Origin of the sequence: Pseudomonas sp. HMSC066A08 (genome assembly GCF_001813025.1) — a bacterium.
GTDB lineage: Bacteria > Pseudomonadota > Gammaproteobacteria > Pseudomonadales > Pseudomonadaceae > Pseudomonas > Pseudomonas aeruginosa.
This window is the reverse complement of sequence record NZ_KV811281.1, coordinates 202704-243580: the sequence shown is the minus strand read 5'-3', so window position 1 is coordinate 243580 and position 40877 is coordinate 202704. Positions and strand designations below refer to the sequence as shown.

The window sequence follows — 40877 nt, the reverse complement described above, 5'->3', positions numbered from 1 at the left end:
TTTCCTCGGCGTCGTAGAGGTTCCAGTTGACCACCTCATGGTGGAAACGCTTGCAGCCACGGCATACCAGGTCGCCGTATACCGTGGAGCAAAGCCCTACGCAGGGGGTTTTGATTCTTTGCGAAGACATGGCCGGGACAACGAAAACAAAGCGGCATCTTAGCCCTTTGTCTAATCAAGTTCACCCCGTGGTTCCTAGGGTTTCCGACTTAACTTTGCGTCGAGTTTCCAGTAACATTGGCCCGCCTTTTTAGGCGCCAATGTCCGTTAGAAGCTGTTTTCAAAGCGTCACGAGCACAGTTTCCGGCAGGTACGCTGGCGACGGCGCCTCCCTCAAGCGTCTCGCCAGCCCCACCCCAGCCCGCCGGCGTAAAACTTTGAAAACAGCTTCTGTCTGGAACCTGCCGATGCCCTCGTAGGTTGGTGGATTACCGTCCACCTGGGCCTGACGAGCGGATCTGCGTCGGTTCCTGGATACGTGTCCCCCGGGACCACTGATGAGGGAAATACTGTGCTTGAAGCCTACCGCAAACACGTAGAAGAGCGTGCCGCCCAGGGTGTCGTGCCCCAACCGCTGAACGCCGAACAGACCGCAGGCCTGGTCGAGCTGCTGAAGAACCCGCCGGCCGGCGAAGAAGAATTCCTCCTTGACCTGATCACCAACCGCGTACCGCCGGGCGTCGACGAAGCCGCCTACGTCAAGGCCGGTTTCCTTTCCGCCATCGTCAAGGGCGAAGCCACCTCCCCCCTTATCGACAAGCAACGTGCCGCCGAGCTGCTGGGCACCATGCAGGGCGGCTACAACATCGCCACCCTGGTCGAACTGCTGGACGACGCCGAACTGGCCAACACCGCCGCCGAACAGCTGAAGCACACCCTGCTGATGTTCGACGCCTTCCACGACGTAGCCGAACGCGCCAAGAAGGGCAATGCCGCGGCCAAGTCCGTGCTGCAATCCTGGGCCGATGGCGAGTGGTTCAAGGCCAAGCCGGAAGTCCCGGAAAAGCTGACTCTCACCGTATTCAAGGTCCCCGGCGAAACCAACACCGACGACCTCTCCCCGGCCCCCGACGCCTGGTCGCGCCCGGACATCCCGCTGCACGCCCTGGCCATGCTGAAGATGGCCCGCGACGGCATCGAGCCGGTCCAGCCGGGTTCGGTCGGTCCGCTGAAGCAGATCGAAGCGGTCAAGGCCAAGGGCTTCCCGGTCGCCTACGTCGGCGACGTGGTCGGCACCGGTTCCTCGCGCAAATCCGCCACCAACTCGGTGCTGTGGTTCTTCGGCGACGACATTCCGTTCGTGCCGAACAAGCGTGCCGGCGGCTTCTGCTTCGGCACCAAGATCGCGCCGATCTTCTACAACACCATGGAAGATGCCGGCGCCCTGCCGATCGAGTTCGACTGCACCAACCTGGCCATGGGCGACGTCATCGACGTATACCCCTATGAAGGCAAGGTCGTTCGCCACGACAGCGGCGAAGTGGTCACCACCTTCGAGCTGAAGACCCCGGTCCTGCTCGACGAAGTCCGCGCCGGCGGCCGTATCCCGCTGATCGTCGGCCGTGGCCTGACCGAGAAGGCCCGCGCCGAGCTGGGCCTGGGCGCCTCCGACCTGTTCCGCAAGCCGGAAGCACCGGCCGATAGCGGCAAGGGCTTCACCCTGGCGCAGAAAATGGTCGGCCGCGCCTGCGGTCTGCCGGAAGGCCAGGGCGTGCGCCCGGGCACCTACTGCGAACCGAAGATGACCACCGTCGGTTCCCAGGACACCACCGGCCCGATGACCCGCGACGAACTGAAGGACCTCGCCTGCCTCGGCTTCTCCGCCGACCTGGTGATGCAGTCCTTCTGCCACACCGCGGCCTATCCGAAGCCGATCGACGTCAAGACCCACCACACCCTGCCCGACTTCATCATGACCCGTGGCGGCGTGTCGCTGCGTCCGGGCGACGGCATCATCCACAGCTGGCTGAACCGCATGCTGCTGCCCGATACCGTTGGTACCGGCGGCGACTCGCACACCCGCTTCCCGATCGGCATCTCCTTCCCGGCCGGCTCCGGCCTGGTGGCCTTCGCCGCCGCCACCGGCGTGATGCCGCTGGATATGCCGGAGTCGGTGCTGGTGCGCTTCAAGGGCAAGCTGCAACCGGGCATCACCCTGCGTGACCTGGTCCATGCGATCCCTTACTACGCGATCCAGCAGGGCCTGCTGACCGTCGAGAAGAAAGGCAAGAAGAACATCTTCTCCGGCCGCATCCTCGAGATCGAAGGCCTCAACGACCTGACCGTGGAGCAGGCCTTCGAGCTGTCCGACGCCTCGGCCGAGCGTTCCGCCGCCGGCTGCACCATCAAGCTGCCGGAACAGGCGATCGCCGAGTACCTGAAGTCCAACATCACCCTGCTGCGCTGGATGATCGGCGAAGGCTACGGCGACCCGCGCACCCTGGAGCGTCGCGCCCAGGCGATGGAAGCCTGGCTGGCCAAGCCGGAGCTGCTGGAAGCCGACAAGGACGCCGAGTACGCCGCGGTGATCGAGATCGACCTGGCCGACGTCAAGGAGCCGGTGCTCTGCGCGCCGAACGATCCGGACGACGCGCGCCTGCTGTCGAGCGTACAGGGCCGCAAGATCGATGAAGTGTTCATCGGCTCCTGCATGACCAACATCGGTCACTTCCGCGCCGCCGGCAAGCTGCTGGACAAGGTCAAGGGCGGTATCCCGACCCGTCTGTGGCTGGCTCCGCCGACCAAGATGGACGCCCACCAGCTGACCGAGGAAGGCTACTACGGTATCTACGGCAAGGCTGGCGCGCGCATGGAAATGCCGGGCTGCTCGCTGTGCATGGGCAACCAGGCTCGCGTCCAGACCGGTTCCACCGTGGTCTCCACTTCGACCCGTAACTTCCCGAACCGTCTGGGCGATGCCACCGATGTGTTCCTGGCATCGGCCGAGCTGGCGGCGGTCTCCTCGATCCTCGGCAAACTGCCGACCGTGGAGGAGTACATGGCCTACGCGAAGGACATCGACAGCATGGCTGCCGACGTCTACCGCTACCTGAGCTTCGACCAGATCGCCGAGTTCCGCGAAGCGGCTGCGAACGCCAAGATCCCGGTCGTCCAGGCCTGATCCAGCGACGCGTCGAACAAGCCCCGCCCCGTGCGGGGCTTTTTCTTGCCCGGCGCAAACCCTCGCACCGCCTGGCATAACGCTTGCTGTGGCAGCTATGGAAAAGCGCGCCGACGACAGCGCCTGCGCACTGGAAAACGGGACGGCCCGCGCTGCCCTCCCGCACTCGAGGTGGTAATGACAGACAGAGCGATACGCAGCCAGGCCTGGGCCGGCGGTTCCGACGCACCGGAAAAGAGCGCCCTGGACATCGGTTTCATGGCGCTGACCGATTCGGCCTCGCTGATCGTGGCCGCCACCCAGGGCTTCGCCCAGCCCTACGGCCTCTCGCTCAATCTCAGGCGCCAACCGTCCTGGGCCGCCTTGCGCGACAAGCTGCTCAGCGGCGAGCTGGATGCCGCGCAGTGCCTGTACGGGCTGGTCTACGGCGTCCAGCTCGGCCTCGGCGGCAGCGTGGCGAGCGAGATGGCGGTGCTCATGGGACTGTGCCAGAACGGCCAGGCGATCAATCTTTCCGAACCGCTGAAGCAGGCTGGCGTGACCAGTGCGGAGGCACTGCTCCGGCATCGGCGCCAGAATGGTGCACGCCTGACCCTGGCACAGACCTTTCCCACCGGCACCCACGCGCTCTGGCTGAACTACTGGTTGGCGAGCATCGGTCTGCATCCGCTGCACGACGTGCACAGCGTGGTGGTTCCACCGGCACAGATGGTCGGCCATCTCCAGGCCGGGCGCATCGACGGGTTCTGCGCCGGCGGCCCCTGGGGCGCCCTGGCCGTGGACCAGGGCCAGGGCTTCACCATCGCCACCAGCCAGGCGATCTGGCCGGACCACCCGGAAAAGGTCCTCGGCACTACCCGCGCCTTCGTCGACGCCTACCCGAACACCGCCCGCGCGCTGGTCATGGCGGTCCTCGACGCCAGCCGCTTCATCGAACAGAACGCCGAGAACCGCCTGGGCACCGCGCAACTGATCAGCAGCCGCGACTATGTCGACGCTCCGCTCGGGGCGATCCAGCCGCGCTTCTTCGGCCGCTACCAGGACGGCCTCGGCAACGCCTGGCAGGACCCGCATCCGCTGCGTTTCTACGCCGACGGCGAAGTCAACCGGCCCTGGCTCTCGGATGGCATGTGGTTCATGACCCAGTTCCGCCGCTGGGGCCTGCTGCGCGAAGACCCGGACTACCTGGGCATCGCCCGCAGGGTCCAGCAGACCGCGCTGTACCGCGATGCCGCGACGGCCCTTGGCCTGTGCCTGGACGGCGCCGACATGCGCCGCTCGATGCTGATCGACGGGCGCACCTGGGACGGTAGCGACCCCGCCGGCTACGCCCGCAGCTTCCCGATCCACGCCCTGGCCGAAACCGGCCAGGGCATCGCCCCCTGACCCTGGTGCGCCCGCCATGCTGCGTATCCTGCTGATCGACGACACGCCGAAGAAAGTCGGACGCCTCAGGGCCGCCCTGCTCGAGAGCGGTTTCGAAGTGGTGGACGAGTCGGGGCTGACCATCGACCTGCCGGCACGCGTCGAAGCGCTGCGTCCCGACGTGATCCTGATCGACACGGAGTCTCCCGGCCGCGACGTGATGGAGCAGGTCTGCCTGGTCAGCCGCGACCAGCCGCGCCCGATCGTGATGTTCACCGACGAGCACGATCCGGGAGTGATGCGCCGCGCCATCCAGTCCGGGGTCAGCGCCTACATCGTCGAAGGCATTCAGGCCAGCCGCCTGCAACCGATCCTCGACGTAGCCATGGCGCGCTTCGAGAGCGACCAGGCGCTGCGCGCTCAACTGCAGGCGCGCGAGGCGCAGCTGGCCGAGCGCAAGCGCATCGAGCTGGCCAAGGGCCTGCTGATGAAGATGAAGCATTGCGGCGAGGAGGAGGCCTACACGCTGATGCGGCGCCAGGCCATGAGCCGCCAGCAGAAGCTGATCCAGGTCGCCGAGCAGATCATCGCCATGCACGACATGCTCGGCGACTGAAGCCGGCTGGGCAGCTGGCGATCATATCGCCAGCCATCCTGCTGGCCCCCGGCGCAGAGCGGCGCGGCTATGCTCGTGCGCCCGGAACGGTCCTATCCGTTCTGGGAGCTACCCCCTCGCCACCCTCGACTAGCATGACCAGGGAGGCCCGCAGTGGACGCCCAGGGCTAGGAGCCGCAGGCGTCCGCCCGAACCGCACCGCCGACTCAGCGGTCAGGAGATGCTCAGCATGATCGATCTCAGCACCTGGAACCTTACCATTCCCACCGAACCCACCCCGCAGGTGATCACCACCCAGCAACTCAACAACGGCTACCAGAGCCAGTACTTCCAGCAAGGCAACGATGGCGGCCTGGTCTTCTGGGTGCCCATCGACGGCTCACACACCGAGGACAGCACCTATCCTCGCACCGAACTGCGCGAAACCCAGGCCGACGGCAGCCTCGACAACTGGTACTACTGGCAGGCCGACAACGAACTGCGGGTGACCATGAGCGTCGAGAAGGTCCCCTCGAAGAACAAGGTGATCATCGGCCAGATCCACAGCAAGTCGCCACAGACCGACGACGGCGAACCTCTGGTGAAGCTGCAGTACTACTACAAGCCCGAGGAAGGCCTCGGCCGGGTCGAGGCGCTGGTACGCAACCACCCGGACGATTCCTATAGCCGCAACGTGTCGATCCTCGAGCAGGTACGCCTGGGCGAGCGCTTCAACTACAGCCTGCGCGTCACCTCCAGCGGCGAATTGGCGGTGCGCGCGCGCAGCCAGGACGGCGAAGAGGACGCCTACTACCAGACCCTCGGCAGCGCCTGGAACGATCAGTTGCTCTATTTCAAGGCCGGCGCCTACGTGAACGACAACGCCGGCGACAGCGGCGAAGGCAGCCGCGTGACCATCTACCACCTGAACACCGCCCACCGCTGAACCGCCGACGGCGCACGGACGCGCCGCCCCAGCCCTGTGCAAGCCCCCGACGCCTGCCACCGCGGCGTGCACACCCGACGCCATGGTTGTCCCTGCAACCGCTCTACGCCGAGCTTTCGACAACTTGGCAAAGAGCTTGCTATGTCCTGCCTGACGGTAGCCAACGGCGGTTACCCATCCCCGACAAAGACGTCGCGCGGCCTCTCCCTCCCGGCAGAGGCCCGTGGCGTCTTCGTCGTTTCGCCCCAGCGTCGGGGCGGGTGGGTGGTCCGCTGTCGGACGCTCACCTTGTAGCGATGCAACTTCCGCCGGGCGGCCGTTCCGCCCCGATTCCGCTGGATACGAGGTGTTCGATGAACAACAGCTTCTGGAAGGCCGGCCATGCGCCGACCCTGTTCGCGGCGTTTCTCTATTTCGACCTGAGCTTCATGGTCTGGTACGTGCTCGGCCCGCTGGGGGTACAGATTGCCGGCGACCTGCAACTGAGCACCCAACAGCGCGCGATGATGGTCGCCACGCCGATCCTCGCCGGCGCTGTACTGCGCTTCCTGCTCGGCCTGCTGGCCGATCGCTGGTCGCCGAAGAGCGCCGGCATCCTCGCCCAGGTCATCGTCATCGCCGCCCTGGCGGCCGCCTGGCTGCTGGGCGTGAACAGCTATGCGCAGGCACTGCTGCTGGGGTTGTTCCTCGGCTTCGCCGGGGCCTCCTTCGCCGTGGCTCTGCCGCTCGCTTCGCAATGGTACCCGCCGCAACACCAGGGCAAGGCCATGGGCATCGCCGGCGCGGGCAACTCCGGCACCGTGCTCGCCGCCCTCTTCGCCCCCGGCCTGGCCGCCGCGTTCGGCTGGAACAACGTGTTCGGCTTCGCCCTGCTGCCGCTCGTCCTGACCCTCCTGGTGTTCGCCATGATCGCGCGCAACGCCCCGCAGCGGCCGGCGCCCAAGGCCATGGGCGATTACCTGAAAGCCCTCGGCGACCGCGACAGCTGGTGGTTCATGTTCTTCTACAGCGTCACCTTCGGCGGCTTCCTCGGCCTGGCCAGCACCCTGCCCGGCTATTTCCACGACCAGTACGGCCTGAACCCGGTGACCGCCGGCTACTACACCGCCGCCTGCGTATTCGCCGGCAGCCTGATGCGCCCGCTCGGAGGCGCCCTCGCCGATCGCATAGGCGGCATCCGCAGCCTGCTGATGGTGTACACCCTGGCCGCCATCTGCATCGCCGCGGTCGGTTTCCACTTGCCCAGCGCGATGGCCGCCCTCGGCCTGTTCGTGGTTGCCATGCTCAGTCTCGGTGCCGGCAATGGCGCGGTGTTCCAGCTGGTACCGCAGCGCTTCCACAAGGAAATCGGCGTGATGACCGGGCTGATCGGCATGGCCGGCGGCATCGGCGGCTTCTGCCTGACTGCCGGCCTCGGCGCGATCAAGCAAAGCACCGGCGACTACCAGCTCGGCCTGTGGCTGTTCGCCAGTCTCGGCGTGCTGGCCTGGTTCGGCCTCCATGGGGTGAAGCGGCGCTGGCGCACCACCTGGGGCTCGGCCGCGGTCACCGCCGCGCGGGTCTGAGCGTGGGGCTGCGCCTGAGCATCGGCGAGGCCAGCGCCTGCGGGCCTCGCACGGAAAACCAGGACGCGCTGCGGGTGGTCACCCCGGCGCCGGGCCTGGCCGCCAGCAAGGGACACCTGCTGGCCATCGCCGACGGTGTCAGCCAGTGCGCCGATGGCGGCCTGGCGGCGCGCAGCAGCCTGCAAGCGCTGGCCCTGGATTACTATGCGACTCCGGAAACCTGGGCCATCGTGCAGTCCCTGGACCGCCTGCTGCTGGCACAGAACCGTTGGCTACAGGCCAATGGCGGCGGCCAGCCGCTGCTAACCACCCTCACCGCCCTGGTGCTGCGCGGCACCCGCTACACCCTGGCCCACGTCGGCGATTGCCGGGCCTACCTGTGGCGCGATGGCGAGTTGCTCCGGCAGACCAGCGACCACGTCTGGGAACAGCCGCATATGCAACACGTGCTGACCCGTGCCCTGGGACTGGACCAGCATCTGGTGGTCGACTATCTGGAAGGCGATCTGGAGCCCGGCAGCCAGTGGCTACTGGTCAGCGACGGCGTCTGGGCGACGCTGGGCGACAGCGGTATCCGCAGCATCCTGCGCAACGCCGAGGAGCCGCAGCGCAGCGCCGAGGCCCTGGTTCGCGCCGCCCACCTGGCAGGCAGCCAGGACAACGCCAGCGCCCTGCTGGTACGCGTGGAAGCCGTGCCCGCAGGCAGCCTCGGCGACGCCCTCGCGCAACTGGGCCAATGGCCACTGCCGCCGCCGCTGAAGCCCGGCCAGCTCTTCGAAGGCTGGCGGGTCCGGCAGTTGCTCGGCGAATCCCGCCAGTCCCTGCTCTACCGGGTCGAGGATGGACAGGGCCAACCCTGGCTGCTGAAGACCCTTCCCGCCGCACGTGCCGACGATCCGCTGGCAACCCAGGCCCTGCTGCTCGAGGAATGGTTCCTGCGCCGCGTCCAGGGCCGGCATTTCCCCGAGTTGCACGGATTGGCGCAACGCCAGCATCTTTATTACCTGATGCGCGAGCACCCCGGAGAGACTCTCGCCGAGCGCTTGCGCAGCCATGGCCCGCTGTCGCTGCCGGAGTGGCTGGGGCTGGCCAACCAGCTGCTGCGCGGGCTTGGCCAGTTGCATCGACGCAACCTGCTGCACCGCGACCTCAAGCCGGAAAATCTCCACCTCGGCCGCGACGGCGAGCTGCGCCTGCTGGATTTCGGCCTGGCCTGGTGTCCGGGATTGTCGCGCGAAGACCCCCATCTGCTACCGGGTACGCCCAGCTACCTGGCGCCGGAGTGCTTCTCCGGCACCTCGCCCTCGGTGCGCCAGGATCTCTACGCCACCGGCGTCTGCCTCTACCAGGCGCTGACCGGGCGCTATCCCTATGGCGAGATCGAAGCCTTCCAGCACCCGCGCTTCGGTCGCCCCGTCCCGCCCAGCCGCTATCGCCCCGACCTGCCGGCCTGGATCGACGACCTGCTGCTGCGCGCCGTCGCCTGCGACCCCGCACAGCGCTTCGAGACCGCCGAGGAATGGCTGCTCTCGCTGCAACAGGGAGAAGCGTTGCCGGCCGCGGCAACCCGCCCATTGCTGGAGCGCGAACCGCTGCAGACCTGGCGCGCCATCGCCCTGCTGTCCCTGGCCGCCAACCTGGCGCTACTCCTGGTCTGGCTGAAGGGCTGAGAGGCACCAGCCCGGTGCGATACGCCCCGGCACGGGGCAGAAAGACCGCGGGGAGGCCCCGCGTTATCCCTGCAAGGCCATGGAGATAGGCAATAGCGCAAGTTGGCACGGCGCCTGCTTGGGTTCTCCCGACAATCGACAACAAGGCGCCTGCCTCAACGACGAGGCGGCGTTTCCCGACCGAACGGGACCTGGACAAAGGCGTCCTGCTGGCAACAGCGGGACGCCTTTTTTGTTTGCGCCAACCTTATGCAGGAGCTCCTCCGCATGAAGAAGATCAAGCTGGTGATGGTCGGCAACGGCATGGCCGGGGTCCGTACCCTGGAAGAACTGCTCAAGCTCAACTCGGACTTCTACGACATCACGGTGTTCGGCGCCGAGCCCCATCCCAACTACAACCGCATCCTGCTGTCCCCGGTGCTGGCCGGCGAGCAGACCTTCGAGGAAATCGTCCTCAACGACCTCAACTGGTATGCGGAAAACGGCATCAAGCTCCTCCTCGACCGCAAGGTGGTGCAGATCGACCGGCTTCGCCGCAGGGTGGTCGCCGCGGACGGCAGCGAGGCCGAGTACGACCGCCTGCTGCTGGCCACCGGCTCGGTCCCCTTCATCCTGCCGATACCCGGCAATCGCCTGCAGGGCGTGATCGGCTACCGCGACATCGCCGACACCCAGGCCATGATCGACTGCGCCCGGACCCACAGCCACGCGGTGGTGATCGGCGGCGGCCTGCTCGGCCTGGAGGCGGCCAACGGCCTCAAGCAACGCGGCATGGACGTGACCGTCGTGCACCTCTCCGACTGGCTGCTGGAACGCCAACTGGACCGCACCGCCGGCAAACTCCTGCAAGGCGCGCTGGAAGCCCGCGGCATCCGCTTCCGCCTGAACACCCAGACCCAGGAACTGATGGACAACGGCAGCGGCCGGGTCTGTGCCGTGCAGTTCAACGACGGCGACGTGATTCCCGCCGACCTGGTGGTAATGGCCGCCGGCATCCGCCCCAATACCGAGCTGGCCGAAAGCGCAGGTATCCCCTGCAACCGCGGCATCCTGGTCAACGACACCCTGCAGACCTACGACCCACGCATCTATGCGGTCGGCGAATGCGCCAACCACCGTGGCATCGCCTACGGCCTGGTTGCGCCGCTGTTCGAGCAGGCCAAGGTCTGTGCCAACCACCTGGCTCATCTCGGCTACGCCCGCTACCTGGGCTCGGTGACCTCGACCAAGCTCAAGGTGACCGGTATCGACCTGTTCTCCGCCGGCGACTTCATCGGCGGCGAAGGCAGCGAGACCATCACCCTTTCCGACCCCATCGGCGGCGTCTACAAGAAGCTGGTGATCAAGGACGATGTATTGGTCGGCGCCTGTCTCTACGGCGACACCGCCGATGGCGGCTGGTACTTCCGGCAGATCCGCGAGAACCACAACGTCGCGCAGATCCGCGACCACCTGATGTTCGGCGAGAACGCCCTCGGCGATGTCGGCCACCAGGGCCAGAACAGTGCCGCGAGCATGCCCGACACAGCCGAAGTATGCGGCTGCAACGGCGTCTGCAAGGGCACCATCGTCAAGGCCATACAAGAACACGGCCTGTTCAGCGTCGACGAAGTCAAGAAGCACACCAAGGCCGCCAGCTCCTGCGGCTCCTGCGCGGGATTGGTGGAACAGATCCTGATCAGCACCGTCGGCGGCGCCGCCGACGTCAAGCCGAAGAGCGAGAAGGCCATCTGCGGCTGCAGCGACCTCAACCACGGGCAGATCCGCAAGGCCATTCGCGAACACCGGCTGACCAGTCTCGACGCCGCCATGCGCTTCATGGACTGGAAGACCCCGAACGGCTGTGCCACCTGCCGCCCGGCCCTGAACTACTACCTGATCTCGACCTGGCCGGGAGAAGCCAAGGACGATCCGCAGTCGCGCCTGATCAACGAACGCGCCCACGCCAACATCCAGAAGGACGGCACCTACTCGGTGGTACCGCGGATGTGGGGCGGCGTGACCAACGCCGCCGAGTTGCGGCGCATCGCCGACGTCGCCGACAAGTACCAGGTGCCTATGGTCAAGGTCACCGGCGGCCAGCGCATCGACCTGCTGGGGGTGAAGAAGGACGACCTGCCGGCCATCTGGAAAGACCTCGACATGCCCTCCGGACATGCCTACGGCAAATCCATCCGCACCGTGAAGACCTGCGTCGGCAGCGAATTCTGCCGCTTCGGCACGCAGAACTCGACGCAGCTGGGCATCGATCTGGAACACGACCTGTTCAACATGTGGTCGCCGCACAAGGTCAAGCTGGCGGTCTCCGGCTGCCCGCGCAATTGCGCCGAGGCCGGGATCAAGGACGTCGGCATCATCGGCGTGGACTCCGGCTGGGAGATGTACATCGGCGGCAACGGCGGGATCAAGACCGAGGTCGCGGAGTTCTTCGTCAAGCTCAAGACCGCCGAAGAGGTGCGCGAATACAACGGCGCCTTCCTCCAGCTCTACCGCGAGGAAGCCTTCTACCTGGAGCGCACGGTGCATTACCTGCAGCGGGTCGGCATGGAGCACATCCGCAAGGCGGTGGTCGAGGATGCGGAAAACCGCAAGGCGCTCAACGAGCGTCTGCAATTCGCCCTGTCCTTCGAGCAGGACCCATGGAAGCAGCGCATCGAACAGCCGCTATTGAAGAAGGAGTTCGAACGGATTCCGCTCAAGCAACTGGAAAACGTCTGAATCCCTTGTCCGGGCCGTCCCACGGCGGCCCTCCCCCCTACCGGAGTGAACCGATGAACTGGCTGGATATCTGCGCCCTCGATGAAATCAACCCGCTGGGCTCGCGCGTGGTCGCCGGCCCGAAAGGCGACATCGCCATCTTCCGCGCCGCCGACGACCAGGTCTTCGCCCTCGATGACCGCTGCCCGCACAAGGGCGGCCCGCTATCCCAGGGCCTGATCTACGGCAAGCGAGTGGCCTGTCCGTTGCACAACTGGCAGATCGAACTGGAGAGCGGCGAAGCCGTGGCCCCGGACCAGGGCTGCGCCCATCGTCACCCGGTGCGGGTGGAGAACGGACGGGTGCTGCTCGGCCTGAACAGCGTGGCGCTGTGCGCCTGATCTCTCGCCGATAACAGGAGCCGAGCATGTCGACAGATTCCCCGCTGCGCACCACCGCTTCGACCTGCTGCTATTGCGGCGTGGGTTGTGGCGTCCTGATCGAACACGACGGCGAACGCATCCTCGGCGTGCAAGGCGATCCGCGGCACCCGGCCAACTTCGGCAGACTCTGCAGCAAAGGCGCCAGCCTGCACCTGACCGGCGACCTCCAGGCCCGCGCGCTGTACCCCCAACTACGCCTGGGCAAGCAACTGGCGCGGGCTCGCAGCGACTGGGGGAGTGCCCTGGAACATGCCGCCGGGCGTTTCGCCGAGACCATTCGCGAACACGGGCCGGACAGCGTGGCCTTCTATATCTCCGGCCAGTTGCTGACCGAGGACTACTACGCCTTCAACAAGCTGGCGCGGGCTTTGGTCGGCACCAACAACATCGACAGCAATTCGCGCCTGTGCATGTCCTCGGCGGTGGTCGGCTACAAGCGCAGCCTGGGCGCCGACGCACCGCCGTGCAGCTACGAAGACCTCGACTGCGCCGATTGCGTGCTGATCGCCGGCAGCAACATGGCCTTCGCCCACCCGGTCCTGTTCCGTCGCCTGGAAGCCACCAAGGCCGCTCGGCCGGAGATGCGCATCGTCGTGATCGACCCGCGGCGCACCGACACCTGCGAGCTGGCCGACCTGCACCTGGCGCTGCTGCCCGGCACCGACGTCGCACTGTTCCACGGCATCCTGCATATCCTGCTCTGGGAGGACTGGATCGACCGTTCGTTCATCGCCGAGCATACCGAGGGTTTCGCCGACCTGAAGGAACTGGTGCGCGACTACACCCCGGCCGCCGTCGCCGACATCTGCGGCATCGACCGCGCCGACCTGCAGCGCTGCGCCGAATGGATCGGCCGTTCGCCGCGCTTCCTTTCGCTCTGGTGCATGGGGCTCAACCAGTCCAGCGCCGGCAGCGCCAAGAACAGCGCGCTGATCAACCTGCACCTGGCCACCGGCAAGATCGGCCGCGCCGGATGTGGGCCGTTTTCCCTCACCGGCCAGCCGAACGCCATGGGCGGTCGCGAGACCGGCAGCCTGGCCAACCTGTTGCCCGGCCACCGCGAAGCCGCCGATCCCGGCCATCGCGCCGAAGTGGCGCACTACTGGGGTGTGGAACAGTTGCCCACGTCCCCCGGTCTCAGCGCCATCGAGCTGTTCGATGCAGTCCACGACGGCCGGATCAAGGCGCTCTGGATCGCCTGTACCAACCCCGCGCAATCGCTGCCGGACCAGCACAAGATCCACGAGGCCCTTGCCCGCTGTCCCTTCGTGGTGGTCCAGGAAGCCTTCGCCGGCACGGAAACCTGCCAATACGCCGACCTTTTGCTTCCAGCCGCATCCTGGGGAGAAAAGGAAGGCTCCGTGACCAATTCGGAACGGCGGGTCAGTCATGTCCGTCGGGCCGTTCCGCCTCCCGGGGAAGCGCGCCAGGACTGGAACATCGTCTGCGACTTCGCTCGCCGCCTGGAAGGGCATCTGCGACCCGCTAAACCTGGCCTGTTTGCCTTTGCCGACAGCCGCAGCCTGTTCGACGAATACAAGCTGCTCACCGCCGGGCGCGATCTCGATCTTTCCGGCCTCAGCTACGCACTGCTCGACCGCCTGGGGCCGCAGCAATGGCCATTTCCCACTGGCGCGGAGCAAGGCACCGCACGGCTCTATGCAGACGGCCGCTTCCCTACCGCCTCGGGACGCGCGCAACTGGTCGCCGAACCCTATCGCGCCGCCCAGGAAAAACGCGACGCGCGCTACCCGCTGACCCTCAATACCGGACGCTTGCGCGACCAGTGGCACGGCATGAGCCGGACCGGCACCTGCGCACGCCTGTTCGGCCATGAAGAGGAGGCCCTGGTGCACCTGCATCCCGAGGAACTGCGCCGCCGCCAACTGCAGGACGGGCAGCTCGTGCGCCTGAAGAGCCGGCGTGGCGCCCTGGTCCTGCCGGTGAGCGCAGACGACTCGGTGCGCCCCGGCCAGGCCTTCCTGCCGATGCACTGGGGCGATCGCTTCCTCAAGGGCCTGGGCTGCAATGTCCTGACCCTGCCGGCGCTCGACCCCCTGTCGAAACAACCCGAACTCAAGCACGCCGGGGCTCAGGTCGAGTCCGTCGAACTGCCCTGGCACCTGTTCGCGCTGGTGGAAACCGATATCCAGGCACGTTTCGAGGCCCTCCGTGCACTGTGCGAAGTCTTCGACCACGCCAGCTTCAGTCTCGCCGGACGCGAGCGCCCCGCCCTGCTGGTCAGCGCCGCACACCATGAGGCACCTGGCGCAGACCTGCTGGAACGGATAGATCGCCAACTCGAATTGCTCGACGGGCCGATCCTCGCCTACGACGACCCACGGCGCGCCATCGGCAAGCGCGTGCGCCTCGAAAACGGGCGCATCGTCGCCGTCCGGCTCGCCGGCGAAACCCTCGGCCGTGACTGGTTGAAAGAGCTCTGGCTTACCGGCCGGGCCGATAGCGAGCTACGCCGCTGGCTGCTCGCCCCACTCGGCGCGGCACCGGGACGACCCAGCCAGGGTGCGGGCGGCAAGACCCTGTGCAGTTGCCAGAATGTCAGCCAGCAAACGGTGCTCGGCGGCATCGCCCGCGGATTGGACCTGGACGGATTGAAGCGCGAGTTCGGCTGCGGCACCGGCTGCGGCTCCTGCGTACCGGAAATCAAGAGACTGCTGGCGGCCCCCCGGCCCATGCCGGCGAATGCCTGAGGAGAACGACGATGAGCGGTAAGGTCTGGCTGGTGGGCGCGGGTCCCGGCGATCCGGAACTGTTGACCCTGAAGGCAGTTCGCGCCCTGCAGGACGCGGATGTGGTGATGGTCGACGATCTGGTCAACCCGAGCATACTGGAGCACTGTCCGTCCGCCCGGCTGGTCCGGGTCGGTAAACGCGGCGGCTGCCGCTCCACACCGCAGGACTTCATCCAGCGCCTGATGCTGCGGCATGCCCGCCAGGGACGCAGCGTGGTGCGTCTGAAAGGCGGCGATCCATGCATCTTCGGCCGCGCCGGCGAAGAAGCCGAATGGCTGGCCCGGCACGGGATAGACAGCGAGATAGTGAACGGCATCACCGCCGGGCTGGCTGGCGCCACTGGCTGCGGCATACCGCTGACCTACCGCGGCATCAGCCGCGGCGTGACCCTGGTGACCGCGCATACCCAGGACGACAGCCCGCTGGCCTGGGAAGCCCTGGCACGCAGCGGTACCACGCTGGTGGTCTACATGGGTGTCGCCCGTCTCGCGGAGATCCAGGCCGGGCTGCTGGCTGGAGGCATGGCCGAGGATACGCCGCTGGCGATGATCGAGAACGCCACCCTGGGCAACCAGCGCGAATGCCGCAGCGACCTCGGCGAGCTACTGCGGGACGCCGGACGTTTCGCCTTGAAAAGCCCGGCGATCCTGGTGATCGGCGAAGTAACCCGCGACATCGTGTCGCAACCGATTTCCCTGAGCGCCTGACGAGCGGTCTTTTTCCAGGCAAAGAAAAACCCGGCCTGGGCCGGGTTTTTCCTTAGAGGCTCAGCCGATTACTTGGCTTCAGCTTCTACTTCGGCTTCAACGCGACGGTTGATAGCGCGGCCTTCAGCGGTAGCGTTGTCGGCAACCGGGCGGGACTCGCCGTAACCAACAGCGTTCACGCGACCACCTTCTACACCGTACTCGTTGACCAGTACGTCACGAACGGCGTTGGCACGACGCTCGGACAGCTTCTGGTTGTAAGCGTCGGTACCGACGGAGTCGGTGTGACCTTCAACGGTGGTGGAAGTGGACGGGTACTGCTTCATGAAGTCAGCCAGGTTCTTGATGTCAGCGTAGCTGTTCTCTTTGACCTTGGACTTGTCGAAGTCGAACTTCACGTCCAGCTGTACGCGTACGACTTCGGCGACAGCCGGGCAGCCGTTGGCGTCAACGGTGACGTTGGCCGGGGTATCCGGGCACTTGTCGACGTTGTCGCAAACGCCGTCGTTGTCGGAGTCAGAGCAAACGTCGGCAACCGGTTCCGGAGCCGGAGCGGCTTTCGAACCACCGAAGTTGAAGCCGACGCCCAGGCCAGCCATCCACTCGCCCTGGTGACCGTTGTCACGCTTCTCCAGACCGTACTGGCCGTCGAGGCTGGCCTTGGCGAAGAAGTTCTCGGTGAAGTAGTACTTCAGACCAGCGCCGATGTTGGCCATGGTCATCTGCTGACGGCCTTGGCTGTCGCTGTTGATGTTGGTGATGTTCTGGTGAGCCAGACCAGCCGACACGTACGGACGCAGACCTACGCCCGGGGTGCCGAAGTGGTAGATGGCGTCCAGAGAGGCCAGGTTGCCGTGGACCTTCTTGTTGCCGGTTTCGTAGGTGCCACGAACGTCATGGTACTCACCGTAGGACAGCGCCAGCTCGACGTCGTCGGTCAGGAAGTAACCGATCGAGCCGCCGTACAGGTCCGCGTTCTTCATGTTGCGAACGCTGTCGGTGAAGTAGCGCTTGCCGAAGGCTTCGATCTCTACCGAGTTCTGGCCCTGGGCAAAGGCGTTCATTGCCGAAGCGGCAACCAGCGAGCCGATGACAACGCCTAAGGTGTTCTTCAGTTTCATCCGTTAAATCCCCATCTTGATGGTCAGTTAGTTGTCCAACAATCAGCCGCACAACTTGGGTGGCAAGTTTATCAGAACTTCCCGCATAGAGAGACAATATTTACCCAACTATGTTTCGGTCGCATCTGAAAACTTTTCGCGCAGGCGGTCCAGTGCCCGCTTGTAGCGCATTTTCGTCGCACTCAGACCCATGTGCATGATATCCGCTATCTCCTGAAACTCCAGTTCCGCGACGAAGCGAAGAACCAGAATCTCCCGATCTATCGGATTGACATGGACGAGCCAACGATCCAATCCGCCCCGCTCCTCAACCTTCGGCGACTTCTCCTCGGAAGCCTCCTCCAGCGGGTCGAGGCTGAGCGCATCCATCAATCGGCGCTTGCGGCGCTCCTTGCGGTACTGCGTGATGCACTCGTTGTACGTGATGCTATATAGCCACGTTTTGAACTTCGACTTGCCCTCAAAGTTCTTCAACCCGTACAAAACTTTCAGCATCACCTCCTGGCACACGTCGTCCGCGTCGCGGTCGTTGCCCAGGTAGCGGGCACAGACGTTGAACAGCGTGCGCTGGTAACGCCGCATCAATTCTTCATAGGCGCGCGTCACGTGGAACAGCTCCGAGTGCGCACGCTCGACCAGCTCTTCATCGGAAAGCTGGCGTGGGTCATACCGCTGTGACAGGGGGTGAGGCTTATTCAAGTGAGATCAGGCCAGTCATATCGTAAGCCGGGCCGCCCTGCAGAGCAGCCACGTCCATTATCTCTCCCGGATCAGCGGCTGGTAACTCGCTGATCGAGCAGTAGACGGTTGGCCAGCGACACAAGCTCTCCCTCTTCCGTCAGCAGGATGGTCTTGACCGTACCTATCTCTTCAATAGTGCCTTCAACGTCACCCACTTTCACCTGTTGTCCGACCTGATACAGCTCGCGGACGTAGATTCCTGCAATGATCTGCCCGGCGACCTCGCGGCTGCCCAGGCCCAGGGCCAGCGCAGCGGCCAGGCCGACGGTGATCAGGACGATGGCGATGATGTAGTTGAGCAGGTCGGTCTTGACCTCGAGCTGCCCCACCGCCACCGAGATGCTGATGATGATGACCAGCCACTGGGCGATCCGCCCCAGGCCGTTCGCGTATTCGAGGCCGACGCCGTCCGCCGCGCCGCGCACGACGCTGTTCACCAGTTGCGCCAGGAGCACGCCGACGATCAGCACCAGGGCCGCGCCGAACACCTTGGGCAGGTACAGGGCGAGGACGTCCAGCGTGGCGGATACCCGCTGCAGGCCGAGCGACTCGGCGGCGGATACGAGGAAGACGAGCAGCACGAACCAGTAGACGATCTTGCCGACCAGCGTCGAGACCGGAACCTGGATGCCGACCCGGGCCAGCAGCTTGGTCAGGCCGGTGCCACCCATCAGCCGGTCCAGGCCCAGCTTGGCCAGCAGCTTGGAAAGCAGCGCATCGAGCAGCTTGGCGATGACGAAGCCGAGCAGAACGACCACCAGGGCGCCGAGCAGGTTGGGGATGAAGCCTGCCAGCTTGCCCCACAGGGTGTTCATCGCGGTCAGCAAGCTCTGGGTCCAGATATCGAATTGCATGTTCACTCAGCCTTGTCAGCAGAAGAGGCGTTTTTCGCGGAAATACGGGAAACCGGCGCCAGATGCGGCGAACCGTTGTTGATGCCGATCATCAGCGCCTGCAGCCAGTGCCCCATGAGGCTGAACAGGTCACCGGCGCCGACCTGGCGATTGGCCGTCTTCAGCACCCGTCCCAGACGCGCGTCGTCGTCCGGCTGGGGAGCCGAGGCCTTGAGCAGGTCCCGCAGGGACTCTTCGAACGGATCGTGCATGCGCACCTCATGTCTGTACAAGGGAGTGACGCTCTCTCCTCACCCCAGGTCACGTCAGAGCCAGCGCAGCCGACGAAATACCCACCACTGGAACGTGGCGACCCCGCCGATCAGCAGGCAGGCCAGCCAGAACCCATGCGGTGCATCCGCCCCCGGAATGCCGCCGACATTGATTCCCAGCAGACCGGTGACGAAGCTCATCGGCAGGAAAAAGCCGGTGATTATACCAAGGAGATACATGGTGCGGTTCATCCGTTCGGTGATTCGCCGCGACTCGGCTTCCTGCAGGACGCTGATGCGCTCTCGTATCAACTCGAGCTCTTCGAGATTCCGCGTCAGCCGGTTGTTCAGCTCGTTCCAGTAATCGGCGTCGTCCTCGACGAACCAGGACAGCTTGTAGCGCGCCAGTTGCGAGTAGATGTCCCGCTGCGGCGCCAGGTAGCGCCGCAACCCCGCCGACCGGCGGCGCAAGGTACGCAACTGGTGCTGGTCGGGACTGGCGCGCTCGTCCGCCTCGACCAGCTCCTCGACAGCATCGAGCTGGTCGGCTATCCCGCTGATCAGCGTATCGACGCGATCGGTCAGGTAGTGCGCGAGGTAATACACGACCTCGGATGCCGTCTTCGGCCCTTTCCCCGCCTCCAGGTCCTCGAGCAGATCGGCCACCGCCTTCAGCGGCCGCAAACGCAGCGAGATCACCCGGCGCGCGTCGGCGAATACCCGCAGCGAAACCATGTCTTCCGGCTCCGCGCCCGGATTCAGGTTCACTCCACGGAGGAACACCAGCAGGCTTTCGGCCCCGAGATCGAGCAAACGGGGGCGGGTCGCCTCCTCCAGCAGCAGATCGCAGGCGAACTCGCTGAGCCCCGCGGAATCCCGCAGCCAGGCCTGTGCTTCCGGCACGCCGCGATCCCAGTGCAGCCAAAGGCTCTCTTCCGGCAGCAGGTCGAGCACCGCTATCTGGTTGCGTCCGACACGGCGTCCGCCGCCGCGCCCGTTGAGGACGTAGCCATAGATCAGGCCGCGCTCGTCACCCGACTCGTACGCTTGCATTGCGCTTCCCTTGGTAAAACGACCATTTCGACAGTAAAAACACAAGTCCGGCACCAGTCAATTCATGGACTTGCAGCACAACCTTAAAGCCAGTCCTGAGACCCGTATGCGCACCCCGGGTTCATTCCAGCAAAAAGCCCCGGGACGCTGCCTGCGTCACCGGGGCCGGAACGGCTGTTAAAAAGCCCTATTCGGGCATCTTCAAGGCCTGCGGAGAAACGATGATGCCGTTGTTGTCGGCATACACGAACTCGCCGGGGCGGAAGGTGACGCCGCCGAAGGTCACGGCGACGTTCAGATCGCCGATGCCGCGCTTGTCGGTCTTCAGCGGATGACTGGCCAGGGCCTGGACGCCGAGGTCGGTCTGGGCGATCACGTCGACGTCACGGATGCAGCCATACACGACGATCCCTTCCCAGCCGTTCTTCACCGCTTTCTCGGCCAGCATGTCGCCCAGCAGGGCGCGGCGCAGCGAACCACCGCCATCGACGACCAGGACCTTGCCCTTGCCGTCCTTGTCGACCTGCTCCTTGACCAGCGAGTTGTCTTCGAAGCACTTGATGGTGACGATCTCGCCGCCGAAGGAGTCGCGGCCGCCGAAGTTGCTGAACATGGGTTCGACGACCTGGACCAGCTCAGGATAGGCATCGCACAGATCGGGAGTGACGTAATGCATGGGAAGCTCCTGTGGGTGAAGGGATCGGCTCGGGCAGCTCCGGAGGAACATCGGCCGCCCGCCCCGGCGGCGCCGGTGTGACCGGAGCCGCCATTTGCGTCACATGTTAGCCGCTGATTCCGGCTTCCGATACGTCTAGCGCCTCGCTCCACGCGGATTCGTCGCGCACCGGCGATCGCTGGCGCAGCCAGCGCTCCACCAAGGGCCAGACCTCTAGCTGGGCCGCCTTGCCGATCAGCATCTCGATATGCCCGTAGTCCTCGGCATAGCCAGCCTCGCGTCCGAGCAACAGGTATTCGCGCTCGGACGAGGCGAACTGCTCGAACAACTTGCGACAGGCCCAGGACGGGTCCTGCCGGTCCCCAGCCCCGGCGACCGCCAATAGCGGCACGTCGACCGCGGCGAGCCCCTTCCACCAGTCGTTGCCCGGCTCGCCGAAGCGGCCGAACAGCCCATGCCAGCGCAGGACCTCCAGCGCCAGGCCGACCGGCTCGTCTTCCGGCCCCTGCCGCCAACGGCTCCCGGATAGCGCGTCGACGCGGCGCAGCAGCAGGCGCGCGAGCATGCCTGCCATGGGCAACCTGAACAGCCAGTGTGCGGTGCTGACCTGGCTACCGAACAACGCCACGGAAGCGATCCGTGCCTGGTCCAGATAGCCTCCGCCCAGTCCCGCCGCCAGCACCACCCCACCGAGGGAGTGGCCAATCCAGTGCGCCGGGTGCCCGCACTGCTCGTGGATGAAGGAGGCCAGCGCCGGCAGGTCGTAGCGCGCGTAGTCGGCGACCCGGTTGTCCCGGTAACCATCGTTGCGAATCGACAGGCCATGGCCGCGCATCTCCGGCAGCCAGACATCGAACCCCGCCCGCGCCAGGTAAGGGCCTAGTCCGAGCGCACGCGGGGAGTACCAGAAGCGGCGGTTGGAAAAACTCCCGTGCAGGAGGAGCACAGGCGGCCCGCGCCGCTCGCCGGCGGCCTGCTGTCCGAGCCGGGTCACGACCAGCTCGACGCTGACATCGGGGCTGTTGCCGGGCTTCAGGCGGTAGATGTCTTCGGTGAGGTCGGCGCGCAACTCGGCGCTGACCAGGGCGACAGGAAAGAGGCGACTACTGCTTTGCATGCTTGTCTTGTACAGGAGGCACGAAAAAGGGCGGTGTTACCCGCCCTTTCCGGATACAGCGAGGACCGATCAGGCCTGGTCTTGCCCCTCGGCGAGGAAGAACCAGGTATCCAGCACCGAGTCGGGGTTCAGCGAGACGCTCTCGATGCCCTGCTCCATCAGCCAGCGGGCCAGATCCGGATGGTCCGACGGACCCTGGCCGCAGATGCCGATGTACTTGCCGGCCTTGTTGCAGGCAGCGATGGCGTTGGCCAGCAGCTTCTTCACCGCTGGATTGCGCTCGTCGAACAGGTGGGCAACGATGCCGGAATCGCGATCCAGGCCCAGGGTCAGCTGGGTCAGGTCGTTGGAACCGATGGAGAAGCCATCGAAGAACTCGAGGAACTCGTCGGCCAGCAGGGCGTTCGACGGCAGTTCGCACATCATGATGACCTTCAGGCCGTTCTCGCCGCGCTTCAGGCCGTTCCCGGCCAGCAGCTCGACCACCTGGCTCGCCTCGCCCAGGGTGCGCACGAAGGGCACCATGATCTCGACGTTGGTCAGGCCCATTTCGTTGCGGACCTTCTTCAGCGCACGACACTCCAGCTCGAAGCAGTCGCGGAACGACTCGCTGATGTAGCGCGAGGCGCCACGGAAGCCGAGCATCGGGTTCTCTTCTTCCGGCTCGTAGAGCTTGCCGCCGATCAGGTTGGCGTATTCATTGGACTTGAAGTCGGACAGGCGCACGATGACCTTCTTCGGCCAGAACGCCGCGGCCAGGGTGCTGATGCCCTCCACCAGCTTCTCGACGTAGAAGCCGACCGGATCGGGATAGCCGGCGATGCGCTTCTCCACGCTTTCCTTGATGTCCGCCGGCAGGCCGGCGAAGTTCAGCAACGCCTTGGGGTGCACGCCGATCATGCGGTTGATGATGAATTCGAGGCGGGCCAGACCCACGCCTTCGTTCGGCAACTGGGCGAAATCGAAAGCGCGATCGGGATTGCCGACGTTCATCATGATCTTGAACGGAAGGTCGGGCATGGCATCGACCGAGTTCTTGCGCACATCGAAACCGAGTTCGCCTTCGAAGATGAAGCCGGTATCGCCTTCGGCACAGGAAACGGTCACCCCCTGGCCATCCTGCAGGATCTGGGTGGCGTTGCCGCAACCGACCACCGCCGGGATGCCCAGTTCGCGAGCGATGATCGCCGCGTGGCAGGTACGCCCGCCGCGGTTGGTGACGATGGCGCTGGCGCGCTTCATCACCGGCTCCCAGTCCGGGTCGGTCATGTCGGAGACCAGTACGTCACCCGGTTGGACCTTGTCCATTTCCGACACGTCGTTGATCACCTTGACCTGACCGGCACCGATGCGCTGGCCGATGGCACGCCCTTCCACCAGGACGGTCCCCTTCTCTTTCAGCAAATAGCGCTCCATGACCGTGGCGCTGGCGCGGCTCTTCACGGTTTCCGGACGCGCCTGGACGATGTACAGCTTGCCGTCGTCACCGTCCTTGGCCCACTCGATGTCCATCGGGCGGCCATAGTGCTTCTCGATGATCATGGCCTGCTTGGCCAGCTCGGTGACCTCGGCGTCGCTCAGGGCGAAGCGGGCACGATCGGCGCGATCGACATCCACCACCTTGACCGAGCGACCGGCCTTGGCTTCGTCGCCGTAGATCATCTTGATCGCCTTGCTACCCAGGTTGCGGCGCAGGATGGCCGGACGCCCGGCTTCCAGGGTCGGCTTGTGGACGTAGAACTCGTCGGGGTTAACCGCGCCCTGGACCACGGTCTCGCCCAAGCCATAGGCGCCGGTGATGAAGACCACGTCGCGGAAGCCGGATTCGGTGTCCAGGGTGAACATCACCCCGGCGGTGCCGGTTTCCGAGCGGACCATGCGCTGCACGCCGGCGGACAAGGCGACCAGCTTGTGGTCGAAGCCCTGGTGCACGCGGTAGGCGATGGCGCGGTCGTTGAACAGGGAGGCGAAGACTTCTTTTGCTGCGCGGATCACATTGTCCACGCCGCGGATGTTGAGGAAGGTTTCCTGCTGGCCGGCGAACGAGGCGTCCGGAAGGTCTTCGGCGGTAGCGGAGGAACGCACCGCCACGGCGAGGTTGTCGTTGCCGTTGGCCAGGGCGGCGAAGGCCTGGCGGATCTCGCTGTCGAGACGGGCCGGGAACTCGGCTTCCATCACCCACTGGCGGATCTGCGCGCCGGTCTTGGCCAGGGCGTTGACGTCGTCGACGTCCAGGGCGTCCAGGGCCGCGTGGATGCGGTCGTTGAGGCCACTCTGCTCGAGGAAGTCACGGTAGGCCTGGGCGGTGGTGGCAAATCCGCCGGGTACGGAAACGCCGGCACCGGCCAGGTTGCTGATCATCTCGCCGAGGGATGCGTTCTTGCCCCCCACATGCTCTACATCATGGACGCCGAGCTTATCGAGGGAAACTACGTACTCTACCAAGGTGATCTCTCCACTATTGAATTGGAAAAGCTCAAGCGGGGCCAGGAGCAGCTCCGCTGGATTCTGGCCTGGCCCTTAGAAATAAGTGACAATGCTGCGACAGAAAGGCCTCTGACAACGCGCGGCCTATCATAGCCAAGAATCGTTCCTACCTTAAGGCTTTCGGTGCAAATGAAACGAACCGCATTCTTCATCTCGGACGGCACCGGTATCACCGCCGAAACCCTGGGCCAAAGCCTTCTGGCACAGTTCGAGAACATCAGCTTCGTCAAACTGACGAGACCGTACATCGATACCGAAGAAAAAGCGCGCGCCATGGTACAGCAAATCAATAATGCTGCCGAGTCGGACGGGGCCCGCCCGATCATCTTCGATACCATCGTGAACCGCGACATCCGGGCGGTCCTGGCGCAATCCAACGGTTTCATGATCGATATCTTCGCCACCTTTCTTTCGCCTCTGGAACAGGAGCTTTCGGCCGACTCGTCCTATTCGGTCGGCAAGTCCCACTCCATCGGCCACAACTCCAACTACATGGATCGCATCGAGGCGGTGAACTTCGCCCTCGACAACGACGACGGCGCCCGCACCCACTACTACGACAAAGCCGACCTGATCCTGGTCGGCGTCTCGCGCTGCGGCAAGACGCCCACCTGCCTGTACATGGCCCTGCAGTATGGCATCCGCGCCGCCAACTACCCGTTGACGGAAGAGGACATGGAGCGCCTGCAACTGCCGAACGCCCTCAAGCAGTACAAGCACAAGCTGTTCGGCCTGACCATCGACCCCGATCGCCTCACCGCGATCCGCAACGAGCGCAAGCCCAACAGTCGCTACGCCAGCTTCGCCCAGTGCGAATTCGAGGTACGCGAGGTCGAAAGCCTGTTCCGCCGCGAAAACATCGCCTACATCAACTCCACGCATTTCTCGGTGGAGGAGATTTCCGCAAAGATCCTCGTCGAAAAAGGCGTGGAACGGCGCTTCAAATAACCGCTCCGGGGCCAGCAGCTCGGCACCGCCGAGGTCCGTTGCCCGCTTCCGGTAACGCTTCGAGCCCCTGGATGGAATTTCGTTTCATCCCAGGGGCAAAACCCCGACCAAGTGGTATAAGCGGCTGTCGCTGCCGAAAAACCGCGTGATAGAATGCGGCCCGCATGCGCCTGGCGGGGCGCCCGGCATGCCCGGCCTGCCGAGCGCAGGTCGATGACGCAGGGTTTTCCGTCACGGACTGGACAGCGATCGCAAGATCGACCCGCCGAACGCGACACCAACCAGGACTTATGAAACTCAAGCCCTTAGCTCCCCTGTTCTGCCTATTCATCGCCGTACCAGGCCTGAGCGTAGCCGCCGAAAAGACGGTCTACGGCCTGAACGAATACGCGCGCATCAACGACCCGGACATCCAGTTGGCCGCCAAGCTCGACACCGGCGCCAAGACCGCCTCCCTCAGCGCCCGCGACATCAAGCGCTTCAAGCGCGACGGCGAAACCTGGGTGCGCTTCTACCTGGCCACCGACAACGCCGACGACACCCCGATCGAGAAGCCCCTGGCGCGGATCAGCAAGATCAAGCGTCGCCACGGCGACTTCAACCCCGACGAGGGCAAGGCCTATACCGCCCGTCCGGTGATCGAGCTGCAGATCTGCATGGGCAAGGCGATTCGCACCATCGAAGTGAACCTGACCGACCGAAGTGCATTCCAATACCCGCTTTTGATCGGCTCGGAGGCCTTGAAGAAATTCGACGCACTGGTCGATCCGAGTTTGAAATACTCGGCCGGGAAACCCGGCTGCAAACCTGATGCAAAACCTGCTGAGTAAACGACATGCGCTCTCTCAACCTGCATCTGAAAGTCCTGATCGCCATCCTGCTGACCCTGGGTGTGGCGATCACCGCCTATCAGATTTTCGTCCAGGGTATTCCCGTTACCGAAGCCGAAACCGATGACCTCTGGAACATCGATGCCAAGGTCGATTTCGTCGCCACGCCGAAAACCCCGGTCAAGGTGCAGATGTTCGTTCCGCCGTTGAGCCAGGACTACGTCAGCCTCAACGAAAGCTTCGTCTCCAACAATTACGGCGTCAGCATCAATCGCGCCGACGGCAATCGCAAGGTGACCTGGTCCGCCCGCCGCGCCAACGGCAAACAGACCCTGTACTACCGCCTGGTGCTGACCAAGCGCTACACCGGCGAGAAGACCAAGGAGAAAGGCCCGATCTTCCGCGACAGCCTGCCCCTTGAAGGTCCGGAGAAGATCGCCGCAGAAGCCCTGCTGGCCCCCATTCGCCAGCACTCGGCCGACGTCGAGACCTTCGTCAGCGAAGCCATCAAGCGCGCCAACAACGGCAACGACGACAACGTCAGGCTGCTGATGGCCGGTGACACCAGCCTGGAAAAGAAAGCGCATATCGTCGAGACCCTGCTGTCCATCGCCCACGTGCCGATGGAGCGGGTCCATACCATCCGCCTGGTCGCCGACCTGCAACAGAGCCCGGAGCTGTGGCTGCGTAGCTTCAACGGCGAGAACTGGCTGTATTTCAACGTGGTCACCGGCGAACAGGGCCTGCCCTCCGATCGCCTGATCTGGTGGCTTGGCGATGAGCCGCTGATGACTATCGACGGCGGCAAGAAGGCCCAGGTCAGCTTCAGCCTGAACAGCAGCGAGATGAACGCCATCCGCCTGGCCAAGCTGTCCGACGAGAACACCGAGGCGGCCTTCCTCGAGTACTCCCTGTACGGCCTGCCGCTGTCCACCCAGCAGACCTTCCAGATCATGATCATGATCCCGATCGGCGTGCTGGTGATCCTGATCCTGCGCAACCTGATCGGCCTGCAGACCCTCGGCACCTTCACTCCGGTGCTGATTGCCCTGGCCTTCCGCGAGACCGGCCTGCAATGGGGTATCGCCCTGTTCACCGTGATCACCGCCCTGGGCCTGTCGCTGCGCTCCTATCTCGAGCACCTGAAGCTGCAGATGCTGCCGCGCCTCTCGGTGGTGCTGACCTTCGTGGTGGTGATGATCGCGGTGATCAGCCTGTTCAGCCACAAGCTCGGCTTCGAGAGCGGCCTGTCGATCGCCCTGTTCCCGATGGTGATCCTGACCATGACCATCGAACGCCTGTCGATCACCTGGGAAGAGCGCGGCGGCGGCCATGCGATGAAGGTGGCCATCGGCACCCTCTTCGCGGCATCGCTGGCGCACATCCTCATGCGCATCCCGGAACTGGTGTACTTCATCTTCACCTTCCCGGCCGTGCTGCTGATCCTGGTCGCCTTCATGCTCGCCATGGGCCGTTACCGCGGCTACCGCCTGACCGAGCTGTTCCGCTTCAAGGCCCTGCTCAAGGACTGAACCATGTCGATCTGGAAGACCTGGAAAGACCTGACCGCGAAAGGCGTGATGGGCATCAACCGACGCAATGCCGATTACGTCCTGAAGTACAACAAGCGGCACCTGTATCCGGTGGTGGACGACAAGATCATCACCAAGGAACGCGCGCTCGAGGCCGGCATCCACGTGCCGGAGATGTACGGCATCATCGAGACCGAGAAAGGCATCGACAAGCTCAACGAGATCATCGGCGAGCACAACGATTTCGTCATCAAGCCGGCACAGGGCGCCGGCGGCGACGGCATCATGGTGATCGCCGACCGCTTCGAGGGCCGCTACAAGACCGTGTCGGGGAAGATCGTCAGCCATGAGGAGATCGAGCACCACATCTCGAGCATCCTCTCCGGCCTCTACTCCCTCGGCGGCCATCGCGACCGCGTACTGATCGAGTACCGGGTGACCCCCGACCAGATCTTCAAGAGCATCAGCTACGAAGGTGTGCCGGACATCCGCATCATCGTGCTGATGGGCTACCCGGTGATGGCCATGCTGCGCCTGCCGACCCGGCAGTCGGGCGGCAAGGCCAACCTGCACCAGGGCGCTATCGGCGTGGGCGTCGACCTGGCCACCGGCGTCACCCTGCGCGGCACCTGGCTGAACAACAAGATCGCCAAGCATCCGGACACCACCAACGCGGTGGACGGCGTGCAACTGCCGAACTGGGACGGTTTCATGAAGCTGGCGGCCGGTTGCTACGAGTTGTCGGGCCTCGGCTACATCGGCGTGGACATGGTTCTCGACCAGGAGAAAGGCCCGCTGATCCTCGAACTCAACGCCCGCCCGGGCCTGAACATCCAGATCGCCAACGACAGCGGCCTGGTGCACCGCTGCCACGCCGTCGAGGCGCGACTGGAAGAACTCAAGGCGAAAGGCATCGAAGAGTCCGCGGAAGAGCGCGTACGCTTCTCCCAGCAGCTGTTCGGCCACGTCCAGCAGCAACAGGGCTGACGTGCTTCCGGTATGAAGAAGCCCGGCTCCGGCCGGGCTTTTTCATGCCTCGGATTTCAACGCACCACGGCCAGCTCGAAGCCGCCCTGCCGGGCGTGCTCATGCACCTGCATACCCGCCTCGTTCACCGCCAGGTCCTGTAGCGGACGCTTGAACGGCTTGTTGTCGAGGGTTTGCAGCGAGCGGTCCTCGTCGGTGGTCAGCAGCAGCACGTAGCGCTCGCCGCGATTGGCCCGCACCGGTACCGTACCCTCGATGAAAGCGTAGCGATACCAGGTTTCCGGGTTCAGCTTGTACACCGCGTCGCTTACCAGCCGGGTCGGCCGCTTGTGCTCGTCGAGGAACAGCAGCGACGGGTAGACCACCTGGCGGTTGGCGAAACTGCGGATGCGCAGGCCGTAGACCCCCTGGGAGCGCGGCAGCCGGATCGCCGCGTAGAAGCTCCTGCCCATGGGAAAGTCGAAGCTCGGCGAGAAGCGGTTCAACTCCTCGTAGCGCGGTTCGTCGGCATCCAGCTCGGTGAAGTCGCTCTCGGCGATCTGCTCGCAGCAGCGCCGTTGCAGGTCCTGGTAGAGATCGTCGATGGTCATCTCGGTGCCCTTGAGCAAAGCCTTCAGCGCATCGCTCTGCTGGCCAGCGCCATCCAGGCCGGGCAACGCCGCCGGACGCTGCTTGAACTCGATCTGCCGGCCCTCGGTGAAGGCGATCTGCGACGAAGGCGCGGCCTCCCGCTTGAAGCGCGCCGCACGCTCCTCGGGCGGGATCTGCGAGTTGTGCATGCGGCCCTTCTCGTCCACCCAGGTGTAGTAGGGACTGCCGTTCTCGCTGCGAACGAAACCCTTGCCCTCGAAAGCCTCGGCATCGATGTATTCGGCGGAGTGCTCGCCGTTGGGCAGGACATAGTCGGCGCGCTGGCCGGCGACCTGGGCGCCGGCATAGAAACTGTTCTGCACGTTGCCGTTGGCATCGATCCAGGTGTAGTAGCGACGCTTGCTCTCCCCTCCGCTCTTGTTCCCCGGCCACTGCGTGGCGTTGTCCGCATTGTTCAGCACCCGCGCCTGGTCGCTCTGGCCGATGCGCTGCCGCGCCTGGCGCTGCTGGCGGTCGAACTGGCCGTCGACGAAGGTGTTGTGCACCCCGCCATTGTCGTCCACCCAGGTCAGGTAGCGCCCGCCGGAAGCCCAGCCCGGCGAAGACGCCGGCAACGCCAGGGAGAAGACGCAAAGTACGATGGATGCGCGCATCATGCTCCAGCCCTCAGAAGGTCGTACGGTAGGTCATGGCGAAAATATAGGCCTTCACCGTGGTGTCCACGTCCAGTCCCGCGTAGGGGTTGTACACCAGGTTGTCGAGCCCGGTGCAATTCAGGTTGCAGCTGGTATCGGCCTTGACGCTCTGCTTGGTGACGAAGTAGTTGAAACCGACATCGATCACCGTGTCCTTGTCCCACTGGTAGCCCAGCCCCAGGCCGTAGAGATTGGCATCGCCGATCGGCACCAGGATGTCCGCCTGGCCCTTGGGGATCGCCGAAGGCCGGTATTCGTAGCCGGCGCGTAGCTGCAAACGGTCGTTGACGTCGTACTGCACGCCCATGGCCCAGCTCCAGGTATCGCGGTAGCCACGGTCGAGGGTGATGCTGTGGCTGGTGGCGTCCTTCGAGTCGAGGTACTTGGCGATGCGCAGCAGGTCGAGCTCGCGGTCGAACTCGATCTTGAACTCGTTCCAGTCGCTGTAGCCGTTCCATTTCAGGTCGAAGTTGAATTGCCACTTCTTGAACGGGCGCAGCTTCACGCCGGTGGAGAAGGCATCCGGATAGACCATGTTCATCGTGGCGTTGCCATGCTCTTCGTCGACGTTCCCGTAGGGGAACATCTGGCCGAGGATCGCACCGCCGAGCGACTTGTGCACCCCGGTCCAGAAACCCTGCCAGCCCTGGCCGTAGTCGACCCGGTACTTGCCCTTGAGCTTCATCCGCGACTCGCTCTGGTAGGTCGCGCCCCAGGCGAACCAGTCGGTCGGCTCCCAGAGCACCCCGAGGTTGAAGCTGGGCGACAGCGATTGCTGCATGTCCAGGTCGATATTGGCCAGGTTCTGGAACGGACCGATGTTGCCGCCGCAGACGTTGAAGAACACCTCGAGGATCTCCTGCATTCCCGGCAGGCAACCGATCTCCTTGGTCTGCTGCAACAGCCCGAGCAACTGGTTCGGCGCCCGGAAATCCTCGTTCAACGCCACCGCCTGGTGGGAAAAACCCACCGACAGGCCGACCGACAGCTCGTCATTGACCTGGTAGGCCAGGGTCGGCGAGAAGTAGGTCAGCCGCTGCAACGACACCTCGCGTCCCTGGTAGCGCGCCGGATCGCTATCGGAATCGCGGCTGTAGCCCAGCGCCTGCGGGGTGTAGACGTTGGTGGCGAAGGTGAACTTGGAACCCGGTGGGTTGATCGAGATCCCGGCCAGCGGCGCCACCAGCAACGGTACGTCAGTCATGCCGCCGAGGCCGGGCAGGTACATGGTCGGGGTCAGGGTCCGGCTGTGGCTGTTGGCGACAGGGTCGTCGCGCAGGCCGAAGGTGCCTTCGCCGTAATTCGGCGGCGCCTTGAAGCCGGCGCGGATGTCCATTACCCCGGTGAGCAGCTTCACGGTCGCCTGGCGGCCCTTCATCCTGGTCAGCGCCGCCGGGTTGTAGTGCACCGAATCGATGCCGGTCTCGTCGGCGGTCACGGCGTTGCCGAGTGCCATGGCTTTCGGATTGCCGATGGTCAGGTCGTTGGCCATCTGCGCGCCAGCCGGCGGAATCCAGGCCAGGCCCACCCCTGCCAGCGCCAGCCAGAGCGGCGCAATGCGCATCTTCATAACAGGCCTCGCTCGCGGGTTACTGGGCCTTCAGCCCTTTGATATCGAGGGGTACGGATAACCCCAGCAGTACATCCGGCGAGTCTTCCGTGAGGCCGAAGCCGGCGTTGACGTTGACGATGTAGTCCGGCGACGTCCGCAAACCGAGCGAGAAGTTCATGATGCTGCTGGTCTGTTCGGACGACTCGAACGTACCGGCAGTGGTGTGATAGCGGTTCTTCAGCGTGTAGGCCATCTGGTACGAGGTCGCCAGAGAGACGTCGTAGGACAGCGCATAGGCCATGCCCATGTTGAAGTTGATCGTGTTGCCGGGCGAGACCTTCTCCAGCTGGGAGTTGTCGGCCAGGGTCTGGTGCACGTCGTCCACCGGCAGGTTCCAGGTGTAGCCGAGCGAGCCGTAGAGGACCACCGGGTCGATCACATAGGACATGTTCGCGCCGAAGCCCAGGCTGTAGTAGCCGTTGCCGGTGGAGATGTCCTTGTCCAGGTTGGTCTTGTAGGGACTGTCGCCGGTCGGCAGGCCGATGGTGGTATACAGCGTGGTGACCGGCCGCCCGCGCACCGCCGCCCAGGGCTGCCAGCGCAAGGTCGCGGAAACGTCGCCGAGGCTGTAGGCGTGGGTATCCATCTCGGTGTCGTACTTGGCTACCAGCGGCAGGCGGAAACTGAAGGTGAGGTTGTCCCAGATCCCGTAGTCGAAGGTGAAGGAGTTGGTGAAGGTGTGCTGGGACTGGCTCTGCCGGCCGGCGAGGCCGTATATCTGCGTGCCGCCGCTGGTCTTGGTCAGCGGCACCAGGGTTAGCCGCTGGTCGCGCACCAGCGCGTAGTCGAAACCGTAGGTCAGGGTCCGCTCGCCCTTCTTAAGCAAGGTGTAGCTCTTCTCGGCGGCCTGGAAAACCTCCTCCAGCGCTTTGGCGCTGTCGGCATCGTCATTCTTCTTGGCCAGCGCGTCACGGGCCTGGTCGACCGAGGCTTCCTCGGCAACGGACAAACCGCTGATAGACAGCATCAGCGCCGCCGCGCATGTGTACCCCCTGATTCTCATGGCGCTATCCCCAGAGATTGTTCTTGTTTTTGGGTATCTGCTACTTGGTGCGCAGGTGTATGACGTCGCCACCAGTGCCCAGCTCACGGACCTGGTTTTCAGTGATCTTGTTGATCTGCGGAAACTCGCGGAACGCCAGCAGGCTGACGGTGCGGTCGTCCACCAGGCGCATGTCGCGATCGTTCAGCACCAGCGCGTTGCGGGGCTCCTGCCCACTCGGGAAAATCACGAACAGGACGTTCTGGTCCCAGATTTCCTCGAAGCGCGTCCGGGTGAAGCTGATGTTGCCCAAGGCCGGATCGGCGACGAAGACGTGATCGTTGTAGACATCGCGCACCACCACGAAATGCTTGAAGCCGGCATAGTGGATGGGGACCAGCGCCGGATGCTCGAGAGCGTCCAGGTCGCTGAACTCGGCGCGAAAACCACCGCTCTTGTAGCCCAGCGCTGCGGCGTAGCGCTTCATGTCGAGCAGCGAGAAACCGCGGCGCTGCACGATCTTGTCGGCCTCGCCATAGCGCAGCAGGCCTTCCATGACCTGGCGTTCCTCGAGATTGCGCCCGAGGTAGTAGTCCAGCAGCGTGGTAAGGGCCGCCGAGCCGCAGCTGTAGTCATAGGCCTGGCGGATGACGTTGCGGAACTGCAACTGGCTCATCGGCTCCAACTGCACCGATTCGCGGTAGGGTCCATTGGGGGTCAGAGGCTGGCTGAGGTTGACCGTGCCCTGCGGTTGCGGCTTGGTATCGACCGTCTGGGTGAACCCAAACAGCCCGATCAGACTTCCCAGCAAAATCTCGAACATCGCCCCGTCGTACCTCTTTCGGAGAAAGACCCCGCCGATGCCTCGGCGAGGTCTTCGCGTCTCGACTCGGTTCCTGGATCAGTGACCCCAGACCTTGATGGTGGAACCGGCCATGTTCAGCCCGGAGACGGTCAGCGAGCCGATGCTGGCGGCGCTGGTGTCGCCCACCTTGATGGCGCCAACGGTCACGTCGCCAGTGATGGCCGGCAGGCCGATGGCCAGTTGCTGGGTCGACTTGCCGCCGATATCGGTGGTGACGACGTCGATGGTCAGCGGCTTGGTATCGTCGATGGTCAGCGCCGGCAGGCTGATATTCTCCAGCCGCAGGGAGCCGCCATTGGTATCGGTATCGGTGTAGGTCACGGCCCCGACGGAGCCCTGGAAAGTACCGGAAATGCTGATGCCTGCCTGGCCGGTCACGTCGGACAGCGCGCCATCGTCCATGGCTTTCAGGTCGGCATGCGCCAGCAAGGGAGCAGCCAGAACAGCAGTTGCAAGGAACAGGTGCTTTTTCATTGTTATTTCTCCAGTGTTCAGGTGTGGTTTGCCCCAGGGCACTGCCGTTTGCATCCTGTCCCCGGCAGATCGACCGGCATCTCGCCGGCCTCCAGGTCCGGTACTGCTTCCCTAGGTGTCCCGGCCATGGATTCGGTAGAGCCTCATGCTCTCTCGTCCTGGATTCCAAGCTACTGGGCCACCCCTTCCGCCGCCAGCCCATCCAAGGGATGGAGCGATGGCGGCTGCCGCTCACGCCTCGCTCAGCAGCCCCAGGCTTTTACCCTTTAGTACGGCTTGCGTTCTGCTCTTCACACCCAGCTTGGCGAACAGGTTATGCAGGTGCCACTTGATGGTGGCTTCCGACAGGTGCACCGCCTGCGCGATATCGCGGTTCGACAAGCCCGCCGCCACCAGCCGCAGGATTTCCCGTTCGCGATGGCTAACATCCTGATTTTCATCGAAACTTTCCGGGTCCACGGAGAGCTTCCGGCACTGCTCGCGGAGCAGGTCGGCCAGCCCCTGCCAGGCCGCGGCACGCTTGGGTTCCGCTTCCCTCCAGCTTTCCCACATCGGCAACAGCCACAACGCGTCGTCCTGGAACAGCCGGCGGTAGCCGAGATTCCAGGCTTCCTCGAGCGTGGCGAGGAACAGGCCGATGGCTTTTTCGCTGTTACCTTTCTGCCAATACGCCACAGAAAGTAACAAGGACAAACGCAGCCGCCGATCCCTCTGGTAAGCGGAAGAGTAGCCGGCCAGACAGCTTTCCAGCTTGCTCTGCGCGCGTTCCGCGTGACGCTCGGACAATGCCAGCCGAGCCTCCGCCAGGACCAGGGCGGTCTGTGCGTCGGCATGCCGCTCGCCGGAGAGCCCGGCAAGATGCCGCTCCAGTTGCAGGCAGACACGCTCGGCTTCGTTCGGACGGCGCAGCCACAGCAGGAACTGCACCTTGCAGCTCATGGCGTGAGCATAGACACGCTCGTAGCCGGGCGAGAGCAGACCGCTCAGCCATTCGTCGAGTTGCGCCAACCCCTGCTCGGCGGCGCCGGAGAAGAAGCGCGCCTTGGCCATGACCAACTGGCCGCGACTGAGCAGTTCCACCGGCGTCGCGACATCCCGCCAGACCGTCGCCAGCGGTAGTTCGGCGAGCACGCCGGCATGCCGGTCCTGCTCGTAGAGCAGGTCGGCATAGGCCAGCGACAAGGGCCCGCCGACCCGGCTGCGCCGGCCGAATACCTGCTCGACCCGGTTGCGCGCCGACTCGGCGATCGCCCTGCCCCGCTCCAGGTCGCCACTCTCCTTGCAGATCAGGGATTCGATCAGGCTGGTCACCACCTGCAGGTACTCGCTGTCGGCGACTTTCAGGTCCTCCCGCGCGGAACCGATGGCGCCGGCGGCCTCGGCGTAGTCGCCGAGCAGCGCATGCGCCGAAGCCTGCACGCAGAGCAGGCTGGCGCGGAACACCGGCTGGTTGCTCGGGACCATGGACAGCCAGTGGCGGGCGACCTTCAGGCAGGCTTCGAGCTTGTCCTGGTAGAGCAACACCAGGGCCTTGAGCACCTGGGCGGCGGCGAGCAACTCGCCGAGCCCGAAGTGCATGACCTTGCCACGCCCCTGCAAGAGGCGGTGGCTGACCTCCTCGATCAACGCCTCGGCCTCGGCGAAGCGTTGCTCGAACGCCAGTTGCCAGGCGTAGAAGATCTGGAACACCGGATGCTCGCGGATCACCTCGGCGGGAATGCCGTTGAGCATGCCGAGGATGCCGTACACCCGGTTACCGGCGATCAGGCGCGCGCCCTGGCGCTCCAGCAACTCGGCGGCGAACAGGTAGTCGCGGGCGCGAAGGGCGTACTTGATCGCCCGGTCGGCCAGGTCGCGCCCCTCGCACCAGCGCGCCGCCGCATGCAGCAACGGGGTCGGATCGGCATGCCGGGACAGCCGCCCCTGGAGGAACTCGGCGAACAGATGGTGGTAGCGGAACCATTCGCGCTGGTCGTCCAGGGCGATGACGAACAACTGCTCGTTCTGCAGGCGCATGAGCATGTCCAGGCCGTCGCGACGTCCGGTCAGCGCATTGCACAGTTCCGCATTGAACTCATCGAGCACCGAGGTCTGGTCGAGGAACAGCTGCAGGTCGGCGGGCAGGCTGGCCAGCACGTCTTCCGCCAGGTAGTCGGCGATGTTCCGTTCGGTCCCGGAGAGCCCGCGCAGGAAACCTTCCCGGTCGGTATTGCGACTGAGGGCCAGAGCCGCCAGGTGCAACGCCGTGATCCAGCCTTCGGTGCGCTTGAACAGCAGCTTAAGCTCGCGCTCGCCCAGCTCCAGCCCCTTGAGGTCGAGGAGAAACGCATCGCTCTCCTCGCGCGAAAGCCGCAGGTCTTCCGCGCTCAGGCAGAAGGTCCAGGGCTTGAGGGTCGGCTCGTCAACCAGGAAGCGCGGGCGGAAGCGGGTCGAGGCCACCACCCGCACGTGATCGGGCAGGTTCTCGACCAGGTAGCGAACCCCATGCGGCAAGGCAGCGTGGCGGATGCGGTGGAAATCGTCGAGGAACAGGTACAAGGGGCCTTCCAGGCGACGCAGGTCGGCGAGGAAGGCATCCAGGATACCCTCCAGCGGCACCGCGACGTCGGTGCCGAGCAGATTGGCGGTATTGCCGCCGAATGCCGGGACCACTCGCTGGATGCTCGCCAGCAGGTACTGGATCAGACGCTGCGGTTCGCTGTCGGTCTCGTCGCAGGACAGCCATGCCACCGCCGCGCCCTGCTCCAGCAGGCGCAGGCGCAACTGGCAGAGGATGGTGCTCTTGCCGAAGCCGGCCGGCGCGCTGAGCACCATCGCGCGTCGCGCGCGGGCCTCGTACAGGCGGTCGATCAGCGCCTGGCGGGGCAGCAGCGGCAGCCCTCCGGCACCCGGCGGGAACAGCTTGGTCTGCAACAGCGGGATGGTGCTGGCGGGAACCCCGTCGCGACGGCCCATGGTCAGAGCAGGCTCAGCTCGCGGGCTCGCCGGATCGCCTGGGTGCGATTGCGCACCTTGAGCTTTTCGTAGATGTTGTGCAGATGCCATTTGACGGTCCCCAGGGCCAGCGACAGGCGCTGGCCGATTTCTTCGTTGGATAGGCCCTGTGCGGCCAGGCAGACCACTTCGCGCTCGCGCTCCGTCAGGCCTTCCTCGAGCGCATCCTGGGGCTTGCGCACGCCCTGCCCGGGCCAGATGCCGAGCAGGCCGCGAATGAAGGTCTGTAGCGCCGGCTGGCGTTCGGTGGATTCGAGTTGCTGGAGCAACTGGCGAATGCCGTCGCCTTCCTCGATGAAGAGGCTGCGCACCCCTTCCCGTTCGGCATTGATCAGGCATTCGCCGAGCAGGCTGTTGGCCCGTTCCTGATAGCCCAGGCGCTGATAGCTGAGCGCCGCCAGGATATCCAGGCGCAGGCGCTGCAGGCCGTGCCAGCCGGGCTGCAAGGTGCCGCGCAACTGAGTGATCTCGTGCAGCGCCTCGCTGAAATGCCCACGCCCCTGCAACAGGCGCACGCGGCTCACGCCCAGCGACCAGTTGACCGGGTTGAAGGCCATGTTGCGGTAGTGTGCCGCCATCTTGTTCCAGTCCACGCTCTTCAACCGCTGCTCGGCGCGCTTCAGGCGGTCGGGGCCGCTGTCCTGGAGAATCAGGTTGATCTCTTCGGCCATGGCCTGGGCGAAGAAGCGCCACGACTGATTGCGCGAGGCCAGGGCCTGCATCGCCGCCAGGCTGGCCAGCGCCTCCTTCGGCCGTCCCTGCAGGCGCTGGGTGCGCGCCAGGCAGATCTGTCCCTGGGCATAGAAATCGATCGGATTGATCACATCCACATGCCCGAGCGCCCAGCCCAGGCGCTCTTCCAGCCCGTCCAGCTCGATCCTGTAGTAGGCGGTCAGGGCCTCGGTGATGGTCGGCAGCGCCAGCGCGCTCCTGGACTTCTCGAACAGCGGCCGGGCACGCTGGCGGAGCCGCTCGATGAGCAGTTGCGCCTGCTTCACCTGGCCCTGCTCGAGTGCGAGGATCACCTCGACGTTGGCCAGTTGCATGTCCAGGTAGCGCCCTTCGAGGAAATGATTGCGCTGCTGCGCCAGCCCCAGCAGGCGCCGCGCCTGGTCGCCCTGGCCACGGACCACCTGGGCCAGCGCGGCGGTGATCAACACCGCCACTTCGAGGAAGGCGGCGTTCTGCCCGAGCTGGACTTCGACCCGGCGAGCCAGGGCGATGCACAGTTCCAGATCGTCCTTCTGCAACGCCACCACCGCTTTCACCGCCAGCGCGGAGAGGTACTGGTCGCCCATCGGCCCGTCGCCGCGGCTCTCCCCCCAACGCGCCAGCAGTTCGTCGATGATCCGGTTGGCCTCGCCCAGGCTGAGGTCGCTGGCCCGCGACCAGACATCGGTAAGGACCAGGATCGGATAGCGCTCGGCGATTTCGTCCGGCACATGCTTGCGCCAACGGTAGATCAGGCTGAGCTGGCCGCGGTTGATCAGCTCCAGTCCGCATCCGTCGACCAGCGCGGCGATCATCTCCGGGTCTTCCGCCGCACAGGCATGCTCGATGGCGAACGTCGGCATGTGGTGGTTGGTGAACCACAGGCTGGCGTTGAAATGCAGTTGCTTGAAACGGTCCGGATCGGAGTCGCGCAGGCGGTTGCGGAGGAAGTCGGCGAACAGCAGGTGGAAGCGATACCACTGGCGTTCGCGATCCAGCGGCAGGAGGAACAATTGCATGGACTCCAGGCGCTCCAGCAGCGCCTGGCCGTCCTGGCGCCCGGTCAGCGCGTTGGCCAGGTCGCCGCTCAATTGGCTGGCAACGCCAAGGGCCAGCAGCGCTTCCTGCAGGTCGCCAGGCAAGCGCTCGAAGACGGCCGCCAGCAGATAGGCGCTGACCGCCTGCTTGTCGCCGTCGAGCAGGGCCATTTCCTGCACCTGCGGTTGCTGGCGCAGCCACAGGCTGACGAGATGCACGCCCACCACCCAGCCTTCGGTCTGGCCATAGAGCGCCTTCAGGCAGGGCTCGTCCAGATAGAGACCGCTGCGCTCGAGGTATTCGCGGGTTTCCTCGAAGCCGAGGCGCAGCTCCTCGAGGCCGATTTCCAGCAACAGCCCCTTGGCCCGCCAGGTAGCCAGGCTCAGCGCCGGCTGCGAACGCGTGCCCAGGGCCAGGACCAGCCCGGGCGGCGCGTACTGCACCAGACGGTTGAGGCCGGTGAAGATGTCCGGGTTGCTAACCAGGTGCAGGTCGTCGAGCACCAGCAGCAACGGCCGCGCATAGCGATCGAGATCGCCGAGCAGGCTTTCGATCACCGCCACCACCGGGACCCGCATGGTGTTCTGCAGGTAGGTCTGGGCGTCGTCGCCAAGCTGCGGCACGGCTTCGCCCAGCGCCTCGATGAGCTGCCGGCAGAAACGGGCGGGGTCGTCGTCTTCTTCGGCCAGCGACAGCCAGGCCACCGCCTGGTCTGCTACAGTGCGCTCCCTGGCCAGGGCGGCGAGCGCGCAGGTCTTGCCGAAGCCGGCAGGTGCGGAAAACATAAGAACGCGTGAATGGGGGTTGCGATCCAGCAGGTTGCGGATCGCGGGGCGAAGAGAATATTCGGCTGGCACCTGAGGCGGCACTATTCTGGAGCGCGAAAGGCTGCCGGCTGCTGGATCCTGTACTGCATCCACGGCCTGTATCCCTGTGTCATTATCATTGTGGTACGGAGCCAAATCTCCGTGGGATATTTCCATAATTAGCAGATCACCCTTCTTACGTAAACTGAAGAAATGGCTCTAGGATCGACGATTCCGGCGAACTAGAATTCCTGACTGTCCCACTACCCCCACTTTCCATGCCCAGTTGTCATGTTCACCCCCTGCCCTACCATAGCGACCCAAGCTGTCTCTTTGCCATCATCCATGAGGCGCCCGGTGCGGTGATGCTCGATTCGGGTCGCCCCATCGCTACCCGTGGACGCTATGACCTTATGAGCGCCTGGCCATTGGCAGAACTGGCGCCGCTGCCCGACGAATCGGCCAACCGCTTCTTCGCCCGCCTACGCGAAGCGGCCGGAAGCCTGGGCCCCGCGCAGCTGCCAGCCCCGTACGAACTGCCCTTCGCCGGCGGTCTGCTGGGCTATTTATCCTACGACCTGGGTCGCCGCATCGAGCGCATCGGCGAACACGCCCGCGACGACCTGGGCCTGCCGCTGGCGTCCGTCGGCCTGTATGCCTGGGCGCTGATCAGCGACCACCAGGCCGGAACCAGCCAACTGGTATTCCACCCGCGATTGGACGGGCGCGAACGCCAGCGCCTGATCGCCCTGTTCAGCGAGGAAGCGCAAGACGCGGCCGGCAACTTCAAGCTTCTGGGAAAATTCCGACGGAGCATCAGCACATCCGACTATCGGCAGGCGATCCGCCGCATCCAGGACTACATCCAGGCAGGCGACTGCTACCAGGTGAACTATAGCCAGCGCTTCCAGGCCGCTTGCAGCGGCTCGCCGTGGCCGGCCTATCGCGCCCTGCGCGAGGCCTGCCCGACGCCGTTCTCCGGCTACCTGCGACTGGCCGACGGCGCGATCCTCAGCCTGTCGCCGGAGCGCTTCCTCAAGCTCGGCAAGGGCAAGGTGGAAACCCGGCCGATCAAGGGCACCCGCCCGCGCGGCAAGACGCCCGAGGAGGACATGGCGCTGGCGGCATCGCTGCTGGCCAGCCCCAAGGACCGCGCGGAGAACCTGATGATCGTCGACCTGCTGCGCAACGACATCGGACGCAGTTGCCAACCTGGCAGCGTACGAGTACCGGAGCTGTTCGCCCTGGAAAGCTATCCCAACGTGCATCACCTGGTGAGCAGCGTCACCGGCGAACTGGCGCCGGGCAAGGACGCCCTCGACCTGCTGGAAGGCAGCTTCCCCGGCGGCTCGATCACCGGCGCGCCGAAGATTCGCGCCATGCAGATCATCGACGAGCTGGAACCGAGCCGACGCGGCATCTACTGCGGCAGCCTGTTCTACCTCGACGTGCGCGGCGAGATGGACAGCTCGATCGCCATCCGCACCCTGCTGGTCAGGGACGGCCAGGTCAGTTGCTGGGGCGGCGGCGGCATCGTCGCCGACTCGCACTGGGAGGACGAGTACCAGGAAACCCTGGACAAGGTCCGGGTGCTGCTGGAAACCCTGGAAGGGATGGCCGGGACAGCGCCCCCGGAATAGAAAAGAGCCC

31 protein-coding genes are annotated in these 40877 nt (G+C 64.9%); 15 read left to right on the top strand and 16 right to left on the bottom strand.

What is annotated here, in order from left to right; translation table 11 throughout:
- Positions 1–130, bottom strand: a 130-nt coding sequence (locus HMPREF2886_RS33045) for a DUF1289 domain-containing protein (protein WP_139148395.1), incomplete at its 3' end; no start/stop codon positions are given.
- Positions 131–511: 381 nt separating this feature from the next.
- Between HMPREF2886_RS33045 and acnB the strand changes: the two genes are divergently transcribed.
- The 10 genes from acnB (at position 512) to cobA (ending at position 15862) form a co-directional block, all read left to right on the top strand.
- On the top strand, positions 512–3121 hold the full coding sequence (gene acnB, locus HMPREF2886_RS07990) for a bifunctional aconitate hydratase 2/2-methylisocitrate dehydratase (RefSeq protein ID WP_003087875.1): 2610 nt from the start codon (positions 512–514) through the stop codon (positions 3119–3121).
- 177 nt (positions 3122–3298) lie between these two features.
- Positions 3299–4507 (top strand): CmpA/NrtA family ABC transporter substrate-binding protein, encoded by a 1209-nt coding sequence (locus tag HMPREF2886_RS07985; protein WP_070747085.1) that lies wholly within the window; start codon positions 3299–3301, stop codon positions 4505–4507.
- Between the two features lie 16 nt (positions 4508–4523).
- Positions 4524–5102, top strand: a complete 579-nt coding sequence (locus tag HMPREF2886_RS07980; protein WP_033973010.1) for an ANTAR domain-containing response regulator — start codon at positions 4524–4526, stop codon at positions 5100–5102.
- A 229-nt stretch (positions 5103–5331) separates the two neighbouring features.
- Complete coding sequence (locus HMPREF2886_RS07975; protein WP_003098044.1) at positions 5332–6027, top strand: polysaccharide lyase family 7 protein; 696 nt, start codon at positions 5332–5334, stop codon at positions 6025–6027.
- Positions 6028–6380: 353 nt separating this feature from the next.
- The gene (locus HMPREF2886_RS07970) at positions 6381–7592 is read left to right on the top strand and encodes a NarK family nitrate/nitrite MFS transporter (protein WP_033973008.1); all 1212 of its coding nucleotides are present in this window, start codon (positions 6381–6383) and stop codon (positions 7590–7592) included.
- Positions 7593–7612: 20 nt separating this feature from the next.
- Positions 7613–9262, top strand: a complete 1650-nt coding sequence (locus HMPREF2886_RS07965) for a bifunctional protein-serine/threonine kinase/phosphatase (RefSeq protein ID WP_083318533.1) — start codon at positions 7613–7615, stop codon at positions 9260–9262.
- 267 nt (positions 9263–9529) lie between these two features.
- Positions 9530–11980 carry a nitrite reductase large subunit NirB gene (gene nirB, locus HMPREF2886_RS07960; protein ID WP_057388419.1) on the top strand — a complete coding sequence of 817 codons (2451 nt, stop codon included), beginning with the start codon at positions 9530–9532 and terminating at the stop codon, positions 11978–11980.
- 53 nt (positions 11981–12033) lie between these two features.
- The gene (gene nirD / locus HMPREF2886_RS07955) at positions 12034–12360 is read left to right on the top strand and encodes a nitrite reductase small subunit NirD (RefSeq protein WP_033977268.1); all 327 of its coding nucleotides are present in this window, start codon (positions 12034–12036) and stop codon (positions 12358–12360) included.
- 26 nt (positions 12361–12386) lie between these two features.
- Positions 12387–15113 carry a nitrate reductase gene (locus tag HMPREF2886_RS07950; protein WP_033973005.1) on the top strand — a complete coding sequence of 909 codons (2727 nt, stop codon included), beginning with the start codon at positions 12387–12389 and terminating at the stop codon, positions 15111–15113.
- A gap of 11 nt (positions 15114–15124) precedes the next feature.
- Entirely contained in the window at positions 15125–15862 is a 738-nt protein-coding gene (cobA, locus tag HMPREF2886_RS07945; protein ID WP_039027853.1) for a uroporphyrinogen-III C-methyltransferase, read from the top strand.
- Positions 15863–15930: 68 nt separating this feature from the next.
- On the opposite strand, the gene oprF is transcribed toward cobA, so the two are convergent.
- From oprF to ppsA, 8 genes are all read right to left on the bottom strand, one after another.
- Positions 15931–16983: an outer membrane porin OprF gene (gene oprF, locus HMPREF2886_RS07940; protein WP_033973003.1), complete on the bottom strand. Its 1053-nt coding sequence runs from the start codon at positions 16981–16983 to the stop codon at positions 15931–15933.
- Positions 16984–17091: 108 nt separating this feature from the next.
- Positions 17092–17682, bottom strand: coding sequence for an RNA polymerase sigma factor SigX (gene sigX, locus HMPREF2886_RS07935; protein WP_003098059.1), 591 nt, complete (start codon positions 17680–17682; stop codon positions 17092–17094).
- Positions 17683–17753: 71 nt separating this feature from the next.
- On the bottom strand, positions 17754–18578 hold the full coding sequence (locus HMPREF2886_RS07930; RefSeq protein ID WP_003087830.1) for a mechanosensitive ion channel family protein: 825 nt from the start codon (positions 18576–18578) through the stop codon (positions 17754–17756).
- A 2-nt stretch (positions 18579–18580) separates the two neighbouring features.
- A complete protein-coding gene (locus HMPREF2886_RS07925; protein ID WP_003120308.1) occupies positions 18581–18835 on the bottom strand; it encodes a hypothetical protein in 255 nt (84 codons plus the stop codon).
- A gap of 48 nt (positions 18836–18883) precedes the next feature.
- Positions 18884–19882, bottom strand: coding sequence for a zinc transporter ZntB (locus tag HMPREF2886_RS07920; protein WP_003098062.1), 999 nt, complete (start codon positions 19880–19882; stop codon positions 18884–18886).
- A gap of 187 nt (positions 19883–20069) precedes the next feature.
- Entirely contained in the window at positions 20070–20558 is a 489-nt protein-coding gene (gene rraA, locus HMPREF2886_RS07915; RefSeq protein ID WP_033977273.1) for a ribonuclease E activity regulator RraA, read from the bottom strand.
- A 106-nt stretch (positions 20559–20664) separates the two neighbouring features.
- Positions 20665–21675: an alpha/beta fold hydrolase gene (locus tag HMPREF2886_RS07910; RefSeq protein ID WP_070747081.1), complete on the bottom strand. Its 1011-nt coding sequence runs from the start codon at positions 21673–21675 to the stop codon at positions 20665–20667.
- 69 nt (positions 21676–21744) lie between these two features.
- A complete protein-coding gene (gene ppsA / locus HMPREF2886_RS07905) occupies positions 21745–24120 on the bottom strand; it encodes a phosphoenolpyruvate synthase (protein WP_033973001.1) in 2376 nt (791 codons plus the stop codon).
- A gap of 171 nt (positions 24121–24291) precedes the next feature.
- On the opposite strand from ppsA, the gene HMPREF2886_RS07895 reads away from it, so the two are divergent.
- From HMPREF2886_RS07895 to HMPREF2886_RS07880, 4 genes are all read left to right on the top strand, one after another.
- Positions 24292–25110 carry a posphoenolpyruvate synthetase regulatory kinase/phosphorylase PpsR gene (locus HMPREF2886_RS07895; RefSeq protein WP_003087813.1) on the top strand — a complete coding sequence of 273 codons (819 nt, stop codon included), beginning with the start codon at positions 24292–24294 and terminating at the stop codon, positions 25108–25110.
- A 290-nt stretch (positions 25111–25400) separates the two neighbouring features.
- A complete protein-coding gene (locus HMPREF2886_RS07890; protein ID WP_033973000.1) occupies positions 25401–25940 on the top strand; it encodes a retropepsin-like aspartic peptidase RloA in 540 nt (179 codons plus the stop codon).
- Between the two features lie 5 nt (positions 25941–25945).
- Positions 25946–27472 carry an osmotic stress tolerance membrane protein RloB gene (locus HMPREF2886_RS07885; protein WP_033972999.1) on the top strand — a complete coding sequence of 509 codons (1527 nt, stop codon included), beginning with the start codon at positions 25946–25948 and terminating at the stop codon, positions 27470–27472.
- A 3-nt stretch (positions 27473–27475) separates the two neighbouring features.
- On the top strand, positions 27476–28459 hold the full coding sequence (locus HMPREF2886_RS07880) for an alpha-L-glutamate ligase-like protein (RefSeq protein WP_003120311.1): 984 nt from the start codon (positions 27476–27478) through the stop codon (positions 28457–28459).
- Between the two features lie 56 nt (positions 28460–28515).
- On the opposite strand, the gene HMPREF2886_RS07875 is transcribed toward HMPREF2886_RS07880, so the two are convergent.
- From HMPREF2886_RS07875 to HMPREF2886_RS07845, 7 genes are all read right to left on the bottom strand, one after another.
- Positions 28516–29703 carry a MalM family protein gene (locus HMPREF2886_RS07875; protein ID WP_033972997.1) on the bottom strand — a complete coding sequence of 396 codons (1188 nt, stop codon included), beginning with the start codon at positions 29701–29703 and terminating at the stop codon, positions 28516–28518.
- Between the two features lie 13 nt (positions 29704–29716).
- Complete coding sequence (locus tag HMPREF2886_RS07870) at positions 29717–31315, bottom strand: outer membrane protein transport protein (protein ID WP_079385275.1); 1599 nt, start codon at positions 31313–31315, stop codon at positions 29717–29719.
- Between the two features lie 19 nt (positions 31316–31334).
- A complete protein-coding gene (locus HMPREF2886_RS07865; protein WP_003120313.1) occupies positions 31335–32360 on the bottom strand; it encodes a transporter in 1026 nt (341 codons plus the stop codon).
- 40 nt (positions 32361–32400) lie between these two features.
- Positions 32401–33162, bottom strand: coding sequence for a C39 family peptidase (locus HMPREF2886_RS07860; RefSeq protein WP_070747079.1), 762 nt, complete (start codon positions 33160–33162; stop codon positions 32401–32403).
- Positions 33163–33240: 78 nt separating this feature from the next.
- The gene (locus tag HMPREF2886_RS07855) at positions 33241–33678 is read right to left on the bottom strand and encodes a DUF6160 family protein (protein ID WP_003098074.1); all 438 of its coding nucleotides are present in this window, start codon (positions 33676–33678) and stop codon (positions 33241–33243) included.
- A 231-nt stretch (positions 33679–33909) separates the two neighbouring features.
- Complete coding sequence (locus tag HMPREF2886_RS07850; RefSeq protein WP_033972995.1) at positions 33910–36633, bottom strand: winged helix-turn-helix domain-containing protein; 2724 nt, start codon at positions 36631–36633, stop codon at positions 33910–33912.
- A 2-nt stretch (positions 36634–36635) separates the two neighbouring features.
- A complete protein-coding gene (locus tag HMPREF2886_RS07845) occupies positions 36636–39341 on the bottom strand; it encodes a winged helix-turn-helix domain-containing protein (protein ID WP_070747077.1) in 2706 nt (901 codons plus the stop codon).
- A 164-nt stretch (positions 39342–39505) separates the two neighbouring features.
- Here HMPREF2886_RS07845 and pabB point away from each other — a divergent pair, with 164 nt between their 5' ends.
- A complete protein-coding gene (gene pabB / locus HMPREF2886_RS07840) occupies positions 39506–40867 on the top strand; it encodes an aminodeoxychorismate synthase component I (protein WP_070747075.1) in 1362 nt (453 codons plus the stop codon).
- Positions 40868–40877: the final 10 nt, after the last annotated feature.

Bases quoted from the DNA above. Each gene is read 5' to 3' on its own strand.
- HMPREF2886_RS07880 (WP_003120311.1), top strand. From the start codon at position 27,476: ATGTCGATCTGGAAGACCTGGAAAGACCTGACCGCGAAAGGCGTGATG.
- HMPREF2886_RS07855 (WP_003098074.1), bottom strand. From the start codon at position 33,678: ATGAAAAAGCACCTGTTCCTTGCAACTGCTGTTCTGGCTGCTCCCTTG.
- HMPREF2886_RS07930 (WP_003087830.1), bottom strand. From the start codon at position 18,578: ATGCAATTCGATATCTGGACCCAGAGCTTGCTGACCGCGATGAACACC.
- nirB (WP_057388419.1), top strand. From the start codon at position 9,530: ATGAAGAAGATCAAGCTGGTGATGGTCGGCAACGGCATGGCCGGGGTC.
- HMPREF2886_RS07875 (WP_033972997.1), bottom strand. From the start codon at position 29,703: ATGCGCGCATCCATCGTACTTTGCGTCTTCTCCCTGGCGTTGCCGGCG.
- HMPREF2886_RS07985 (WP_070747085.1), top strand. From the start codon at position 3,299: ATGACAGACAGAGCGATACGCAGCCAGGCCTGGGCCGGCGGTTCCGAC.
- HMPREF2886_RS07920 (WP_003098062.1), bottom strand. From the start codon at position 19,882: ATGCAAGCGTACGAGTCGGGTGACGAGCGCGGCCTGATCTATGGCTAC.
- HMPREF2886_RS07975 (WP_003098044.1), top strand. From the start codon at position 5,332: ATGATCGATCTCAGCACCTGGAACCTTACCATTCCCACCGAACCCACC.
- HMPREF2886_RS07885 (WP_033972999.1), top strand. From the start codon at position 25,946: ATGCGCTCTCTCAACCTGCATCTGAAAGTCCTGATCGCCATCCTGCTG.
- HMPREF2886_RS07910 (WP_070747081.1), bottom strand. From the start codon at position 21,675: ATGCAAAGCAGTAGTCGCCTCTTTCCTGTCGCCCTGGTCAGCGCCGAG.
- HMPREF2886_RS07870 (WP_079385275.1), bottom strand. From the start codon at position 31,315: ATGAAGATGCGCATTGCGCCGCTCTGGCTGGCGCTGGCAGGGGTGGGC.
- HMPREF2886_RS07890 (WP_033973000.1), top strand. From the start codon at position 25,401: ATGAAACTCAAGCCCTTAGCTCCCCTGTTCTGCCTATTCATCGCCGTA.
- HMPREF2886_RS07970 (WP_033973008.1), top strand. From the start codon at position 6,381: ATGAACAACAGCTTCTGGAAGGCCGGCCATGCGCCGACCCTGTTCGCG.
- oprF (WP_033973003.1), bottom strand. From the start codon at position 16,983: ATGAAACTGAAGAACACCTTAGGCGTTGTCATCGGCTCGCTGGTTGCC.
- pabB (WP_070747075.1), top strand. From the start codon at position 39,506: ATGCCCAGTTGTCATGTTCACCCCCTGCCCTACCATAGCGACCCAAGC.
- HMPREF2886_RS07865 (WP_003120313.1), bottom strand. From the start codon at position 32,360: ATGAGAATCAGGGGGTACACATGCGCGGCGGCGCTGATGCTGTCTATC.
- HMPREF2886_RS07980 (WP_033973010.1), top strand. From the start codon at position 4,524: ATGCTGCGTATCCTGCTGATCGACGACACGCCGAAGAAAGTCGGACGC.
- nirD (WP_033977268.1), top strand. From the start codon at position 12,034: ATGAACTGGCTGGATATCTGCGCCCTCGATGAAATCAACCCGCTGGGC.
- HMPREF2886_RS07895 (WP_003087813.1), top strand. From the start codon at position 24,292: ATGAAACGAACCGCATTCTTCATCTCGGACGGCACCGGTATCACCGCC.
- HMPREF2886_RS07950 (WP_033973005.1), top strand. From the start codon at position 12,387: ATGTCGACAGATTCCCCGCTGCGCACCACCGCTTCGACCTGCTGCTAT.
- rraA (WP_033977273.1), bottom strand. From the start codon at position 20,558: ATGCATTACGTCACTCCCGATCTGTGCGATGCCTATCCTGAGCTGGTC.
- cobA (WP_039027853.1), top strand. From the start codon at position 15,125: ATGAGCGGTAAGGTCTGGCTGGTGGGCGCGGGTCCCGGCGATCCGGAA.
- HMPREF2886_RS07850 (WP_033972995.1), bottom strand. From the start codon at position 36,633: ATGGGCCGTCGCGACGGGGTTCCCGCCAGCACCATCCCGCTGTTGCAG.
- HMPREF2886_RS07860 (WP_070747079.1), bottom strand. From the start codon at position 33,162: ATGTTCGAGATTTTGCTGGGAAGTCTGATCGGGCTGTTTGGGTTCACC.